The 57,671-nt window shown below is 42.9% G+C and carries 51 protein-coding genes and 3 tRNA genes (2 of these 54 running past the window's edge); 15 read left to right on the top strand and 39 right to left on the bottom strand.

Annotated features, from left to right (window positions below; genetic code table 11):
* The 3 genes in view from Q7A_RS07240 to Q7A_RS07230 are tightly spaced (each overlapping or abutting the next) and all read right to left on the bottom strand, a layout consistent with a single transcriptional unit that may run on beyond the window.
* Positions 1 to 708, bottom strand: the 5' portion of a protein-coding gene (locus Q7A_RS07240; protein WP_014706686.1) for a DUF1365 domain-containing protein. The gene continues 81 nt to the left of window position 1, outside the view; 708 of the gene's 789 nt are visible here — the first part of the coding sequence; it begins with the start codon at positions 706 to 708; the stop codon falls past the left edge of the window.
* A complete protein-coding gene (locus Q7A_RS07235; RefSeq protein WP_014706685.1) occupies positions 698 to 1,960 on the bottom strand; it encodes an NAD(P)/FAD-dependent oxidoreductase in 1,263 nt (420 codons plus the stop codon). The genes Q7A_RS07240 and Q7A_RS07235 overlap by 11 nt, the downstream gene beginning before the upstream one ends.
* Positions 1,957 to 2,889, bottom strand: coding sequence for an acyl-CoA desaturase (locus tag Q7A_RS07230; protein WP_014706684.1), 933 nt, complete (start codon positions 2,887 to 2,889; stop codon positions 1,957 to 1,959). Before Q7A_RS07230 ends, Q7A_RS07235 begins: the two co-directional genes overlap by 4 nt.
* Before the next feature lie 532 nt (positions 2,890 to 3,421).
* Between Q7A_RS07230 and Q7A_RS07220 the strand changes: the two genes are divergently transcribed.
* The 3 genes from Q7A_RS07220 to Q7A_RS07210 all read left to right on the top strand — a co-directional run bounded on the left by Q7A_RS07220 (position 3,422) and on the right by Q7A_RS07210 (position 5,096).
* Positions 3,422 to 4,185, top strand: a protein-coding gene (locus tag Q7A_RS07220) for an IS5 family transposase (RefSeq protein ID WP_089418518.1) whose coding sequence is annotated in 2 segments (ribosomal slippage) — positions 3,422 to 3,794 and positions 3,794 to 4,185 — 765 coding nt in all. Because the reading frame shifts where the segments join, the coding sequence is not laid out codon by codon here.
* Between the two features lie 123 nt (positions 4,186 to 4,308).
* Entirely contained in the window at positions 4,309 to 4,563 is a 255-nt protein-coding gene (locus Q7A_RS07215; RefSeq protein ID WP_014706681.1) for a hypothetical protein, read from the top strand.
* Positions 4,560 to 5,096 (top strand): chalcone isomerase family protein, encoded by a 537-nt coding sequence (locus Q7A_RS07210; protein WP_014706680.1) that lies wholly within the window; start codon positions 4,560 to 4,562, stop codon positions 5,094 to 5,096. The genes Q7A_RS07215 and Q7A_RS07210 overlap by 4 nt, the downstream gene beginning before the upstream one ends.
* A 24-nt stretch (positions 5,097 to 5,120) precedes the next feature.
* Here Q7A_RS07210 and Q7A_RS07205 read toward each other — a convergent pair whose 3' ends face one another.
* The 5 genes from Q7A_RS07205 to ectA all read right to left on the bottom strand — a co-directional run bounded on the left by Q7A_RS07205 (position 5,121) and on the right by ectA (position 9,926).
* Positions 5,121 to 6,029, bottom strand: coding sequence for a TPR end-of-group domain-containing protein (locus tag Q7A_RS07205; protein ID WP_014706679.1), 909 nt, complete (start codon positions 6,027 to 6,029; stop codon positions 5,121 to 5,123).
* Positions 6,014 to 7,456, bottom strand: coding sequence for an aspartate kinase (locus Q7A_RS07200; RefSeq protein WP_014706678.1), 1,443 nt, complete (start codon positions 7,454 to 7,456; stop codon positions 6,014 to 6,016). The genes Q7A_RS07205 and Q7A_RS07200 overlap by 16 nt, the downstream gene beginning before the upstream one ends.
* A 57-nt stretch (positions 7,457 to 7,513) precedes the next feature.
* Complete coding sequence (locus Q7A_RS07195; protein ID WP_014706677.1) at positions 7,514 to 7,918, bottom strand: ectoine synthase; 405 nt, start codon at positions 7,916 to 7,918, stop codon at positions 7,514 to 7,516.
* Between the two features lie 80 nt (positions 7,919 to 7,998).
* Positions 7,999 to 9,360: a diaminobutyrate--2-oxoglutarate transaminase gene (ectB, locus tag Q7A_RS07190; protein WP_014706676.1), complete on the bottom strand. Its 1,362-nt coding sequence runs from the start codon at positions 9,358 to 9,360 to the stop codon at positions 7,999 to 8,001.
* 44 nt (positions 9,361 to 9,404) lie between these two features.
* On the bottom strand, positions 9,405 to 9,926 hold the full coding sequence (gene ectA / locus Q7A_RS07185) for a diaminobutyrate acetyltransferase (protein ID WP_014706675.1): 522 nt from the start codon (positions 9,924 to 9,926) through the stop codon (positions 9,405 to 9,407).
* Between the two features lie 290 nt (positions 9,927 to 10,216).
* On the opposite strand from ectA, the gene Q7A_RS07180 reads away from it, so the two are divergent.
* Positions 10,217 to 10,807, top strand: a complete 591-nt coding sequence (locus Q7A_RS07180) for a MarR family winged helix-turn-helix transcriptional regulator (protein ID WP_014706674.1) — start codon at positions 10,217 to 10,219, stop codon at positions 10,805 to 10,807.
* On the opposite strand, the gene Q7A_RS07175 is transcribed toward Q7A_RS07180, so the two are convergent.
* The 13 genes from Q7A_RS07175 to uvrB all read right to left on the bottom strand — a co-directional run bounded on the left by Q7A_RS07175 (position 10,804) and on the right by uvrB (position 23,837).
* A complete protein-coding gene (locus Q7A_RS07175) occupies positions 10,804 to 12,918 on the bottom strand; it encodes a two-component system response regulator (RefSeq protein WP_014706673.1) in 2,115 nt (704 codons plus the stop codon). The two genes, Q7A_RS07180 and Q7A_RS07175, sit on opposite strands and share 4 nt — an antisense overlap.
* A gap of 157 nt (positions 12,919 to 13,075) precedes the next feature.
* Positions 13,076 to 14,122, bottom strand: coding sequence for an NADP(H)-dependent aldo-keto reductase (locus Q7A_RS07170; protein ID WP_014706672.1), 1,047 nt, complete (start codon positions 14,120 to 14,122; stop codon positions 13,076 to 13,078).
* Between the two features lie 78 nt (positions 14,123 to 14,200).
* Positions 14,201 to 14,277 (bottom strand) — tRNA-Pro (locus tag Q7A_RS07165).
* Positions 14,278 to 14,308: 31 nt separating this feature from the next.
* Positions 14,309 to 14,671 (bottom strand): MerR family transcriptional regulator, encoded by a 363-nt coding sequence (locus tag Q7A_RS07160; RefSeq protein WP_014706671.1) that lies wholly within the window; start codon positions 14,669 to 14,671, stop codon positions 14,309 to 14,311.
* On the bottom strand, positions 14,655 to 14,951 hold the full coding sequence (gene ihfA, locus Q7A_RS07155; RefSeq protein ID WP_014706670.1) for an integration host factor subunit alpha: 297 nt from the start codon (positions 14,949 to 14,951) through the stop codon (positions 14,655 to 14,657). The genes Q7A_RS07160 and ihfA overlap by 17 nt, the downstream gene beginning before the upstream one ends.
* Positions 14,952 to 14,983: 32 nt before the next feature.
* Positions 14,984 to 17,359 (bottom strand): phenylalanine--tRNA ligase subunit beta, encoded by a 2,376-nt coding sequence (gene pheT, locus Q7A_RS07150; protein WP_014706669.1) that lies wholly within the window; start codon positions 17,357 to 17,359, stop codon positions 14,984 to 14,986.
* A 15-nt stretch (positions 17,360 to 17,374) separates the two neighbouring features.
* Positions 17,375 to 18,412 (bottom strand): phenylalanine--tRNA ligase subunit alpha, encoded by a 1,038-nt coding sequence (gene pheS / locus Q7A_RS07145; protein WP_014706668.1) that lies wholly within the window; start codon positions 18,410 to 18,412, stop codon positions 17,375 to 17,377.
* Positions 18,413 to 18,515: 103 nt separating this feature from the next.
* On the bottom strand, positions 18,516 to 18,875 hold the full coding sequence (gene rplT / locus Q7A_RS07140) for a 50S ribosomal protein L20 (RefSeq protein WP_014706667.1): 360 nt from the start codon (positions 18,873 to 18,875) through the stop codon (positions 18,516 to 18,518).
* Between the two features lie 15 nt (positions 18,876 to 18,890).
* On the bottom strand, positions 18,891 to 19,088 hold the full coding sequence (gene rpmI, locus Q7A_RS07135; RefSeq protein ID WP_014706666.1) for a 50S ribosomal protein L35: 198 nt from the start codon (positions 19,086 to 19,088) through the stop codon (positions 18,891 to 18,893).
* A 32-nt stretch (positions 19,089 to 19,120) separates the two neighbouring features.
* Positions 19,121 to 19,648, bottom strand: coding sequence for a translation initiation factor IF-3 (gene infC / locus Q7A_RS07130; protein ID WP_041354443.1), 528 nt, complete (start codon positions 19,646 to 19,648; stop codon positions 19,121 to 19,123).
* Positions 19,644 to 21,569, bottom strand: a complete 1,926-nt coding sequence (gene thrS / locus Q7A_RS07125) for a threonine--tRNA ligase (RefSeq protein WP_014706664.1) — start codon at positions 21,567 to 21,569, stop codon at positions 19,644 to 19,646. The genes infC and thrS overlap by 5 nt, the downstream gene beginning before the upstream one ends.
* A gap of 79 nt (positions 21,570 to 21,648) precedes the next feature.
* Positions 21,649 to 21,725, bottom strand: a tRNA-Val gene (locus tag Q7A_RS07120).
* A gap of 99 nt (positions 21,726 to 21,824) precedes the next feature.
* The gene (gene uvrB, locus Q7A_RS07115; protein WP_014706663.1) at positions 21,825 to 23,837 is read right to left on the bottom strand and encodes an excinuclease ABC subunit UvrB; all 2,013 of its coding nucleotides are present in this window, start codon (positions 23,835 to 23,837) and stop codon (positions 21,825 to 21,827) included.
* 72 nt (positions 23,838 to 23,909) lie between these two features.
* Between uvrB and Q7A_RS07110 the strand changes: the two genes are divergently transcribed.
* Positions 23,910 to 25,097, top strand: a complete 1,188-nt coding sequence (locus Q7A_RS07110; RefSeq protein WP_014706662.1) for a pyridoxal phosphate-dependent aminotransferase — start codon at positions 23,910 to 23,912, stop codon at positions 25,095 to 25,097.
* Positions 25,098 to 25,183: 86 nt separating this feature from the next.
* On the opposite strand, the gene Q7A_RS07105 is transcribed toward Q7A_RS07110, so the two are convergent.
* Entirely contained in the window at positions 25,184 to 25,828 is a 645-nt protein-coding gene (locus Q7A_RS07105) for a hypothetical protein (RefSeq protein WP_014706661.1), read from the bottom strand.
* Between the two features lie 165 nt (positions 25,829 to 25,993).
* On the opposite strand from Q7A_RS07105, the gene Q7A_RS07100 reads away from it, so the two are divergent.
* The 7 genes from Q7A_RS07100 to Q7A_RS07070 all read left to right on the top strand — a co-directional run bounded on the left by Q7A_RS07100 (position 25,994) and on the right by Q7A_RS07070 (position 33,116).
* Positions 25,994 to 26,069, top strand: a tRNA-Asn gene (locus Q7A_RS07100).
* 323 nt (positions 26,070 to 26,392) lie between these two features.
* Complete coding sequence (locus tag Q7A_RS07095; RefSeq protein WP_014706660.1) at positions 26,393 to 28,165, top strand: methanol/ethanol family PQQ-dependent dehydrogenase; 1,773 nt, start codon at positions 26,393 to 26,395, stop codon at positions 28,163 to 28,165.
* A gap of 312 nt (positions 28,166 to 28,477) precedes the next feature.
* On the top strand, positions 28,478 to 29,536 hold the full coding sequence (pstS, locus tag Q7A_RS07090; RefSeq protein WP_014706659.1) for a phosphate ABC transporter substrate-binding protein PstS: 1,059 nt from the start codon (positions 28,478 to 28,480) through the stop codon (positions 29,534 to 29,536).
* A 131-nt stretch (positions 29,537 to 29,667) separates the two neighbouring features.
* On the top strand, positions 29,668 to 30,645 hold the full coding sequence (pstC, locus tag Q7A_RS07085; RefSeq protein ID WP_014706658.1) for a phosphate ABC transporter permease subunit PstC: 978 nt from the start codon (positions 29,668 to 29,670) through the stop codon (positions 30,643 to 30,645).
* A complete protein-coding gene (gene pstA / locus Q7A_RS07080) occupies positions 30,642 to 31,541 on the top strand; it encodes a phosphate ABC transporter permease PstA (RefSeq protein WP_014706657.1) in 900 nt (299 codons plus the stop codon). Before pstC ends, pstA begins: the two co-directional genes overlap by 4 nt.
* 14 nt (positions 31,542 to 31,555) lie before the next feature.
* A complete protein-coding gene (pstB, locus tag Q7A_RS07075; RefSeq protein WP_014706656.1) occupies positions 31,556 to 32,383 on the top strand; it encodes a phosphate ABC transporter ATP-binding protein PstB in 828 nt (275 codons plus the stop codon).
* A 67-nt stretch (positions 32,384 to 32,450) separates the two neighbouring features.
* Entirely contained in the window at positions 32,451 to 33,116 is a 666-nt protein-coding gene (locus Q7A_RS07070) for a hypothetical protein (RefSeq protein WP_014706655.1), read from the top strand.
* On the opposite strand, the gene Q7A_RS07065 is transcribed toward Q7A_RS07070, so the two are convergent.
* Together Q7A_RS07065 and Q7A_RS07060 are read right to left on the bottom strand one after the other, a co-directional pair.
* The gene (locus tag Q7A_RS07065; RefSeq protein ID WP_014706654.1) at positions 33,113 to 33,412 is read right to left on the bottom strand and encodes a hypothetical protein; all 300 of its coding nucleotides are present in this window, start codon (positions 33,410 to 33,412) and stop codon (positions 33,113 to 33,115) included. The genes Q7A_RS07070 and Q7A_RS07065 overlap by 4 nt on opposite strands.
* Before the next feature lie 238 nt (positions 33,413 to 33,650).
* Positions 33,651 to 34,826 (bottom strand): trans-sulfuration enzyme family protein, encoded by a 1,176-nt coding sequence (locus Q7A_RS07060; RefSeq protein ID WP_041354442.1) that lies wholly within the window; start codon positions 34,824 to 34,826, stop codon positions 33,651 to 33,653.
* A gap of 788 nt (positions 34,827 to 35,614) precedes the next feature.
* Between Q7A_RS07060 and Q7A_RS07050 the strand changes: the two genes are divergently transcribed.
* Positions 35,615 to 36,706 (top strand): acyltransferase family protein, encoded by a 1,092-nt coding sequence (locus Q7A_RS07050; protein ID WP_014706651.1) that lies wholly within the window; start codon positions 35,615 to 35,617, stop codon positions 36,704 to 36,706.
* Between the two features lie 111 nt (positions 36,707 to 36,817).
* On the opposite strand, the gene oadA is transcribed toward Q7A_RS07050, so the two are convergent.
* Complete coding sequence (gene oadA / locus Q7A_RS07045; RefSeq protein WP_014706650.1) at positions 36,818 to 38,608, bottom strand: sodium-extruding oxaloacetate decarboxylase subunit alpha; 1,791 nt, start codon at positions 38,606 to 38,608, stop codon at positions 36,818 to 36,820.
* Positions 38,609 to 38,631: 23 nt separating this feature from the next.
* A complete protein-coding gene (locus Q7A_RS07040) occupies positions 38,632 to 40,047 on the bottom strand; it encodes an acetyl-CoA carboxylase biotin carboxylase subunit (RefSeq protein WP_014706649.1) in 1,416 nt (471 codons plus the stop codon).
* A gap of 118 nt (positions 40,048 to 40,165) precedes the next feature.
* Here Q7A_RS07040 and Q7A_RS07035 point away from each other — a divergent pair, with 118 nt between their 5' ends.
* Both Q7A_RS07035 and Q7A_RS07030 read left to right on the top strand, forming a co-directional pair.
* Positions 40,166 to 41,107 carry a LysR family transcriptional regulator gene (locus tag Q7A_RS07035; RefSeq protein ID WP_014706648.1) on the top strand — a complete coding sequence of 314 codons (942 nt, stop codon included), beginning with the start codon at positions 40,166 to 40,168 and terminating at the stop codon, positions 41,105 to 41,107.
* 131 nt (positions 41,108 to 41,238) lie between these two features.
* Positions 41,239 to 41,766, top strand: a complete 528-nt coding sequence (locus Q7A_RS07030; RefSeq protein WP_014706647.1) for a cytochrome b — start codon at positions 41,239 to 41,241, stop codon at positions 41,764 to 41,766.
* Positions 41,767 to 41,838: 72 nt separating this feature from the next.
* On the opposite strand, the gene Q7A_RS07025 is transcribed toward Q7A_RS07030, so the two are convergent.
* The 13 genes from Q7A_RS07025 to Q7A_RS06965 all read right to left on the bottom strand — a co-directional run.
* The gene (locus Q7A_RS07025) at positions 41,839 to 44,220 is read right to left on the bottom strand and encodes a tetratricopeptide repeat protein (protein WP_014706646.1); all 2,382 of its coding nucleotides are present in this window, start codon (positions 44,218 to 44,220) and stop codon (positions 41,839 to 41,841) included.
* Between the two features lie 16 nt (positions 44,221 to 44,236).
* Complete coding sequence (gene xrtD, locus Q7A_RS07020; RefSeq protein ID WP_238595961.1) at positions 44,237 to 45,763, bottom strand: VPLPA-CTERM-specific exosortase XrtD; 1,527 nt, start codon at positions 45,761 to 45,763, stop codon at positions 44,237 to 44,239.
* 39 nt (positions 45,764 to 45,802) lie between these two features.
* Positions 45,803 to 46,906, bottom strand: a complete 1,104-nt coding sequence (locus tag Q7A_RS07015; RefSeq protein ID WP_014706644.1) for a WecB/TagA/CpsF family glycosyltransferase — start codon at positions 46,904 to 46,906, stop codon at positions 45,803 to 45,805.
* A 459-nt stretch (positions 46,907 to 47,365) separates the two neighbouring features.
* Positions 47,366 to 48,532, bottom strand: a complete 1,167-nt coding sequence (locus tag Q7A_RS07010; RefSeq protein ID WP_014706642.1) for a DUF1972 domain-containing protein — start codon at positions 48,530 to 48,532, stop codon at positions 47,366 to 47,368.
* Between the two features lie 50 nt (positions 48,533 to 48,582).
* Positions 48,583 to 50,019, bottom strand: coding sequence for a hypothetical protein (locus Q7A_RS07005; RefSeq protein WP_151903902.1), 1,437 nt, complete (start codon positions 50,017 to 50,019; stop codon positions 48,583 to 48,585).
* Positions 50,020 to 50,182: 163 nt separating this feature from the next.
* Positions 50,183 to 51,022: a class I SAM-dependent methyltransferase gene (locus Q7A_RS07000; RefSeq protein WP_089418517.1), complete on the bottom strand. Its 840-nt coding sequence runs from the start codon at positions 51,020 to 51,022 to the stop codon at positions 50,183 to 50,185.
* A gap of 3 nt (positions 51,023 to 51,025) precedes the next feature.
* On the bottom strand, positions 51,026 to 52,129 hold the full coding sequence (locus Q7A_RS06995; RefSeq protein WP_014706639.1) for a glycosyltransferase family 4 protein: 1,104 nt from the start codon (positions 52,127 to 52,129) through the stop codon (positions 51,026 to 51,028).
* A gap of 56 nt (positions 52,130 to 52,185) precedes the next feature.
* Entirely contained in the window at positions 52,186 to 53,133 is a 948-nt protein-coding gene (locus Q7A_RS06990) for a glycosyltransferase family 2 protein (RefSeq protein ID WP_014706638.1), read from the bottom strand.
* Positions 53,133 to 53,711 (bottom strand): serine O-acetyltransferase, encoded by a 579-nt coding sequence (locus tag Q7A_RS06985; protein ID WP_014706637.1) that lies wholly within the window; start codon positions 53,709 to 53,711, stop codon positions 53,133 to 53,135. The genes Q7A_RS06990 and Q7A_RS06985 overlap by 1 nt, the downstream gene beginning before the upstream one ends.
* The gene (locus Q7A_RS06980; RefSeq protein WP_048480982.1) at positions 53,708 to 54,289 is read right to left on the bottom strand and encodes a serine O-acetyltransferase; all 582 of its coding nucleotides are present in this window, start codon (positions 54,287 to 54,289) and stop codon (positions 53,708 to 53,710) included. The genes Q7A_RS06985 and Q7A_RS06980 overlap by 4 nt, the downstream gene beginning before the upstream one ends.
* Positions 54,286 to 55,383, bottom strand: coding sequence for a glycosyltransferase family 4 protein (locus Q7A_RS06975; protein ID WP_014706635.1), 1,098 nt, complete (start codon positions 55,381 to 55,383; stop codon positions 54,286 to 54,288). Before Q7A_RS06975 ends, Q7A_RS06980 begins: the two co-directional genes overlap by 4 nt.
* Before the next feature lie 7 nt (positions 55,384 to 55,390).
* The gene (locus tag Q7A_RS06970) at positions 55,391 to 56,818 is read right to left on the bottom strand and encodes an oligosaccharide flippase family protein (RefSeq protein WP_014706634.1); all 1,428 of its coding nucleotides are present in this window, start codon (positions 56,816 to 56,818) and stop codon (positions 55,391 to 55,393) included.
* Positions 56,819 to 56,821: 3 nt separating this feature from the next.
* Positions 56,822 to 57,671 carry the 3' portion of an O-antigen ligase family protein gene (locus Q7A_RS06965; protein WP_014706633.1) on the bottom strand. It continues 659 nt past the right edge of the window, so the window shows 850 of its 1,509 coding nt (coding positions 660-1,509); its start codon lies off the right edge, out of view; the stop codon is at positions 56,822 to 56,824.

Genomic DNA, 57,671 nt, shown 5'->3' with positions numbered 1-57,671 from the left:
TTTTCCCCATAAACGTAATGCCTGCCAATAAATGCGCATTACCACTCTGAGTGTCTGTAGCGGATAGCGAATCGGTAACCAACGCATGCTTCTGGCGGTCATTGGCTGGAAGTCAGTCTGTAATGTCGCATCAAACTGGCGTTCTCCCTCACGCATCAACACCATGTTGATATTGATGGCATCTTGTTCCAGTTGAAAACGCCAGTGGTATTGAATATCCATCGGCATAAACGGTGAAATATGAAACTGTTTATCAAAAACAAAACGCCACGGCTGACTTTGTTGCTGATTCACTTTCAATACATAGGCATAACGTTCATTCCACGGCGTATTGTTGATTTCAGCAACAATAAACTTAAGCTGTTGCTGCTCGAAACAGAAGTAAAATGTCACTGGGTTAAATATAAACCCGAGATAACGTGGATGCGTAAGGATCTTTACCGTACCTGAGAATGACTCACCACTGCGTTGCTGTATTAACTCCACCACTGCCTGTTTCAAATCAGCCAGGTCGGATTGCAGATAATCCTTACGGTAAAAACTGATCAGATTAAAGCGCTCCAAAGACCAGAAACGCGAGCGTTTAAAATGGGATTGCAGTTCATCCAGATCCAGCATCAGCATTGCCAGTGGATACTGAAAAGCATGATTTTTTGGCAAATGGCGCTGATGATGCACCCATCCACGATAAATTCCATCAGGTAACATTAATGCCTCCCTGCTGAGTATTTTCAAGAGCAGCGATAACTCTCAATGCACTCCTGACTCCATCCTCATGAAATCCCCAGCCCCAATAGGCTCCACAATAAAACGTATTTTGCGTATCAATAATTTCCTGCCAGCGACGTTGGGCGTTGAGTGTTGAAAGATTATAAATCGGATGTGCATAACGTCGCTGCACCAAGACTTTTTTGGGGTCAATAAGATGTCCGGAATTTAACGACACGATAAGCTCTGCTGGAATATCCAGACTTTGCAGCGTATTCATGTGATAACTCACTGTGCATTGCTGCTGTAACTCTGGCCCTACCCGGACATTCCAACTGGCCCATGCCAAAGGATTTTCCGGTAACATATTGCTATCCGTATGCAGGTGCATTTCGTTATGCTGAAAGCCGATGCCTCCCAAAACAGCGACTTCGGTTTCAGTAGGTTGATCCAACATGCGAAGCGCTTGATCTGCATGGGCGGCAATAATCACTTTATCGAATTGATAATTTTCGCCATGCACTGTTATGGTCACACCTTGATTACTGCGTTCTATACGATGAATTGGAGAACCCGTCATAAATTCTGCATTGCTCTGCTGTACCAGCGCGTCAACATAAGTCTTTGAACCACCTTTAACTACCCGCCATTGAGGGCGATCCGTTAACGACAGCATATGGTGGTTATGCATAAAACGAATAAAATAGTGTGCTGGAAAATCCACTACTGAAAGACTGGGGCCAGACCATAAAGCACAGGCCATTGGAATGAGATGATCATTAATAAAAATATCACTGTAATTATTAACAGCCAGATATTGACCTAGCGTAAGACCATCATCCTCTTCATTTAATAGTAAAGGAGCCGCACGATAAAATCGCACCAAATCCCATAACATTCGATAAAAACGGACATTCAGCAGATTACGACGCTGACAGAATAATTTATTCAGATCCGTCGCGTTATATTCCAGACCTGAACTTGTGTTGCTCACGCTAAAACTCATCTCTGTAGGCTGACTCGCTACGCCCAATTGCTGCAGTAACTTACTAAAGTTTGGATAATTCTGTTCATTAAAAACAATAAAACCGGTATCCACATGAAAGGCCCTTCCGGATACCTCGACTAAATGGGTATCGGTATGACCGCCAAGATAATTACTCGCTTCAAACACCGTCACGTCGTGTTGCTTTGCCAGATAATACGCGGAGGTCAAACCCGAAATACCTGCCCCCACAATCGCAATCTTCATAAATCAGCCTCCGGAATGATTTTCTTGGAATCACGTTTATGAAGTGGCACCGTGCGAACGTCCCAGATGAGCCCTGATTTTTGCATTAGCTTTAATAAGTAGTAACTTACATCGACTTCCCACCAATAAAAGCCTTGTCTGGCGGAAGCCGGGTAATGATGGTGATTATTGTGCCAACCTTCTCCTAGAGTAAGTAATGCCAACAGAAAATTATTACGACTTTCATCGTTTGTTGTGTATCGTTTTTTACCAATTCGGTGCGCCATGGAATTTATCAACAACGTGACGTGTAATAACACTACCGTTGAAATGAAATAGCCCCACACTAACATTTGCCAACCGCTGGTTTTCAATTCGGGTGCAAACTTTTCCAGTAATACACCAAAGATAAATAAGGTTAAAGCCAATAGAACCGGAGCAATTAAATCAAACCGATCCAGCCAACGTAGCTCGACAAATCTTTTCCAGTCTTGAACCAGATTATAATCAGCCTGATAATGTTTTCCTGAAAGAAACCAGCCCATATGACTCCAAAAAAAGCCCTGCTTGGGGGAATGGGGATCGGCAGGCTGATCTGCATAGCGATGATGCTGACGATGGTGTGCCGCCCACCATAAAGGGCCTCGTTGTGTTGCACTGGCGCCAATCAAGGCAAAGATAAATTGGATTTTTCGCGAAGTTCTAAAGGCTTTATGTGAAAAATAACGATGATAAAATGCTGTTATGGCAAACATTCTCAATAAATATAATGTTATTGCCGTAACAACAGCAACAGTGGAAACGCCCACAAATAAAACGGTCAGACAAGCCAAATGCATCACGATAAAAGGAATGACTCTGAGCCAGTCAACACCAGTATCTGACTTGTCATACTCAGCAGAAGAAACCCGGGGTTCACCATTATCAAACCAATGTCGAATAAATTTCATCAAATGTCTCTTTTTTAATGGTGGTTAGCTTAGTCAGCAAAGTGTGAATTGCATGTGAAGAGTTACCGTGGATTGTTTATCCTTCATAACCATCAACTGCTGGCAACTATTTTTGCGTCCGAGAAAGGAAAAGCTGGTAGTGTAGACATCAACATCACCGATTGACCGCAGTAAGCCACAAAAAATAGCCCCAGCCTTCACCCCACTTTCACAATCTTTACGTTCTGATGAGACAGGAATTTAGTTCATCGGAAAATTACACCATGTTAATGAATATTCTTGTCACAAAATTGACGTGGTTATTACCTTTAATCATTTTTATAGTGGCTGGTAATGGAAAATCTATGCAAAGTAGCTATGTTAACAACTACCCAAAAGCCCTGGATTCACTAGCGTCGCAACCACTAGGTACCCATCAGACCATCACTGGTTTTATGCGTATTTTTAATCGGATTCAGCATAGCGAATTAGATACTGTCGTCACGGGATTTGTTATAATTGCCCTCAAATCAATCTGGGCGAGGTATTTTCGATGATGGAGAGCACGCGACGACATGACATTTCGGATGCAACCTGGGCACTGCTGGAGCCGCACCTCCCGGGACAGCGCGGCCAATGGGGCGGCATTGCGCACAACAACCGGCAGTTCATTGACGCGGTGTTCTGGATACTGCGCACGGGAGCGCCCTGGCGAGACCTGCCCGCCAGTTACGGAGATTGGAAGAACACCCACCGGCGCTTCTGTCGCTGGCGAGATCGGGGGGTATGGGAGGCGCTGCTGGAATGCCTAATTGATGAGCCCGACTATGAGTGGCTGATGATTGATGCCAGTCACTGCAAGGTTCATCCTCATGCGGCGGGCGCACGAGGCGGCAATCAGGGGATGAGCCGCACAAAAGGGGGCTCAACACCAAGGTACACCTGGCCGTGGATGCGCATGGTATGCCGGTCCGAATTATTGCTACAGAGGCTACCCGAGCGGATTGCTCTCAAGCTGACGCATTGATTGATGGCCTTGAAGCACAGCACTTGATTGCCGACAAGGGTTACGACAGCGATGCCATTGTTGAGAAAGCAAAAAACCGGGGGATGCAAGCGGTCATCCCGCCGCGAAAGAACAGGAAGACGCAACGTGAATACGACAGACATCTCTACCGGCAGCGCCACCTGGTTGAAAATGCCTTTCTGCATCTCAAGCGTTGGCGCGGCATTGCGACGCGCTATGCCAAGAATCTGGCGTCCTTTTTGGCTGCCGTGCAGATCAGATGCTTGGTACTCTGGCTCAATGTTTCGTGACGACACTATCTAGCGAAGATCGTTCATGAAAACTATACTGAACAACTTTATTTCAACGATACCTTTAGGACCATCACTGATAGAAATGAACTGGTTGACTATCTACAACAAACCGGGCAGCAGGTGGATTGGCTGGAAGCTCAGGTGCAAGATGTGGCCCGAGGTGAACACGACTTTTATGTTCGATGGATCATGCGATTGCAATTTACGGTGATGGGAAAACAGGTAAACAGCGAATCCATCGGTATAAGTCAATTACGTTTTAATAAACAGGGTCAAATCATTTTTCACCAAGATTTCTGGGATGGTGTGGATGGTTTTTATCAACATTTACCTATCATTGGCTATTCGCTGAGAAAAATACGGGAAAAATTATGATCAAACCTATCCTGTTGTTTTCGCTAGTGCCTCTGCAGTTAGTGAGCGCCAACAGTTTTGAGTCGGAAATAGCACTTGATAAACTCACATTAAAGCAATGTTCTGCTGTGCCAATCAAAGTGATGTTATTTAATCTCGGTGATGTGGCGTTATACCGTGAACAATGTAGTAACGACACCAAACTGACCAGTCAGACTATTCAACTTTCCTTTATCTATAAACGAAGCTTTGATGCTGAGGATTTTCAAAACTCGTCTGTGAAATTGCTTCAGCGTAATCTGGATAAAAGTACGTTTGAGTCAATAAAACCAGCATTATTGGAGTTTAATGCTGGTTATCAGCCAGCCGAAAAAGGTGATCGTTATGATATTCGTTATGCTGCCGATACGGGGTTGGTGTTATTCAAAAACGGTCAACAGCTAAGTCAAAGTAATAACACACAGCTTGGCGAAGTATATTTCAACATCTGGTTTGGTAAAGATCCCTTCAGTACAGGAATGAAAAAAAACCTGTTGGCAGGCCTGGAACAATAAGCCTCACCATTGGTGAACTTAAGTTCATTGACTAATTTCTTCACTGGGATATAACAGTTTTTGTAATCCTGGATGATCGTGCAAAGGTTGCAGAGCAGGATCCTGAGAAACCTCTTCACGGTAGCTCTCGCTACGAGAGATGGCTTCCTTAAGGTAATACAATGCTTCTTCAAATTGATTCATGGCGGTATACGAGCATGCCAGCTGATAAAACGCATGACTGTTTTGTGGATCAATCAATAAAGCCTGATGGCACAGATTGGCAGCCCATTGCGGCTCACCTAATTCCAACACGGCATCAGCTTTATAGGTTAAAGCTTCACAATCATCCCGTTTTATTTTCAGAATGTGGTCGTAAATACCAATTTTATGTGAAGCGGTATTTTCCTGTGCGGCACGTAACCATAACGATTGCAATTCCTGGGTTCGCTCAATTTCTTCTCGGTTTTCTTCAATGTGTAACGTCTTCTGATTTAGCTGCTGTTCAATCGCATGCAATCGCTGTTCATATTGTGAAACCAATTTATTAATCTCTTCATCAGCTAATGAATGAACCCGCTCTTTGATTTCTCGTATCGACGTCCAGCCTACTAAAACTAATATCGATGTTGCTCCGGCAATCAGATAGAAAAAGTATGTGACCGTATTGGTTGAATAGGTCACTGCTTTATCCACCGCATTGATTTCGCGATTGACAATTTGTTGAATCATCTCATTCCGTTGCGCTGCCATATCAGTGCGAAGCTGTTTTAATTCATCCAGCACATAACGCTCAATAAATGGTGAATATAGTGGTTCCTTCAACACTTCGATTTCAGCTTCAAACTGTTCCATCTGAGCTTCAGATAACGGAGGGCTTTTCTCAGTTTCAGCTTCAGCATTTGCCAGTATTGGCAAGCAAAACACGCATACAGTGATTAAGAAGCGAGACATATGGCTCTTCCATGATCGTGAACTTCAACGAGATAACGGTGCAGGTTTTTGATGGCACCAGCATAGTCGTCTTCATTAATAATAAATTGCATATCTACCTGACGCATTGATTGATGCATTGCCAGTACACTGATATTTTTTTCAGCCAGAGCACTGACGGTACGCGCCAAAATACCGGGGATTTTCATATCACTACCAATCGCCGACACAATAGCAACTTTTTGCTGATTAATTTCTGCTTCTGGAAATTGCTCCTGTAATGCTTCACTAATCCGGCGTATATTCTTCAGGCTGGCTGTAAGATAGTGAGTAATCGTATTGGCATTAATATCTTTGGAAATAATATGAGCCTTATTCTTACGAATCTGTGCCAAAATTTCACGATCATAAGTTTCGATATTTCCCGCCATATCTTGATCAAATAGCTCAAACGCATAAACGTGCTTGCAACCGGCGATAATTTCTACACATGGTTTACTACTGATATAGTCACCGGTAATTAAGGTACCAGCATGTTCAGGTTCAAAGGTGTTTCTTACCCTTAACGGAATATTATTCTGCCGTAAGCCTTTTGCCGCTTTAGGGTGAATGGCTTCCATACCCAGATTGGCTAATTGATCAGCAACATCGTAATTGGTTCGGCCAATCGGTACCGCATTTTCTTCACCGACCAGCCGTGGATCAGCACTACTCAAGTGAAATTCTTTATGGATGATCGCTTCATTAGCATTAGTCAACACAGCGATACGGCTAAAAGTCATTTCACTGTAGCCACGATCAAAGGTCGACATCAGACCATCATCGCTATGGGCATAACCGGTGACAATGGGTAACTCTTTGCTCAAATCAATTTTGGCAAAAGCCTTATCAATTCGCTCATCCAGTTTCATGTGTTTGTCAGTCTGCCAACCAGTTAAATCAACATAATGAGCATTGATCTTGTCTTTTTTCAATAATGCGGCTGTGTTCCATGCACTATGCGCCTCACCAATGCTGGCCAACATTTCCCGTACTGTCGCCAGATGCATGTCCAATGCAAAATGACCATGCTGGCAAAGACGTTGTAAATCAGCCAAAACGCGTTCAGCGTCTTCCAAACGTTCTCCAATGAAATTATTGGCCAATTTCAACATTTTTTTATCATTGAATAATTGCTGGTTTATGGAAAAAATCTCTTGTTTAAGTTTTTCCATCGCTTCTTTCCAGCTATCATCGTTTAAGCTATTGGCAAATTCGGCATAAACCCCGGCCTGACCATTTTTCTTGTGCTCAAGCAACAAATCGGTAATACCACCATATGCTGAAACAACAAACACTCGATTGTAAATTGACTCGTTATGAACCGGTTTTAGAATAATATTGTCGCGCACGGCGACATAGTCGCTCATCGATGTGCCGCCTATTTTTTCTACCGTATGAAAATTCATATCTACTCTCTGTTAATTCGTTGTATACCGGACCCAACCGGAATGTTATGTTGACTCTTATTCAGTAACTGCCTCAGCATCTAATTCATAGGCACCTTCGGCGTTATGAACTTCTTTACCATTCAGTGGCGGGTTAAAGACACAGGCGAGATGGAGTTCCTTGAATGCACGCAGGATATGGCGATCGTGTTGGTCCAGGTTGTATAACGTACCTGGAGTGATTTTGTATACCTTCCCATCATCCAGCGTTTCGACCTCTCCTTCTCCACTTATGCAATAAACAGATTCCAGGTGATTCTGGTAATGCATCCGGAAATCAGCACCGGCATAAATCGTGGTGATATGAAAGGAATACCCCATCTTGTCGTCTTTTAATAACATACGGGTGCTTTCCCAATTGCCATCAGGAGAAACAATACGGCGAGATGTTTTTTGAGCTTCCTGTAATTGTCTAACGATCATTATTTAATCCTCAATTGCTAGTTGGCTTTTTCGGTGACCGGGGCACCGATCACCGAATTCAGATGGCTAATTAGTTCTGATTAACTTGCCGCTTTTTTGTTCTCTGGCTCAATCACATCAGATTTACTGGCTTCATCGCTTACTGAATAATCACCTTCGAAAAAGTCTTTTTCTTCCGGAATGCTGTCTGCTTTAGCGCAAACTTCTTTAATCGCCTGCTCCAGAATATCAATACCTTTTTTCAGATTTTCATCTCTTATCGTAAGTGGACAGAGGAATTTCACAACATGATCATCGGCACCACTGGTTTCAATAATCAAACCTTTCTGGAAGCATTTACGTGTAATTTGACCAGCTAAATCACCACTGACACAGTTAATACCGCGGAACATACCCCGGCCGTGTGAGTTGAAATTGCCTTCACCGTATTTGGCCACAATGGCATCAACACGATCTGCAATATACTGACCTTTACGCTGTACTTCCTTGGCAAATTTATCGTCTTTCCAGAAGTGATCCAGCGCTGCTTTTGCCGTAATAAAGGCATGGTTATTTCCCCGAAAGGTTCCGTTATGCTCACCCGGAGACCATTGATCCACTTCCGGTTTCATCAGCACCACGGCAAATGGCAGGCCATAACCACTCAGTGATTTGGATAAAGTCACAATATCAGGATAAATACCTGCTTCCTCAAAACTAAAAAAGGTACCGGTACGGCCACAACCAGCCTGAATATCATCAACAATTAACAAAACATCATGACGTTTGCAGATTTCTGAAAGGCTTTGTAACCAAGTCATCGAAGCAGCATTGATGCCGCCTTCACCCTGTACGGTTTCGACAATGACTGCCGCAGGTTTATCAACACCGCTGCTTGAATCAGACAACATCTTGTCAAGCAAGTTGGTCGTATCAAAATCATCTCCCAGATAACCATCATAAGGAATGCGCGTTGAACCATGTAAGGCGATACCTGCACCGCCTCGGTGGGTTGAGTTGCCTGTTACCGATAAGGCACCAAGGGTCTGACCATGCCAGCCGTTAGTGAATGAAATAATGTTTTCACGACCTGTTTTTTTACGGGCAATTTTTAAAGCCGCTTCAACAGCATTGGTTCCGGTAGGACCAGTAAACATGACAATGTAATCAAGATTTCGCGGCTTAAGAATATTTTCATTAAAACTTTCTAAAAACTCACCTTTAGCTCGAGTGTGTAAATCCAATCCCTGCGTAATACCATCACGTTGAATGTAATCAATCAGTTTTTCTTTAAAAACGGGGTGATTATGACCGTAATTAAGTGATCCGGCACCAGCCAGAAAATCAATATATTCGTTACCGTCTTCATCGTAAATCAACTCGCCTTGTGCCTTGTCAAACAAGCGAGGAAATGCACGGGCATATGAACGCACTTCTGATTCGATCTCTTCAAAAATTTTCATTCGCTTTTCTCTCCTGTGGAAATTGGTTTCATTGCTGATCTGTATTAATGGTTGCTTATTGGCTTGAATGGGCCAACTTTGACTAACATTTCGGTATCGTGTTGATCAGCAAAATGTTGATGGCGATCAAACATGACCGTACTGCTTATTTCGGTATCCAGCTTGCGGGCCAAACTTTCAAATAAAGCCCAGGAAGCTTGGTTTTCAGGGGTTATAGTGGTTTCAATACGTTTAATATCGCGGTTTTGTTCACGCGACAAAATCTCTTTAAGCATTCGTCCGGCAAGTCCTTGTCCTCTAGCTTTTTCTCCGACTGCTACCTGCCATACAAAGAGTGTTTCGGGACGTTTGGGTATGCGATACCCGGAAACAAAACCCACCAAGTCATGATCGAGAACAGCCGCAACAGCTGTTTCTGCAAAATGACTGCTTTGCAGCAAATTGCAGTACATTGAATTGGTATCCAGTGGCGGGCATTCAGAAATAAGTTTATGTACAGCTGCACCGATCTCTGCAGTTGGTTGTATTAATTTTATTGATAAAGATGCAGTCTTGTTTTGGCTCATGTTTATAATCAACTCTAATGTTTATGACACTAAGTAATTAGTGGGATATAAAAAATAGAAATTGTCAGCTGATCTTAATTTATTAAATCCAATCATATATTTATGACTTGCAGATGACAGAATCTAAATATATAGTACACTAAACAAGTTAAATGTCCAGACCACTTTCCTTCTGACATTTAGTTCGAGATCATTAGGTTTTGTCTAAAAAAAGCAGGCTGATAAGCTGGTAAAACATAGCTATGTGATCTGCCCCAAGTTGAAAAATTTATGAAAAAACGTGGGAAAATATGTTGAATTCAATTCAAATTAATACCGAAACTATCGATGCGCTTGGCTTAGATAAAGAGCAAAGGGAACACCTGTTGAATCATATTGAAGAAGTGCTTATTGCATTACGCCGAGTTATCCGTGCCACCGACCTACATTCAAAGTATCTTGCTAAAACTACAGGACTGACCGCACCACAGATTCTGTTATTACAAACATTGCGTGATAAAGGACAAGTGACTATTGGTGAGTTGGCTCAGGAAATGAGTTTAAGTCAAGCTACGGTAACTACCATTTTGGACCGTTTGGAAAAACGTGCTTTGGTCTATCGCCAACGTTCTAAAACAGATAAACGTAAAGTACATGCTTATTTGACCGAGGCTGCTACAGAAACACTTAAAAGTGCGCCAATCCCTTTACAGGATCGTTTTACACGTGAATTCAGTAAATTAGATGAATGGGAACAGGCGATGATTATGTCGGCATTGAAGCGGGTTGCTCAAATGATGGATGCACAACATATAGATGCTTCACCGGTATTGGATATTGGTTTACTGGACCGTTATGAAGATGAACAGGATGTTGTGAAAATGCCTACCAAACGTCGTTAATGATTTTGCATGCCATAAGCATTCACCAATAAGCGTTCAATTTCACTCGCCGGTAGCGGTTTACTGTAATAGTACCCCTGTAACTCCTTACACCCCATGGTGGTAAGCATATTGACCTGCTCAACACTTTCAACACCTTCAGCAATCGTTCGCAATCCCAGGTTATCCGCGAGTTGAACGATCGTTCTTGCAATAGCCGCGTCTTTAGGGTTACCAACAATTTCATCCACAAAGGTTTTATCAATTTTCAGGGTATTTATCGGGAAATTCTTTAAATAACTCAGTGAAGAATAACCAGTTCCAAAATCATCAATAGCCAGCCCTACTCCCATTTCTTTTAATGCATTTAATAGTGGAATAGTTTCCATGACATCTGTAAGCATCGCTGTCTCAGTTATCTCTAATTCCAGAGAAGAAGCTGGTAGCCTCGAGGCATTGAGGCAATGTCCAACCTGCTCAAGCAATAATTGCTGATTAAACTGCATCGCTGATAAATTTACCGAAACCCGCCATTGCCCCCCAAATCGCTGCTGCCATTTATGAGTTTGCAGACAGGCTTGATTCAATACCCACTCACCGATCGTAATAATCAAACCAGTGCTTTCGGCTACATCAATAAATGTCAATGGCCCTAACAGACCTTTTGTTGGATGTAGCCACCGCAGCAAGGCTTCGAATCCGATAATTTTGTTAGTTTCTACTTCAATCTGTGGTTGGTAAAACAGCAGAAATTCATTTCGTTCCAGAGCTTGGCGCAGATCCTGTTCAATTTGCAAGCGCTCATAAAGGTAATCATTCATTTCTGTTGAAAAAAACTGATAATTATTACGGCCCAGCTCTTTCGCATGGTTCATCGCTACATCAGCGTGTTGCATCAGGCTTTGTACGTTATCCCCATCCTCAGGGAAAAGGGCAATACCAATACTGACCGTACTGAAAACGTTATAACCTTTTATATCAAATGATTTTTCAAACTTGGCGACAATGCGTTGCGCTATATTTGCCAGTACATCCACATTATCAATATTGGTCAGCATTACTGTAAATTCATCGCCAGCAAACCGGGCAACGCGGTCATCCTTATCCTTACTTACCGCAATCAAATCTGCATCACGCAGGCAATCTTTAATTCTTGCTGCAGCTTCACACAGCAATACATCACCAACCAAGTGTCCAAATTTATCATTAATATGTTTAAAGTGATCCAGATCGATAAACATCAAGGTTAAGGATTGTTGTTTATGTCGGGCTCGAGCAATAGCTGTTTCGAGCTGTTCGAGAAACAAACGTCTATTGGGTAAATCGGTTAAGGTATCGTAGTAAGTGAAATAAGCGATTTCCTGCTCAGACTGTTTAAGTAATGTAATGTCTTGCAGAGTACCTATAATTTTCCAACCATCGTAATCTTCTATTATTTCCGTACGTTCATGAAGATAAAATAACTGGCCACTCTCTGACTGAACACGATATTCAATGTCGTATGAATGTTTTTGATTTATCGCCCGACGCAAAACTTGTTTAAACAATGCTCTGTCTTCAGGAAAGATATGACGGATAATATGTTTAAACGAAACACCTTGAGAAGTATTTTCTATACCTAATAATCGATACAGATCACCACTACAATCAATTCTATTCTGTTTAAAATCCCATTCCCAATACACAAGATGAGCAATAGCTTGAGCCTTGGCTAGTTTAGATCGACTTTGACTAAGTTCTCGTAAGGTATTGTTGGCATTAAGAATATAATGGATTCGGTGCGAAAATAACGGCCATTTGAATGGTTTGGTAATAAAATCTGTAGCGCCAGCCTCAAATGCTTTTTCAATTTCATCAACTTTGTCATGTATTGTCACCATAACAATCGCTGACTGCTGTCCCTTGGGGAGTGAACGTAACTTTCGACAGCAGGTAAATCCGTCCATGCCAGGCATGGAGACATCCAGTAAAGTTATATCAGGTAAATGCTCGGCAAATAAATCGATTGCCTGCTCACCATTTTGAGCTTCAATAATGGTTAAGTTCGGATCCTGAAGTGATTGCTTCATCAGCAGGCGAGTCACCGGATCGTCATCAACAATAAGCACGGTATATAAGGGTGGACTATCCATGTTGCCAGATACCTGAATTTCTAAGCAAAGAAACACTGATATAAGAATGACCAAACAGATCAACGGCAGTTTATATCAGCAATATTAAAGAAGAATATAAACTACCATAGTCTTTATAACTTTAACCTGCGCTAGCGCACATTTATGAAAAGGTGAGTTAGGGCGCGGGATTAGGAATCGTTTTATGAATGTCTTCAATGGCGCTAACAACTTCATTGCTAAGTATTAATTGCTCACTCGCTATATTGGATTGTAATTGCAGCATAGTGGTCGCCCCAATAATAGTAGCCGCCACAAAGGGACGACTATTCACATAGGCCAGTGCCATTTGCGCAGGATCTAATTGATATTGCTTTGTTAAATCAACATAAGCCTGAGTCGCCTGAACAGCTTGAGGATTGCTATAGCGGGCATAATGTGGCCATAAACTCATTCTAGCCGTGGCGGGTGCATTGTTCTGTAGATATTTTCCAGTTAGCACACCAAAGCCCAATGGTGAGTAGGCCAATAATGGAACATTCTCCCGATAGCTGATTTCGGCACAGCCGATCTCATAAGTACGATTAAGTAAACTGTAGGGGTTTTGTACAGAAGCTATCACCGGTAAATTCATAGCCTGTGCCACTGAAATAAACTGCATCAGCCCCCAAGGTGTTTCATTGGATAATCCGATGTAGCGGATTTTGCCGGCTTTTATCTGCTTTTCAAGGGCTTGCAAAGTTTCAATCACAGGCGTCATGCCTTCTTCAGCAGAATCATGTTGATAGCCCAATTTGCCAAAATAATTGGTTTGTCGTTCAGGCCAATGTAATTGATACAAATCCAGATAATCGGTTTGCAGGCGTTGCAAACTGTTGTCTAACGCTTCACTGATATTTTTATCATCAAATCGCGATTTCCCTTGGCGAATATGCCCTACCCAATCAGCACCGGGCCCGGCGATTTTACTGGCAAGAACCAAATCATCCCGACGACCGCGTTTCGCCAACCAATTACCGATAATCGTTTCAGTTGCGCCATAGGTTTCTGCCTTGGGAGGAATTGCGTAAAGCTCGGCTGTATCAATGAAATTAATACCCTGCGATACAGCGTAATCAAGCTGTTCAAATGCTTCCTGTTGAGTGTTCTGTTCACCATAAGTCATTGTGCCAAGACAGATCTGGCTGACTTTTAGATTACTATTGCCCAGAGTATTAAATTGCATAGTGGATCCTGTGGTTTTCAGACGGTAGAAACAAAACAACGCCCGTTAAGAGCGTTGTGATGATATTAAAGTTGCTAATGGTCGGGACAGAAGGATTTGAACCTTCGACCCCTTGCACCCCATGCAAGTGCGCTACCAGGCTGCGCCATGCCCCGACAAGCAACAAAACAGTGAAATTATAACGTATTAAGCCAGTATCGTACGAATTTGTTCCAGCTCTTTCAGCATTTCATCAATCAGTTGTTTGCGATTTTCATTACTGGGGGCAGCTTCCGGTTTGTGTTCTGTTTCCAATTGCTGGCGGGCACCGCCAATGGTAAACCCCTGTTCATAAAGCAAGCCACGAATTTCACGAATCAGCACCACATCATGGCGTTGGTAGTAACGGCGATTACCACGGCGTTTAACGGGTTTGAGTTGGGTAAACTCCTGTTCCCAATAGCGCAGTACATGTGGTTTCACACCACATAACTCACTGACTTCACCAATGGTAAAGTAACGTTTACCCGGAATTGCAGGTAGTTCGTTGTTATTACTCGCCTCTAGCATAACTGTCCACCCTTGCTTTCAGTTTTTGGCCAGGACGAAAAGTAACAACACGACGGGCGGTGATTGGAATTTCTTCACCCGTTTTCGGGTTACGGCCAGGCCGTTCATTTTTATCGCGCAGTTCAAAATTACCAAATCCTGAAAGTTTCACTTGATCACCTTCCTCAAGTGCTCCACGGATTTCTTCAAAGAACATTTCGACCAGTTCTTTTGCTTCACGTTTATTAAATCCCAACTCTTCATAAAGTTGTTCAGTCATATCGGCTTTTGTGAGTGCCATTCTTTACCTCTATTCTTATTATTGAACCGACGTTAGGTTCTAACAACTGCACCCAACTCACTTTGCAGCTTGTTGGTGATTTGCAGCATTAATGCATCGACTTCATCGTCGGTCATGGTTCGCTCACCATGTTGAAGATGGAAAGCGACCGCAATACTCTTTTTGCCAAGCTCGACACCATCTCCAGAATAAACGTCAAACAATTGAATTGACTTAAGAATATCAGACTCGATACCTTTCAGGCAATGCTCAATTTCAACGGCTACAATGGAATTGTCGACAACTAATGCGAGATCTCTGCGAATAGCAGGATAACGCGATAAAGCAGTAAATGTTGGAATGGCAGATTGCAGACAAACCGTTAATGCCAATTCGAAAACATACGCTTTCCCAGTAAAACCTAATGGCTTATTGAGTTTGGGATGCAGTGCTCCCATCCAACCCACCGGTTTATCATTTTGATAGATACGTGCAGATTGTCCAGGATGCAATGCAGGATGTGTTTCAGCGCGAAATTCGACCTTGCCATTTCCCAGCGCCAATAACGCCTCGACATCAGCTTTAACATCATAAAAATCAACTTTACGATTTTTTTCCGACCATTGTTCAGGATTAACATCACCATAGACCAGTCCGCCAATACACAGATACTGATCGATATCAGCCAATTCACCTCGGAATACACGACCCACTTCAAACAATCTAATCCGGTCATGTTGACGATTCAGGTTATAAACCATTGCTTGCACCAGACCCGGCCAAAGTGAATGACGCATCACTGACAAATCAGCAGAAATCGGATTGGCTAACTTGATAGGTTCGGCTTCACTATCAGCAAAATGCTGTTGCATAGCCGGATCAACAAAACTGTAGGTGATCGCTTCAAAATAACCACGATCTACCAATAGGTTTTGTAGTCGTTCTGCTGCAAGCTGTTGTTCAGATATTGCACCTGGCAATACACTGATTTTAGGACGGGTTTGAGGTAAGCGATCATAGCCGTAAAGACGACCCAATTCTTCAATCAAATCGACTTCGATAGTAATATCAAAACGGAAACTTGGCACAATCACCAGCCAGCCCTCTCTAACTTGCGTAACTTCCAGACCCAACCGTGTCAGCTGTTCTTCTACTTCAGCAGCTTCTATCTCAATTCCCAATACGCGTTTAATTCGATTTGCACGTAGCAGGATTTGCGGTGTTTCAGGTAATGCACTTTCTTCACGGACTACAGTAAGCGGGCCTGCCTGACCACCGGCAATTTCCAGAATCAACTGAGTGGCGCGTTGCATTGCCTGTTGAGCCAATTGAGGATCAACACCACGCTCAAAGCGATGAGATGAATCAGTATGTAATCCATAACTTCTGGCCTGCCCTGCAATCGCATCAGGTGTGAAAAAAGCCGCCTCGAGAAACAGTGAGGTTGTTTTATCATCAACCGCGGAAGCTTCTCCGCCCATTACACCCGCAAGAGCCAGCGGACCAGAGGCATCGGCAATCACCAATGTCTGTTCAGCAATCTCAACTTGCTGACCATCTAATAAAGCCAGTTTTTCATCTGTCTTGGCAAACCTTACAATAATGCTCTGCTGTAACTTCTGCAGATCAAATGCATGCATCGGTTGACCCAGCTCCAACATCACATAGTTCGTAATATCCACCACGGCGCTCAGACTCCGTAATCCACTGCGACGCAGTTTTTCCTGCATCCATAACGGCGTTTTCGCATCAGGATTGATATTTTCAATCACCCGACCAATATAATTCGGGCAGGCTTGTTTGGCTTCTACTGAAACTGGAAATGTTGTCTGAACAGTTGCCGCTATTTCATCAATAGTTACCGGTGTCAGATTGGTTCGACTAATCACGCCCAATTCGCGTGCAATACCGGCAACCCCCAGGCAATCACTACGGTTTGGGGTTAAATCGACTTCAATCGTGAAATCATTTAATGCCAGATAATCGCGAATATCACTGCCAACAGGTGCATCAGCCGGTAATTCCATCAGTCCATCAGAGGATTCAGCCAAGCCGAGTTCTTTAGCAGAACACAACATACCGAAAGAGGGTTCACCACGCAGTTTGGCTTTTTTAATTTTAAAATCACCTGGCAAGACTGCACCAACGACGGCAACCGGAATTTTCAAACCTTCACGAACGTTGCTGGCACCGCAGACAATATGTAATAACGCATCACCGGCAACATCCACTTCACAGACACGCAATTTGTCAGCATCCGGGTGCGCTACAACTGATTTCACCTGCCCGACCAATACGCCTGAGAAATCCCCGGCCACAGGCGAAACCGAATCAACTTCCAGACCCGCCTGAGTCAGTTTCTCGGCAATAACCTGCACATCAAAATCAGGATTTACCCATTCACGTAGCCAATTTTCGCTTAATTTCATGGCGAACTTCCTATCCTATTTGAACTGACGCAGGAAGCGCAGATCGTTCTCAAAAAATAATCGCAGATCATTCACGCCGTATCGCAACATCGCCAGGCGCTCAACGCCCATGCCAAATGCCAGACCCAGATATTTTTCACTATCAATATTGACGTGCTCGAATACTTTTGGATGCACCATGCCGCAGCCCAGCACTTCCAGCCAGCCGGTATGGCTGCAGACTCGACAGCCTTCTCCACCACAGATCACACATTCAATATCCGCTTCTGCCGAAGGTTCGGTAAATGGGAAGTACGAAGGTCGAAACCGCACATTGAGTGGTTTTTCAAAAAATGCCTGGAGGAAATCGGCAAGAATACCTTTCAAATCGGTAAAGCTGATGTTTTCATCCACCATTAAGCCTTCTACCTGATGGAACATCGGTGTGTGGGTTAAATCTGAATCACAGCGATATACCCGGCCCGGGGCGATGATTCGTAAAGGTGGCTGTTCGTTTTCCATGACCCGGATTTGCACCGGTGAAGTATGGGTGCGCAACAGCATTTCAGCGTTAAAATAAAACGTGTCATGCATCGTACGCGCTGGATGACCCTCAGGAATGTTCAATGCAGTGAAGTTGTGATCACCATCTTCGATTTCCGGTCCTTCGGCAATTTGAAAGCCGATTTGACGGAAGTACTGTTCAATACGTTGCAAGGTGCGAGTCACTGGATGCAGACCGCCGACTTCAGCATTACGACCGGGTAAGCTTACATCAACCGTTTCGGCAGCCAAAGCTGCATTCATGGCCTGCTCAGCAAGCAACTTGGACCTGACTTCAGTCAGACCTGCAACCTCCTGCTTTGCCAGATTCACTTCTTTACCAATTAAAGGACGTTCTTCTGCACTGAGATTGCCCAACTCTTTGACATAACCAGTGATAAGCCCTTTTTTGCCGAGATATTCAACCCGGACATTATCCAGCGTCTTGGCATCGGTCGCATTTTGAATCGCGGTCTTCGCTGCCTCAACAATATCTTTTAATGCCAATAACTGCGATGACAGTTCAGCCATATTTCCTCCACCTGAGGATCAATCAGAAATAAAAAAGGGCCGTCATCAACGGCCCTTTCCTGTGTAACTAATAATAAGATCCGCGCTAAAGCGAACCGACTGATTAGTTAGCCAAAGCCGCCTTTGCTTTTGCAGCAATAGCAGCAAATGCAGCAGAATCGTGATAAGCAATATCGGCCAGTACTTTACGATCGATTTCAATAGATGATTTTTTCAGACCATCGATCAAACGACTGTACGAAATTCCACATTCACGGGCAGCAGCGTTAATACGCGCAATCCACAATGTACGAAATACACGTTTTTTCTGACGACGATCACGGTATGCATATTGACCGGCTTTGGTAACTGCCTGGACAGCAACACGATAGACATTCTTGCGACGACCATAATAGCCTTTGGCCTGCGCGATAACTTTTTTGTGACGGGCTCTGGCTGTTACACCACGTTTTACTCTAGCCATTGGAATACTCCTTAATTATAGAAGAGGCAATAATTTGCGGACTGACAAATGATCTGCTTTACAGATTGTCAGCGTGGAACGCAGTTGGCGTTTCCGCTTAGTGCTTTTCTTGGTCAGGATATGGCTAGTAAACGCTTGAGCACGTTTGAACTTTCCGCTACCGGTGCGTTTGAAACGCTTCGCTGCACCGCTATGATTTTTCAATTTTGGCATTTGGAACTCCGCATTGTTAATTTAATTAATAGTTATTTTTTATTACTTGGCGCCAAAACCATAATCATTTGCCGACCCTCTTTCTTCGGATGTTGCTCAATGACTGACAGATCTTTCAGATCTTCGGCTACTCGTTCGAGCAGTTTCAGTCCTAATTCCTGATGGGCCATTTCACGTCCACGAAAGCGGAGGCTGACTTTGGTTTTATTACCTTCTTCGAGGAAACGTGTCAGGTTGCGTAGTTTTACCTGATAGTCACCCTCTTCCGTCCCTGGTCGGAATTTTATTTCCTTAACCTGTATCTGTTTTTGCTTTTTCTTAGCAATGGCTTTTTGTTTATTAGCCTCAAACACATACTTACCGTAATCCATAATACGGCAGACAGGTGGTTCTGCCTGTGGGGCAATCTCCACCAAATCCAGCTCGGCTTCTTCAGCTAATTCCAAGGCTTTCGCCAACGGAATAATACCTAATTGTTCACCGTTTGCATCGGTTACACGAATTTCTCTGGCTGTGATTTCAGAATTCAGCCTTTTTTGATCTGTAGCGATGTTTTTAATCCTCTAAAATAATTCGACCGCGGCGAGCGACGTCTTCTTGAAGCAAGGAAACGAAGCTCTCAAGCGACATAGCGCCTAAATCTTCGCCTTTGCGAGTACGTACTGCCACGGCATTTTCTTGTGCTTCGCGATCCCCAACAACGATTAGATAAGGTACGCGACGCAATGTGTGCTCGCGTATTTTAAAGCCAATCTTCTCATTTCTCAAGTCCGTATCAGCTCTAAATCCCTGATTTTTCAATTGTTGGGCAATTTTTTGAACATAATCTGACTGTTTATCGGTAATTCCCATGACCATAACCTGACGAGGTGCAAGCCATGCCGGAAACGCGCCAGCATATTCTTCAATGAGTATACCGATAAATCGCTCGAGTGATCCAAGAATCGCACGATGCAGCATTACCGGTACCTGTTTGGAACCATCATCAGCCACATAAGTTGCATCTAATCTTCCGGGCATTGAGAAATCCACCTGAATGGTGCCGCACTGCCAGACCCGTCCCAGACAATCTTTTAAAGAGAATTCGATCTTCGGTCCGTAGAAGGCACCCTCGCCGGGTTGCAGTTCCCAGTCCAGATCTTTGGCATTTAATGCCTGTTCAAGCGCATGTTCCGCTTTATCCCAGACGGCATCACTACCGACACGATTTTCCGGACGAGTCGACAATTTGATAATAATCTCGTTAAAACCAAAATCGGCATAAACGTTAAACAATAGATCTATAAAGGTAGAAACCTCGGTCTGAATTTGATCTTCAGTACAGAAGATATGCGCATCATCCTGAGTGAATCCACGCAGACGCATCAAACCATGCAAGGTACCGGATGGTTCATTACGATGGCATGAACCAAACTCGGCCATACGTAAAGGTAAATCACGGTAGCTTTTCAGACCCTGATTAAATATCTGGATATGACAAGGGCAGTTCATCGGTTTAACCGCGTAATCACGGTTTTCCGAATGGGTGCTGAAAATCATGTCACCAAATTTATCCCAGTGACCGGACTTTTCCCACAAACTGCGATCCACAACCTGAGGGGTGCGCACTTCCTGATAGTCATTTTGAGCCAGTACGTCGCGAATATATTTTTCAACTTCGCGATAAATTCGCCAGCCATTGTCATGCCAGAAGATCATACCAGCCGCTTCATCCTGCAGATGGAACAGATCCAGACTTTTCGCCAACTTCCGATGGTCACGCTTTTCGGCTTCTTCCAAACGATGTAGGTAGGCTTTCAGGTCTTTTTTATCTGACCAGGCAGTACCGTAAATACGCTGCAGCATTTCGTTTTCAGATTTACCACGCCAGTAAGCACCGGCCAGTTTCATCAGTTTGAATGCTTTAAGTTTTCCGGTATTCGGTACGTGCGGACCACGGCATAAATCCATGAATTCGCCCTGGCGGTATACAGACAGGATTTCATCCTTTGGAATGTCTTCGATGATCTGAGCTTTATATTCTTCACCCATTTCACGAAAAATCTGCACTGCTGCATCGCGGGTGACTTCTTCACGAACCACTTGCAGATCTTGCTTGACCAGCTCTTCCATGCGTTTTTCGATTTTCTGCAAATCTTCCGGTGTAAAACCTTTTGGATAGGAAAAATCGTAGTAAAAGCCATCTTCGATAACCGGGCCAATAGTGACCTGTGCATCGGGATAAAGTTGTTTTACAGCTTGAGCTAACAGATGTGAGGTCGAATGTCGGATGATATCGAGCCCTTCTGCATCACGTTCGGTGATGATGGCAAGTTCAGCATCATCTTCTATAACGTAATTGGTATCGACAAGTTTGCCATTCACTTTGCCTGCCAGAGCAGCACGGGCTAAACCGGTACCGATATCGGCAGCAACATCATGAATGGAAACGGGATGATCGAACTGGCGTTGACTGCCATCAGGAAGGGTAATTGAAATCATACTATATCCTTGGTTGTGGCCAATACGAGAGGCCTTAAAAACCAAAAAGCACCTGCAAGAGGTGCTTGATGTATATATCTGGTAGGCACGATTGGATTCGAACCAACGACCCCCACCATGTCAAGGTGGTGCTCTAACCAACTGAGCTACGTGCCTGCTGTGAAGCGCGAAATTATACGCAGTCAGGCATATTTTGCAAGCGCTTTATACCGCCAATAGAACTAAGTATTTCCATACATACTAAGTAGGTGTCTATTACAAAGCAACCGGCCCTAGCGCCATCTTTCTTACTTTATCAAGTTCATCTCTTAATTTAGCCGCTTCTTCAAACTCCAGGTTCTGTGCGTGTTTATACATCGCATTTTCAATCTGTTGAATTCGTTTAGCCAATTGCTGAGGTGATAAAGAAGCATATTTGGCATGTTCTTCAGCCACTTCGGCAAAGCGCAGTTTTTCCTCTTTTTTGCTTTTCGAATCATCCATGCCACCACGAATCGATTTGATAATTCCAATCGGGGTAATGCCATGCTCCAGATTATGAGCAATCTGTTTTTCACGCCGCCGATCGGTTTCATCAATTGCCCGTTGCATTGAACCGGTAATCTTGTCTGCATATAAAATCGCTTTACCATTGAGGTTTCGCGCTGCACGCCCGATGGTCTGAATCAGTGAACGGTCACTGCGCAGGAACCCTTCTTTATCGGCATCCAGAATCGCTACCAGCGAGACTTCAGGTAAATCCAGTCCTTCCCTGAGTAAGTTGATACCCACCAGCACGTCAAATTCCCCCAGCCGAAGATCACGCAGAATCTCCATCCGTTCGACCGTATCGATATCCGAATGCAGATATCGCACCTTGACGTTGTGCTCGCGCAGATAATCAGTGAGATCTTCTGACATGCGTTTGGTCAATGTGGTGACCAGAACACGCTCGTTAACAGCAGTGCGTTTAGTAATCTCGGAAAGCAAATCATCGACCTGGGTGCCAACCGGACGAATTTCCACCTCAGGATCGATTAACCCGGTTGGACGCACTACCTGTTCGACAATATTGCCAGCATGTTCCGCTTCATATTTCCCTGGTGTAGCCGAAACAAAAATGGTCTGTGGTGCCAGCTTTTCCCATTCATCAAACATCAACGGACGATTATCCAATGCAGAAGGCAAACGGAAACCATAATTCACCAGCGTTTCCTTACGTGAACGATCACCTTTATACATCGCGCCAATCTGCGGAATCATCACGTGGCTTTCATCAATGACCAAAATGGCATCATCAGGCAGGTAATCAAATAAAGTGGGCGGTGCCTCTCCTGCTTGTCGAGTCGATAAATGTCGAGAATAGTTTTCAATACCGTTGCAATAACCAAGCTCTAATAACATTTCGATATCAAAACGGGTGCGCTGCTCTAAGCGCTGAGCTTCGACTAATTTATTCTGTTCATTTAGTTCAGCCAATCTTTCACGTAATTCATCTTTGATCGAATCCACAGCACCAAGAATGGTCTCGCGCGGCGTGGCATAGTGAGTTTTAGGATAAATGGTAATGCGGTTCATCCGTTGTAATATTTCCCCGGTCAACGGATCGAAATAGCTGATTTGTTCAACTTCATCATCAAACAGTTCAACCCGCACCGCATCACGTTCGGATTCTGCCGGGAAAATATCAATCACTTCGCCACGCACCCGGTAGGTGCCGCGAGACAATTCAATATCATTTCGCGAATACTGCAATTCAGCGAGCCGCCGTAAAATTTCGCGTTGATTAATGATATCGCCCTGAACCAGATGCATGACCATTGCCAGATAGGCATCTTTATCACCCAAGCCATAAATACAGGAGACACTGGAGACGATAATCGCATCGCGCCGTTCCAGCATGGCTTTGGTTGCCGATAAACGCATTTGCTCAATCTGCTCGTTCACCGAGGCATCTTTATCTATAAAGGTATCGGATGACGGCACATAGGCTTCCGGCTGATAATAATCGTAGTAGGACACGAAATATTCCACCGCATTATTGGGAAAGAACTCTTTCATCTCACTATACAGTTGTGCAGCCAGCGTTTTATTGGGTGCCAGAACCATCACCGGACGCTGCACAGCTTGCGCAACATTGGCAATCGTAAAGGTTTTTCCCGAGCCGGTGACCCCCAACAGGGTCTGCCACATTTCACCGTTGTTTAATCCCTCAACCAGCGACGCAATCGCAGTTGGTTGATCCCCCGCCGGTTCAAACTCGCAGACTAATTCAAATTGTTTTTTCATACTCTTTAGCAATGTCCGTGTTTATCGTATATTACGGTTTTCTAATCACTATCGTTTCTCGAAGGACAGATTTTGACTATCAAACTCTCACAGCGCGTTCAAAGCATCAAACCCTCACCTACTTTAGCCATTACCGCACGCGCCGCGGCCTTGAGAGCCGAAGGTAAAGATATTATCGGTCTTGGTGCCGGCGAACCGGATTTCGATACGCCGGATCATATTAAACAAGCAGCAGTCGAAGCGCTTGATAAGGGCCAAACCAAGTACACCGCAGTTGATGGTACAGCTGAACTGAAAAATGCCATCATCAAAAAGTTTTCCCGTGATAACGGTTTAACTTATGAAGCCAATCAAATTCTGGTTTCATGTGGCGGTAAACAAAGCTTCTTTAATCTGGCACAGGCTTTATTAGAGTCTGGCGATGAAGTAATTATCCCGGCCCCTTACTGGGTATCTTATCCTGATATGGTTTTACTCGCTGATGCCAAACCCGTCATTATTATTGGCGACCGGGATCAACGTTACAAAATTACCCCGCAACAACTTGAAGATGCAATTACCGACAAAACCCGGTTATTTGTCATCAACAGCCCTTCCAACCCGACCGGCATGACTTACACCAAAGCTGAACTTGAAGCATTGGGTGAAGTGTTGCGTAAGTATCCTGACATTCTCATCGCTACAGATGACATGTATGAACTTATATATTGGGCCGATGAACCGTTTTACAACATCGTGATGGCTTGCCCTGATTTATATGACCGCACAATCGTTATGAATGGTGTATCCAAAGCCTATTCAATGACTGGCTGGCGTATTGGTTATGCCGGTGGCCCTGCTCAATTGATCGGCGCGATGAAAAAGATTCAATCGCAAAGCACTTCAAATCCGACCTCTATTTCGCAAGCTGCTTCAGTCGAAGCATTAAACGGTGCTCAAGGTTGTGTGCAAACCATGCTGGTTGAATTCAAAAAACGCCACGACTTTGTTGTTGAAACACTTAACAAGATGCAAGGCATCACTGCTTTGGAAACAGACGGTACTTTCTACGTATTTCCTGATATCAGCGGTGTGTTGGCCAACAAACCAGATTTAAACGATGACATGGACTTTGCCGAAGCCTTATTGATTGAAAAAGGTGTTGCTGTGGTTCCCGGAACAGCGTTCGGTCTGAAAAACCATATCCGTTTATCAATTGCCACCAGCGAAAGTAATTTACAAAATGCTTTACAGCGCATTGCTGAATTTATTGAGCAATAAGCTACTCCTAATTGCATTTGATCCTAAGGTCTGCTGATCTTTCATCGTCGTCACTGTTTTGACTGAAAGATCACAGACCCTAATGATTAGGGATGAGGCTCTTTTCGCTTTTCCTGATCATCTTTGTCTTTGGGGTGATTAACTGGGTTCAGTTCTGTTTCAAGCCATTTAATCACCTCTTTCTGTTGTCTACGATTCACCATCTGCTCAGTGGAGATCTGTTTTGGAAAAATGCATAAGCCTCCGTCATGCTTCAGCTTAAAATCGCGACGGGCTCCCACTGGGTGTTTACTGGGCGCATGTATAGCAGCTGCTCTTAATTCAAGCGTTTCAACCTGTTCAAGCGCAATTGACTCTCCTTTTGCTGCTTCAGCATTCTCAATAATATCCCTGAAAGTTCCAAGTACCAGATAGCCTCCATTTAACAATGGCCCCTGACGCAGAGTTTGCTGGACATTTTGCTCCATCACATTCACCCGTTTGAACTGGGTAACACCAAGTTCATATATTTCTCCAGATTGCATCGTTACAACGGCCTGGACACATTGAATATGAATTGCTCTCTCGCCCATATTGACCAATAGGCACAATGCATCGGGATTTTCATTCTGAGCGTGGTGAAAAATCAGATAAGGTCGATTACTGCGACGATATTGAACAAATAATAGTTGTAAATAAATCACCCAGATAAGAGCCATAACCGCAGAGCTAATGGGAGCAATATATTCCACTGAATCCTCCTTCTGTCTAAAAAGTGTTTTAAGGCAGTCAACACGATACAGTTGAAAAAATATTACAATCAATAACATATATAAAGTCATGCCTAGACACTTAAAAAAATTAGTACTAATCCTTGACCCTCCGGGCTCAAATCACTATCATAGCCATCTTTCTGTTCCCCGATAGCTCAGTTGGTAGAGCAAATGACTGTTAATCATTGGGTCGCTGGTTCGAGTCCAGCTCGGGGAGCCAATGATTATTAAAAAACCTCAGCAAGTTTCTCTTCTGAGGTTTTTTTATGTCTGAAATTTGTTAATCAATCTGCTTAAACCCTGATCCTCTCAAATTGCTGCCCCTTTGTAGAATCAACCTTATTTATTAAGTTGTTTACTGAATTTCCCTCTCTACCCTTTTCCTCACTGACTTGACTGTGGTTCCAGAACGTTAAAAAAGATTCGGACACACGGGCAATTATTCCTATTACCTCGTTGCTAACATCCTCACTCCGTTCAAAAGCTAATTTCACATGACGGTTAATTAACGGCTTTTGAGGCGGCTAACATAGAGGAAACAATATGAATAAAACTAAATTATCTATCGCAATGATGTCATTGGCGCTTCCAGGTCTCACTGTTGCAGATGAGTTACTCGGCATGCAGGAGAATCCAGAGACATGGGTGATGTCAGCAGGTAACTATGCGAATACCCGTTACAGTCAATTAGATGAAATCAACCGGGATAACGTTCAGGATCTGAATATGGCCTGGTCATTTTCTACCGGTGTGTTACGTGGTCACGAGGGTAACTCGCTGATCATTGATGATGTGATGTATGTTCATACACCTTATCCAAACATCGTCTACGCGCTGGATTTGAATAATGACGGTGCCATCAAGTGGAAGTACGAACCAAAACAAAATTACGACGAAACGGTTCCTGTTATGTGTTGTGATGTGGTAAATCGTGGTTTGGCTTATGGCGATGGTAAAATTTTCCTCAATCAGGCAGACACCACATTGGCTGCTTTGGATATCAATACTGGTAAATTACTTTGGTCAGATAAACGTGACGATCCAACCGTTGGTGCGACCAATACCGCTAATGCCAATGTCTTCAAAGACAAAATAATTGTCGGTATTTCAGGTGGCGAATTCGGCGTCCGTGGCTACGTTCAGGCCTATGATATGGATGGCAAAACACTCTACAAAGCCTACAGCACCGGACCTGATGACGAAATGATAATCGATCCGCAAAACACCACCTCCATGCTGCGCCCCGTTGGCAAAGATTCCTCATTGAAGTCCTGGCAAGGTGAGCAATGGAAAATCGGTGGCGGCACCACTTGGGGCTGGTTCTCTTATGATCCGGAAATGAATCTTTATTACTATGGAACCGGTAATCCATCAACTTGGAACCCACTACAACGTCCCGGTGATAACAAATGGACCATGGCCTTGTTTGCTCGAGATCTGGATAGCGGTGTGGCCAAATGGATTTATCAGATGACCCCGCACGATGAATGGGATTATGACGGCGTCAACGAAAACATTCTGGTCGACCAGAAAGTGAAAGGCAAAATGCGTAAGATGCTAGTGCATTTTGACCGTAACGGCTTTGGCTACACCATGGATCGCGGAACCGGGGAATTATTGGTGGCTGAAAAATTTGACCCCAGTGTTAACTGGGCTAAAAGCATCAACATAAAAACGGGACTACCGGATCGCGTTGCTACCTACTCACCAGAAGCCAATGGTGAAGATACTCAGACAACCGGTATCTGTCCTGCAGCTCATGGTGCCAAAGATCAACAACCTGCGGCATATTCGCCAAGAACGGGGTTGTTCTATGTACCGACCAACCATATCTGTATGGATCTGGAACCCTTCGAAGTTGAATATCTGGCAGGCCAACCGTATGTCGGTGCTGAAGTAAATATGTTTGCAGCCACCAAAGACAATATGGGTAACTTTATTGCCTGGGATGCTCGTGAAGGCAAAATCATCTGGACAAATCCTGAACGGTTCTCAGTTTGGTCCGGCGCAATGGTTACCGCTGGTGACGTGGTGTTCTATGGCACGCTGGAGGGCTATCTGAAAGCCCTGGATGCCAAAACCGGACGTGAACTTTGGCGCTTTAAAACCCCATCGGGCATTATCGGCAACGTTAATTCCTACAAACATGATGGTAAACAATACATCTCAATCTTGTCAGGCATTGGTGGCTGGGCCGGTATCGGTATGACCAATAATCTGGAAAATGATACCGATGGTCTTGGCGCTGTGGGAGCCTACAAATCACTGTCCAACTGGACTTCCTTGGGAGGCGTGTTAAGCGTGTTTAGTTTGTAACGAAAGGTACCATCAGCTTCTTAATTTGGCCCGGCACGATTAATTAGTGCCGGGTTTTTTATTCAAAGCTAATATCGTAACTGTCCACTTGATGGCTAGACCGCTTTTCTTTGAGATCTCAGTGATTTATAACCCGATTATCAAATTATTACTCGTTAGGCTTTTCGCCAGCGATATTAAACTAAAACTTCCACTATAAAAAAACCACAATACTCAACTTTAAACCTCTGTCATAAATATTTAACAAACGGCCTCTAGACTGAGCAAATTGTAAATCGAGTGTTTTACTTTTTTCATTAGTCAGGAGTTTTTATGAAACTATTTGCGAAGAGCGCAAAGTCAGTTTTTGTCATTGGCGCGCTTATTGGTGCCATGAGTTCAACAGCGGCATATGCTGATCTCAAATTGAATGGTTCTGGTGCAAGTTTTCCAGCACCACTTTATAACAAGTGGTTTAAGGACTACAGCAAGCAAACTGATGGTGTTCGTGTTGACTACCAATCAAAAGGTAGTGGCGCAGGTATTCAGGATTTCATTAACGAAACAGTAGATTTTGCGGGCAGTGATGCTGCGATGAAAGACAGTGAAATTGCCCAGGTCAAAAAAGGCACTATCCTGTTACCTGTAACGGCGGGTGAAGTGGTCATTTCATACAACCTTGATGGTGTTACAGAATTAAAACTTCCACGTGATGTTTATCCGGAAATCTTCCTGGGCAACATTACTAACTGGAACGACCCGAAAATCCAGGCAGCTAATCCTGATGTAAAACTTCCTGACCAAAACATAACTGTTGTTGTTCGTTCTGATTCAAGTGGTACCAGCTATGTATTCACTAATCATCTGGCAGCAATCAGCGATAATTTCAAAGAACAAGTTGGTGGTGCAAAAGCACCCAACTGGCCAAGTGCTGGCACCATCGTCAAAGCACCTAAAAACGATGGTGTAACAGCGACTATCAAACAAACGCCTGGCGCAATTGGTTATGTTGAATATGGTTTTGCCAAATTGACCAAAATGCCTACTGCCCTGCTGGAAAATCAAAAAGGTAACTTTATTGAAGCCGGTGGCGAAACCGGTGCTTCAGCCTTAGCAACGACCACTTTCCCGGAAGGTAATCTGCCAAATAGTGATGTACCGGATTTACGTGCATGGGCAACTGATCCATCGGGCGATGATGCTTACCCTATCGCAACGTTCACCTGGTTACTTGTTTACAAAAATCAAGGTGAAGAGAAAGCCAAAGCATTAAAAGACCTTATTGAATACATGATCACTACTGGTCAGGAATCTTCTGAAGCAATGGGTTATATCCCGCTGCCAGAAAATGTTGTTGAGAAAGTTCGCAACGCGGCCAGCATGATTCAGTAATCACGCTTGGTTGTCTGATAAATGTAATGCTGCAAGTGTTTTAAACACTTGCAGCATTTATCTGTTCAAGCGCCTGAAAATAAGATGTTAGCAATATTTACTATAAATATTCACGATTGATAGGAACACAAATGGTTCACGATCCTTTTAAAGATTCCGCGAGTGGCAATACACTGTCCGCGCCGCCTTCTCCAACTGATTACATGAAAGATTCCATCTTCAGATCTTTTGCTTACTTCTGTGCTTTATCAATCATTCTTTTAGTCGCTTATATCGTTTTTGAACTCGGTTCTCAGGCATTACCTGCAATTAAGGATCATGGTTTAGGTTTTATCACCGGTACTACCTGGGATACCAACCAGAATGAGTTTGGCGTGTTACCTGAGATTTGGGGAACGCTGTACAGTTCATTACTCGCATTGCTGATTGGTGGTGGATTAGGAGTAGCTATTGCCATCTTCCTGACTCAGGGCTTCATGCATGCCAAAGTCGAAGTGATGTTCAGAACCATCATTGAGCTTTTAGCGGCTATTCCTTCAGTAGTTTATGGTTTATGGGGTATTTATGTGCTTATCCCGTTAATCAGGCCGGCTGCCCATTGGCTGCATGAAACGTTTGGCTGGTTTCCCTTGTTCAGTACCGATTTAAGTGGTCCAGGCTTGGCTCCCGCGGCGTTGGTGCTCGCCATTATGATTCTTCCGACTGTAGCAGCCATTTCAGCCGATGCCTTCCGTCGTATTCCTTACAAAGTAAAAGAAGCAGCCTATGGTATGGGGGCGACAAAATGGGAAGTGATTCTTAAAGTCATGCTACCAACAGCCTCCTCTGGGATTCTGGCAGGTTTGGTATTGGGATTTGGTCGCGCGTTGGGCGAAACCATGGCACTGGCCATGTTAATCGGTAACGTGAATGACATCAGTGTCTCACTGTTTGCCCCTGCCAATACATTGGCATCACTGCTGGCTTCAACCTTCCCTGAAGCAGGCCAAATTGAAATTCAGGCACTAATGTATGCGTCTCTGGTCCTGCTGCTTATCACCTTTGTGGTCAATGTTGCCGGTCTGGCCGTTCAGCAATACACCATGCGTAAATTTGAGGGTAAAAAATGAGTCAGATTAACGAACAGATTCTGCCACCCAGGATCAATTTACCGAGTCTTGAGAAAAATGTGCTCGAACTGAGAGCCTTGAAAGATTTCTTCCTGACAGGATTGGTTTGGGGATTAGCCATATTAGCCAGTATTCCTCTGATATCGGTTATTTACATGCTCATCATGGAAGGTGGTGCAAGACTTGATTTTGAGGCTATTACAGCATTGCCACCAGCCGGCTTCGAAACCGGCGGTGGTTTTGGTAATGCTATCGTGGGAACACTGACCATGGTAGGTATTGCCTCCGCACTGAGTATTCCCATTGGAACCATGGCGGCACTCTATCTGGCCATACTTAACCCCAACAGTAAAACCGCGACTGTCTCCAGATTTTTATCCAAAGTGCTGACCGGCTTCCCCTCTATTCTGGCTGGTGTGTTTGTCTATGCTGTCATCGTTATCACCACAGGCACCTACTCGGCCTGGGCTGGTGGTGTGGCTTTGGCGGTATTAATGCTGCCAACCGTTACTCTAGCTGCTGAGGAAGCCATGAAGCAGGTGCCACAAAGAATGAAAGATGCAGCCTTTGGCATGGGTTGTACCCGTACCCAGGTCATTTTTAAAGTGGTCTTGCCGACCGCCCTACCCGGGATTATGACTGGGGTCATTCTGGCAGTTGCCGGTGCGGCGGGTGAATCTGCTCCATTACTGTTCACAGCCTTGTTCAGCAATTACTACATGTCCGAGCTGGCAGAACCAACTGCCTCGCTATCCATTCTGATTTACAACTTTTCCGGTATGCCGTTTGAGAATCAAATTGAACTGGCATGGACTGCTTCGCTGGCACTGGTCTTACTCGTATTGTTTTTCAATATCGTTGCCCGTGTCGTTGGCAGAACAAAATTTAGAGAATAACCAAGGAAATAACTATGAATATGCAAACCGAAACAGGTGAGTTCATCGCCAAAAAATATGAGCCAAAAGGCCCTGTCGTTTTAGACTGCTATGTCAAAAACATTTACTACGGTGATTTCCGAGCAGTTAGAGATACCACTATCCCGGTTGAAAAAAATAAAGTGACTGGTTTTATTGGCCCATCTGGTTGTGGCAAAAGTACTGTACTGAGAAGTATGAATCGGATGAATGATTTGATTGACTCGTTCAGATTTGAAGGTCACATTCAATATCATGATCATGATATCTACAGTAAAAAAGTGGATGCAGTCATTGTCCGCCGTTATATCGGTATGGTTTTCCAGCTTCCTAATCCCTTCTCAATGAGCATTTATGACAATGTTGCATTTGGTTTACGACTCAATGGTTATAAGGGCGATGAAGAAGAGATGGTGGTCAAAGCGCTGAAAAGAGCGGCCATCTGGAATGATGTTAAAGATAAACTTAAAAACAGTGGGCTTTCACTATCCGGTGGTCAGCAGCAGCGTTTGTGTATTGCACGAGCGATTGCAACTGAGCCCGATGTACTGTTAATGGATGAGCCCTGCTCTGCTCTGGATCCCATTGCTACACGTCAGATTGAAGAGCTGATGGTTGAGTTAAAACAGCATTACAGCGTGGCGCTGGTAACCCACAATATGCAGCAGGCGATGCGTGTTGCTGATGTCACTGCATTTCTGGGGGTGGATATTTCGAATGGTGGCCGCACCGGCTATCTGGTGGAAATGGATGACACAAAGAAGATTTTTGAAGATCCACAACAATTACTCACCAAACAATATGTCAGGGGTGAGTTTAGTTAATCCAGACTTTTTATCATTTTTTACGGATAACGACTGAACGACATGATGAACTATCGGGTTTGATTTGATGGACAATATTGCAAGACTTGATATTGCTGCCATCAGATCGTGCCTGATAGATACGCAAAATAATTTTAAAAAGATTAACGCCTCGCTCAAGGTCAAACGAACACCACCCAGCGATACGGTGATCGAAAACCTGATCGCGGGTTATGCAAAAATTGACGAGTATCTGGTCAATGGCATCGATTTATTTGCCTATGGGAATTCAGGGTTACTGCTCGAACTGAACTATATTGTTCTCTATCAACATTCAACCAATTCATCAATAGAGAAACACTCACAGTTTGAAGCCACCCAATCCCACTTTTATGACGTTAGAGATGGCGGGATTGGTCAGTTAATGGACTGGCTGGCATTAAATGAAAACACTGATGTCTGGAAACGTAGTGCAGGCATCTTCACCAACATTCTCAGTCAGCCACAGCTCTTTTTAGAAGGAAATCACCGCACTGGCTCCTTGATTATGAGCTATGTGTTGATGCGGGAAGGTTATTCTCCTTTTGTCTTATCTTGTGAAAATGCCAAGCATTTTTTTGAGCCCGCAGAGTTAAGCAAAAAGCGTCGGAAAAAATCATTGGTAGATGATTTCATTTACCTGCCAAAGCAAACACGAAAGTTTGCCAAGCTACTCCGAAGCGAGCAGGAAAAACGCCGGTTTTTAATTACCTAGTGATAATTTCCGGTAGATTTTTTATCTTTTAATTCACCACGATTGGAGCGCAGGATTTTTTGAAATTGTTCGGGATCGTTTTTGAGAATATCAACATATTCATTTACTAAATCATGCCAGTCGGATCCGCCATAAAGCGAAAACTTTTCCAGTGACACCATGAGTAATTTGGCAGCCACTCTGAGTTCTTTTTTATCTGCTTCACCATACCAGTCCGTTAACTCACTATAGAGTGCTTCGATTTTTTCTAACGGGGTAAACTCAACCACCATATCCTGTTGCTCTTTATTACTCATCGTGATTCTCAAAAGGGATGGATCAGGCTCTGTTGGTTTTTCATTGCCCCCCCTTTGCTGGGGGGCATTTCGTTCAACAAGGCGGAAATAATGCGATGCAATAATTCTACATAAGTTATTTCCAGTGCAGTAGGGCGAAATGAGTTTCAGCAGCGGGAATTGTAGCTGATAATCCTCCGCTCCTTCTCTTCGGATGAGATAAAGGCTACCCACAAATCAGAGTCGATAGCTGAAACATTCACTGACAAAGACTAAAAGCCTGTTCCAGATCGTCAATTAAATCGTTTATATCTTCCAAGCCAATTGAGAGCCGAATCAAACTGCCGTCAACATCGGCTTGTCTCAATATCTCTTCAGACAAGCCATAATGCGACGTATATATCGGTTGAGTCGCCAGACTCTCAACACCACCCAGACTCGGTGCAATGGAAAAGACTTTCAACAAATCGATAAAACGCTCAGCCATGGAGCCATCACCAGCGATATAAAAACTGGCCATCCCGCCAAAACCGGACATTTGCTGTTTAGCAAGCATATGTTGTGAATGTGAAGCCAACCCGGGATAACAGGTTTTACGCACCTTGGAATGCGCATCCAGATAATCAGCGATAAGCTGGGCATTATCATTATGCCGTTCTACCCTAAGCGCCAAAGTGAGCAGACTACGAGACAGCTTATGTGCAACTTCGGTCGCAATCGTCTGACCAAGGTTTTTACGCCACGCATTGATATAATCCAACTCCAAACGACACCCAGACAATACCCCTGCGGTTAAATCGCTATGACCTCCCAGGTATTTGGTGGCACTTTGCACAGTAAAATCAGCCCCCAGGTCAATCGGGCACTGATTAATAGGCGTAGCAAACGTATTGTCCACAGCTAATAAAGCACCATTCGCATGAGCTAGCTCAGCCAGCCCACTGATGTTTTGTAGCTGCAATGTCGGGTTACTTGGCGATTCGAGATAAACCAAACGAGGTTGATGCGTTTTTATGGCTGTTTCCACCGAGTCCAGATCAGTCTGGCTCAGCGAAAACGTCTTTATACCAAGTTCCGGAAGCTGTCTGGTTAAAAGCTGTTTAGTACCGCCATAGACATCTCCCAGACATAAAATACCCTGAGCAGCAAACCGCATGAACAAGGCAGAGATTGCCGCCATGCCAGAAGAAAAGGCCAAACTGGCCTCGGCATGATCGAGTTGAGCCAGTTTACCTTCCAGCGCCATGATGGTTGGATTCAGGCCATAGCGACTGTAAAAAGCTCCTGGTGTTTTACCATCAATAACATCACGCATCGCTTGTGTACTCTCAAAAGCAAACAGACTCGTGTCATATAACGGTGGTTGAGGCGAACCTTGAGCATTGCGATACGTATCATTATGTATGCACTGAGTCATCGTAAGCTTTGATTTCATAGCGGCTGTCTCCTGTTAAGAACATTGAATACCAATAAGTATCTGCTAGGGCTGTTGGTCTTTTGAAGCCACCTCTGTTGTGACTGAAAATTTCACCTATTAAGGCGCGAAGAGGAGCGCAGTTTGTGAGACACCTCCATATATCTCACCCCCGTCAGGGCTTGCGCTCAAAGTGCTTATCTCCATGTGCGTCTTGCGCCCGCGACATTTGTACTTGCTCATCATATGCAAAAGTTATGTCTGGAATATGGCTAGTCTCGGCGTTTTTTATAGTCATTCTAAACAAACAGTGTCCTCTCACGCCCCTGACCTACTTCCATGCATGCCACGCGGAGTTCAGCCACAACCCAAAGGGTTGGGACTATTTTTCTGCCCCAGAGCGATGGAAATGACTTATATAGAACAACTAAACCGAATCATTTCCGCCTTGTTGGACGAAATGAGCCTCTAGCAGAGGTGGCAATGAATGATGAACAAGTCCTAACACTACCCAATTATCTATAAAATAGAAGCACTGAAAAAACACAAATTGATCAAGGTTACAATTTACACTCGGTGAACATGGCAAACACAAATGATTTTTACAGTCTCCCTTTATTAACTTGAATTATAAATTAACTTAATTTATCTCAAACCTTTAAACAACTTACAGGTTCAACTATTATTTATTACATCAATTGACCTGTATTATTCAGCAACATAAGCTGTATTTTTTCTAAGCGATATATGATTAAAAATTCTTTTAATCTCATTTTTTAATGCCAACAAAGCGACAGGGATAGTTAATAATGAAAAAACATACTTTCGTTTTCCTGGACGGATTAAGGGGGTTAGCTGCGCTTCTGGTAATGGTTGCTCATACTAATGATTATTTTGGTGTGTGGGGCAACAGAAGTTATCTAGCAGTAGATGTTTTTTTTATATTAAGTGGTTTCGTTATCGCTCATGCATACGAGCAAAAACTTACTGATGGCTTACTATCCTTCGGCGGATTCTTTCGTAAAAGAATTATTCGACTCTACCCAATGTACTTATTGTCTCTTGCATTAGCCTCTGTTCTCATTTTAATTGGCGGATTCATACAAGGTAATAACATTTTGCTATGGACAGGATATACAGCGTTACTGACCAGCTTGTTTATAACTCGATTTTCTAGCGATATGCTTTTTACACTTAATCCGCCATATTGGTCATTATTTTATGAATTGATAGTTAATTTCTTGTATGCAGCTATCGCACCTTTCTTAACTACTAAAACTCTTATCATAATCTTAGTTACCTCTGCTTCAGTTTTATTTTTTTCAGCGTTTAATAATGGGCATTTAAATATTGGATTTGGTAATGGTATTCACCATTATATAGCCGGTATGGCCAGATCAGTTTTTGGCATAATGATGGGTGTTTTACTCTACAGAATCCGAGATCGATTGATAGAAAAAGTTTCATATATTTCGCCTTGGATTCCAATTTTCGTAGTAATTTCGGCTCTTTTGATTCCGAAAACTCAAAGTTATGACTTTTTAATCGATTTTTTAATTATAACTTTACTCTTTCCTGTTTCTATCTTAATAGCATCACAATTTAAAGAGTCACGTTTTAATTCAAGTCTACTCATGCTTGGAGCAGCGAGTTACCCTTTATATGTAATACATTATCCCATTAGTAAATTTATCACTACATCACTCGATATGATTGGTTATAAACACCTAATTTCAGAACATGCACCTTTTACTGGTATTGCGCTTACCATTTTTCTTGTCATATTGAGTCTATTGCTGGTCAAGTTTATTGAAGATCCAGTGCGCGCATGGCTGAGCACATTATCAATGAAAAAGTTAAAATCGGCTTTATCATTAAAGAAACAAACTTCAGCTCCATGAATATTTTCTAAAAAAAAGATATCAATAATTGATGCAGTAATATCTATACAACTTAATTAGGTAATAAAAATAAACCGGGGAAAGCCCGGTTTTTGATGAGGTATTTAGCAGTTAACCAATTTCGATCAACACCTCTCCAGGTGTCACCCGATCCCCTTTAGTGACATGGATCGCTTTGACTTCTCCTTCGATATTCGCCAGCAACTCGGATTCCATTTTCATGGCTTCGATAATCATCGTCGATTGTCCTGAGTTCACTTTGTCGCCCACATTGACCAGCACTTCAACCACATTACCTGGTAACGGCGTAGTGACATGACCGGGATCGCTGGCTTTTTTGCGACCTTGCTGAGCACCATCGGAAACAAATTCGCTGATGGTTTCAAAGACGACTTCTTCAGGCATTCCATCGACTGATATATACATTTTGCGTTTGCCGCCACCGACATCGCCGACACCGGTAATCGCGACATCATAGGTTTCACCATGCACATCGACTTTAAATTCGGTTGATACCGTGCCTGGCGCTTTACCTTTACTCTCTGGAATCAAAGGTTCAGGTTGTAACGTTCCATCCAACCGTTGCTGGAGGAATTCACGTCCGATATCAGGGAACATGGCAAAGGTTAATACATCTTCTTCGCAGGTTGCCAAATCACCCACCTTGGCGCGTAATTTGTCCATTTCAGGGGCAATCGAGTCGGCTGGACGTGATTCCATCACGGTTTCATTGCCAATGGCTTTGCGTTGCAATTCGGCATTAATCGGTGCAGGTGGCTGGCCATAACCACCCAGTAAATAACGTTTCACTTCATTAGTGATGGTTTTATAACGCTCGCCACTTAATACGTTATAAACCGCCTGGGTACCGACGATTTGTGAGGTTGGCGTGACTAATGGTGGGAAGCCCAGATCTTCACGGACTCTTGGAATCTCGGCAAATACTTCACGGATACGATCCAAAGCATTCTGCTCTTTCAGCTGATTGGCCAGATTGGACATCATGCCACCGGGCACCTGATTGATTTGAACCGATACATCTTCACGGGTGAATTCGCTTTCGAACTGGTGATACTTTTTACGCACTTCACGGAAATAATCGGCAATTTCCGACAGTAAATTCAAATCCAGTCCAGTATCCCATTCGGTGCCTTTTAATGCTGCTACCTGGCTTTCAGTAGCCGGATGACTGGTGCCACCGGCAAACGCTGAAATCGCCGTATCAATCCGGTCAACGCCCGCTTCAATGGCTTTTAACTGACACAATGGTGCCAAACCAGAGGTAGAATGACTATGAATCACTAACGGCAAATCCACAGCGGATTTAATGGCTTTCACCAGCTCATAAGTGGGATACGGTGCCAGCAGACCGGCCATATCTTTTATCGCAATGGAATCAGCACCCATATCACGGAGGGTTTTGGCCTGTTCAACAAATAATTCGGGTGTATGCACCGGGCTAGTGGTATAGGCGATAGTGCCCTGAGCATGTTTACCAGCATCTTTCACCGCTTTTAATGCTGTTTCCAGATTACGCATATCGTTCAACGCATCAAATACCCGGAACACATCAATGCCATTCTCAGCGGCTTTGGTAACAAAAGCCTGCACCACATCATCAGCATAATGACGATATCCCAACAGATTCTGTCCACGTAACAACATTTGTAGTCGTGTGTTGGGTAGCATGCCGCGTAACATCCGCAAACGTTGCCATGGGTCTTCTTTCAGATAACGAACGCAGGCATCAAAAGTCGCCCCGCCCCAGACTTCCAATGACCAGTAGCCCACCCGATCCAGCTTCTCGCAGATCGGTAACATGTCATCGGTTCGCATACGAGTGGCAATCAATGATTGATGCGCATCACGCAGCGTCACATCAGTAACTTGAATTTGTTTCATTACAATTCTCCGGCTAACTTGTTTTACCAGCCTGCATGCGCGGCGATGGCCGTAGCCAAAACCAGTGCCAATGCGGTGGGATGACGTTTATCTGAATAGGTCAGTAATTCGGGATGAGCAGCAACAAAGCTGGTATCAAATTTTCCTGCTCTGAAATCGGGATGTTTGAGGATCTGCTGATAATAACTGGCCGTGGTTTTGATGCCATGTAAACGCATATCATCCAGAGCACGACGGCCACGATCGACTGCATCTTCCCAGTCCAGTGCCCAGACCACCAGTTTCAAACACATCGAGTCAAAATAAGGCGGGATTTCATATCCGGTATAAATTGCGGTATCGACCCGAACACCTGGGCCACCCGGAGCATAGTAATGCGTGATACGTCCAAAGCTGGGCAAGAAATCATTTTTCGGATCTTCAGCATTGATCCGAAACTGCAGGGCAAAGCCGCGATAATGAATATCTTCCTGACGGTATCGCAAGGTTTCACCGGCGGCGATGCGTAATTGTTCGCGAACAATATCAATACCGGTAATCTGTTCGGTAATGGTGTGCTCGACCTGAATCCGGGTATTCATCTCCATGAAATACACCTGATTTCCGGTCAGCAGAAATTCAACGGTTCCGGCATTTTCATAACCAACGGCTTCAGTGGCTTTTACCGCCAAACCACCGATATAGTTACGTTGTTCAGGCGTTAACTGTGGACTTGGAGCAATTTCAATCAGCTTTTGATTACGTCGTTGAATAGAACAATCGCGTTCATATAAATGCACCACATTGCCATGACTGTCAGCCAACACCTGTACTTCGATATGTCGTGGGTTAACAATACACTTTTCCATAAACACTTCAGCTGAGCCAAAGGCTTTGGTCGCTTCGGAAATAACCCGGGGAAACTGTTGTTTCAGTTCAGCTGGCGTGTCACAACGGCGAATACCTCGTCCACCACCGCCAGAAGTTGCCTTGATCATGATGGGGTAACCTATATCTTCGGCAACCGTTAATGCTTCATTAATATCTGCAAGGTTGCCATCAGAGCCCGGAGTGATTGGTACGCCCGCTTCACGCATGCTATCGCGAGCAGCCGTTTTATCCCCCATCTTTTCAATAACTGATGCTTTAGGTCCAATAAAGATGATGCCGTTTTGTTCACACAAACGGGCAAACCGGGCATTTTCAGACAGGAAACCATAACCGGGATGAATCGCATCACAGCCGGTTTCAACAGCCAGATTTACCAGCCGTACCGGATCCAGATAACCTTCAAGCGGGTCTTCGCCTAATGAATATGACTCATCAGCGCGTTTAACATGTAAGGCATAACGATCCGGTTCAGTATAAATTGCCACTGAACGAATCCCCATTTCCGAGCAGGCCCGGACGATTCGAACAGCAATTTCGCCGCGATTGGCGATCAGAATTTTTTTCAACATAGCTCAGCCTCGGCCAGATTTGTTGGCAAAGCGTAAAACAAATTACTGATAAACAAAAATCAATTAAATATAATTCATCGATAAGTAAAAACTTATCACTCAATATACAGGTGCAGTAATGGCGCTCAGTCTCCAACAATTAGTTTCCCGTCTGTCGTTCAGGCAAATGCAGGTTTTTCAGGCGGTCTACCAATATAAAGGTTATCGCAAAGCAGCGGAATATCTGGGCCTCACCCAACCCGCAGTCAGCTCACAAATGCGGCATCTGGAGAATGCCCTTGAACAGCCACTGTTTGAATATATCGGTCGCCAACTGTATTGCACCGAAGCGGGTGAACGGGTGGCTGCTTTTATAGAACGACTGTTTGGACAAATGAGCGAACTGCAAAGTGAATTGAATTTATTACGGGAAGCGCTTTCAGGGGATTTACGATTAAGTATTGTCAGTTCATCGCAAACTGTCGTGCCCTATTTGCTGAGCAGCTTTCTGAAAGAATTTCCGGCGGTAAATGTTCATGTCGACGTTGTAAACCGCACCCAGGCCTTGGATAGACTAAAACTGAATATTGATGATCTGGTGATTATGGCGATGGTCCCTGAAGGACGTTCATTAAGCACATTACCTTTCCTGGATAATGAACTCATTCCTGTAATCAGCAACCAACATCCTTTGAAAAGCCAAACTCAGGTATCAGCAAAGCAGTTTTTTGCCGAGCCCATGTTGATTCGGGAAAATGGTTCAGGAACCCGGTTTGCCGTTGAACATCACTGTCAGCAGCATCGTCTGCAAATTAAACCGACCATGGAATTAAGTTCCAATGAAAGCATTAAGCACGCTGTAATTGCTGGTCTTGGTGTAGCCATCCTGCCAAGGTTAAGTGTGATCGCTGAGTTACGAACCGGACAATTGAAAATGTTGGAGATTCAGGACTTTCCAATTCGCCGCTCATGGTGTCTGGTTCACCCAATGGGCAAACATCCGTCACGAGTTGCCTTGGCGTTTATTGATCATGTGTATGAGCGACTGGAACAGATCCACACCTATTTTCAAGACGTCTGATCAAAGTAGTTCATCAATAATAGTGTAATTCTATGCTCTTAATAAACACTTAAACTTGGTGCTCATATACTAAAAAGGCGAGATAACGTTCTCGTGAATATAAGAAATAATGGCAAACAAAGGAGAGAGAAATGTTACATGACAATAACGAACGCTATGGATCCATCACGCGTTTTTTTCATTGGGTAATCGCTGTGTTAGTGCTGCAGCAGTTTTTCAAATTTGCGGATCGTATTAATGAAGGCGAACACTGGCTGGGCGATACCTTTGGTCCATGGCATGTAACCATGGGGGCTACCATTTTAGTTCTCACAATAGCGCGTCTATTATGGACGATGAAACAAAAACCTCAGCGTCCAACTAATCCGGGAATGGATGGTGTCATCGCTAAACTGGCACATCGGCTGATGTATCTATCATTACTGGTTATGCCTTTCCTTGGCGCATTATATATTTACGGTAAAGGCTATCCAGTCAAAGTGTTTGGTGTTGAACTGATTGCTAAACCAGCCGATGAAGTTCCCTGGGCACTTTCGCTCGGTGAGTGGCACTCTCCTTTTGCTTTTTTATTGGTCTTTCTGGTCATCGCCCATATTGCCGGTGCACTTTATCATCACATCATTCAAAAAGACGATGTTTTAAAACGCATGGCAGGTTAAAAACCATTGACACAAAAAAGCCTTGCAGGTTAAGTCAGTCCTGCAAGGCTTTTTATCTGATGTTGTAGCGGACTACAGCTGATTTAATTGTTCCGTAACCTTACCAAGTAACGCTTCATCATTGCCTTCAGTCGCCATGCGCTGAGCACGCTCAAATGACTGTTGTGCTTCTTCAGGCATATTCAACGCAACATATACCCGACCAAGATGATAATGGAATAAAGCAATGGATTGCTCACTTGAAGCAGCTGTTTCCAATGCCGGTCTGGCATCTTCATAATTCCCCATTTTGTAATTTACCCAACCAAAGGTATCGGCAAAATAAGGTTGTTCAGAATCACGAAAACGACTGGACAAAGTTAATGCCCGCTGCAGATTTTCTGGTGATTCAAATTGATCGGTCAGCAAACTGGCCAAATTATTTGCCGCCACGTCTATGGAAGGATCGCGGGAAAGGACTTCTTCATATAATTCCCTGGCTTTTGGATAGTCTCTCATCGCTTCATAGGTTGAGGCCAGTTGTAAAGTGAGAACATTATCGTCAGGTAACTTTTCGAGACCTTTTTGATAAGTTGAAACGGCCTGCTCCATATCACCTTTTTGCTGATAAAGCCCTGCCATCATGCCATAGCCACCACCCCATTCAGGATTCGACTTAATGCCTTTTTCAGTGACACTTATCGCTGCGTCCCAGTCGTTCTGAGACACATAATAATTGCTTAATACAGAATAACCATTTAATAGCTCGGGATATTCAACGATATGTTGATTAAGGTATTCGATCATTTCATCTTGCTGTTCAAGACGCAGATAGCTTTGAGCCAGCTCCTGCAATGCACGGGTAAGACCAGGATCAATCTGCAGGGCCCGATCATATTCCGTTATGGCCAGCGTGTAATCTTCGAGGCCCTGATACATCTGAGCAGTCAAAAGGTGTGTTAAAGCAGACTCCGAATCACGCAATGAATCCAATATTGTTTTGGTACCTGACCAGTCACGTTTCAAAATCCGAACTTGCGCCAGTGCCTGCAATAATTCTTCAGAGTTCGGGCTTCCTTCCAAAGCACCAATCAATACACCTTCTGTCCGATCCAAGTCGTTATTCCGCATCAAACTGCTCGCCACAGAGATAGCCGCCTGAGGGTTTTTAGGATTCACGGACAGCGCCTGTCTGAAACTATTCTCCGCTAATTGTGCTGAACCGGTTTTCATATAAACCTGTGCCAGCAAAACCATCGCCTCATCCGCTTCAGGATTATTACGAATAATCGTCCTAAGATTACTTATCGCAGAATCAAAGTCCTCATTACGAATTTGTAGCTTTGATTTAATCAATAACGCCTGTTCATTTTGTGCATCAATCACAAGCACTTCATCGGCCATTTTTTCAGCCTGGTCAAAGTTTCCTTTGCTGGCTTCGAGACTCGCTAATGTCGACTTTGCTCTTAAACCGCTTTCGGTATCAGGCTCCGACGCAATAATAGTCTCCAATTCCGCTACCATATCTTCGGTTTTACCCTGTCTCTGCAACATTTCCAACTTGGCAAACCGTAATTCCTGATTATCCGGATGCTCGGCAACATATTGATTCAGCAAGGCAACGGCAGCTTCATTATCAAAATTATTCAAAAATCCGACATAGGCCAATTTTGTATCGATATCATCAGGATTACCCGCTATATAATTTTCCATTACCTTTTTGGCTTCATCCGGACGATTCAGAACATCGTTAAGTATTTTCGTCAATGAAATAGCTATCCAGCTTTCATCTGGCATTTCTTCTGCTAATGATCTGAGCATAGATTCCATCGCCTTAAAGTCTTTCTGCGCTTCGTAAATACTCAACTTGATCATTTTTACCGGTAACGATTCAGGATGAACCGCTAATGCTTCATCTGCGGCTGAAAGTGCTAAATCGTATTTTTCAGTTTCTTTGTATAACATTATCTGAGCTGATAATGCCTCCATCGACGTGTTATCAATTGATAAAGCCTGATTAATTTGCTTTTCAGCTTCAGCAAAATTTTCCTGTTTGATATAAATCGTTGCCTGAAGCAATATGGCTTCGATATTTTCCGGCTCCAGAGTAAGTGCTTTTTCAGACCGTTCCATTGCCTCGTCCAGGCGACCAGACAACAGCTGGATTTGTCCCAATTTAACGATAGCATTAACGTTATTCGGATCCAGCGACTCCACCGTGGATAAATTGGCATACATACCCTTCCAGTTCTGGTTCTTTTCATCAATCAGTGCCAGTTGATAATAGCCTTCGGCTTCTAATGGATTAATCTGTAAGGCGTTTCGAAACTCCAACCGGGCCTTCTCAAAATCACCCTGTTCCATCAGTTCTTTACCGCTTTCAATAAACTTTGCAGAAGACTCCTCGGCAGAGCCACAGCCTGAAATGACGCCAATCAATAAGGCGGCAAGAACGGTACGTTTTAAAATTTTCATATCCATATTCCTAAACTTATTCTGCAAGATAACGTTTGATTTCGGGTGAGGTACTCTGCATAAGCAATTGGATTCTGGCATCAGCCTCCTGATGACTCTCGCCCGGATGCACAGGCGTGACATAACGAACCAATGCGCCATCTGTTCTGTTTTCTAATAATGCATCTTTGAATAAAAACCACTTATTCAAATATTCATTGGCAATCTGTCGACCACGGCCCTGGAACCAGTAATAAACCAACTGTTCCTGATCGCCATTTTTAATAATAACGCGGTTAATTGGCTCCCCCATGACTTCAGTTCGACGAAAATCTGCAATCTCCCAGCCGCCCCCTGGAATACATACTCGTGGTGAATGTGGAGATTGCCCTTTGCGCTGAGTTTCGTAATAAGCCACATAAAGGTTAACAATACTACTATCCATACCGGTGAAGTTTACAAACAGATAATCTGTCATGCCCAGCTTATCCACCACACGCTCATCTAATTTTTCATGCTGTCCAATCCAACCCGTAAATTGCAATGGGAAACTAATGAATTCCTGATGTTCTGGAATTTCTTCAACACGATTATCAAAGAATTTAGTAGAAAATAAAGCCGCAATCAGAAGAATCAGAACAACAATAAATGGTTTGTAGGAATACACCAGCGAATCCCCACTGAACATTTTATTGGCTGGTGCATGATCCACTACACCAAAAAGCTGCGACAGCGTTTTTCGACTGGGTGCAATTTTCTCTAGAAAGACCACCAGTAAGAAAAGCAAAGCGGCGCAGGCCATAAAGATAATCCAGCCCTCAAAGTCATGCAGAAAACCTTCTGCCATTGAGATGCCCCAATTATCAACCATCACGCCTATAGCACCGATCCGGAAACTATTCATCAAAATGGTAATTGGAATCGTCATCAGAAAAATGGTTGCACGCTTCCAGAATGCTGCTTGATAAAAATACGCAGCAATAAAACCCAGACTCATTAACGGGAAGAGATAACGTAGTCCACTACAGGCTTCCACGACCTGAAGCTGATAAACGCCAAGATCGATAATATTGCCTTCCAGAAACACCGGGATTTGGAATAACCGAATGACCTGAACACCTAACCACGAAGAAAATAACTGAAGCTTGGCGGTAAGAACGACTTCTATAACGTAGGGTAAGGGAATCGCAAATAAAAGTAACAATATTGGAGCAAAGGTATATTTAGTCGCTTTGCCAACGGTGACCATCGAAAGCCCAAGCAGAATCATTACAAAGGAGTATTGAATAAGTAAAAACAGCGCGCTGATTTCGCCCACAATAAAAATAATTATGGCAATGAGTATCACGAAGACCCCAGACCACAGTGGGGGGCCTTTTGCAGCATTAATTAAATTACGTTTTTCCCATAGAATAAAAAGCGTGACCAGAGGGATTAAAAAGCCATGACTGTATTCTTCCTGGTTGCTCCATCTTGAAACAGCCTCGGCAAGCCCTGCCCAATAAGCAATTATCGCTATCGCGAGTGCAAGGATAAACATCCCTACCATTTTAATGTTTAACAACCTTGGCCTCCATTCATATGCGATTCATTACTTATAATGTCAGATTAACTTGAATCGATTTAAAACACCACTAAAGCGCAATATACGCTGCAATTTTTCAGAAATCCCTTGTAAACTCAAACCTCGACCTTGACGTTCCAGATACCCTTGCAAGAATAAAAGCCGTCCCACTATATCAGCACCAATTAACTTAAGATCAGTAACATTTATAATTACATCAGGAACTTGCTTATCCAATACATCATCAAAAATCTCGTCTAATTGATCCAAATACTCGCCTTCGACACAACCAGACAGATAGACAATCAACTGCTCACCCTGGCTAAATCTGACTTCTGTCTGATAATCATGAGAGGTAACCTTTTGGGTTAAATAACGTGAATACCAGTAAAGGGGAATAATTTGAGTCAGTAATAGTCTGGAGTAAGTGATCGCATCAAAAAAATATCGCTTTAGAAGTTTTGGCTCCTGTCTGATTCGCCATAACCACTCTAATCCATAACGTTGCCATTTTTCGGGGGCACGCTTTACATGTCCCGCAACAAAATTTATTACCGCGCCAAGATGAGAAATAACTGTTGCATTTAGCTTCGTCTGATTACGCAAGATCCATTGTTGTCCTTTTTTGGCACCAAGCGCCACCACTAGAAAGTCTGGATCACTATTATTGATTTTCTCGATAATTGAATCATTGGACATTTCTTCCACCGAAACAAATCCAGGATCATAAAAGCCGCAGCTTATCATTCCTTGGCTGCTTTTATTTAGCTGCTGATGGGCCTTTTCAGCAATACCAGGCTCACCACCCAAAAAAAACACTTTAATTTTTGGGGATAATACTTGTTCAGATAATCGGGCAAAAATATCTGAGCCAGCAACTCTTTCTGGTATGGGAATATTGAGTAGCTTAGCTGTTAGGAGTAATGAAATACCGTCCACAACCACTAGATCACTTTGAATTACCGACTTATAAAAATCAGGATCAAACTGCGAAGTGGCAGCAAAATTGAGGTTGGGCGTCGATAAGAAACAACGGTGTTTATGTTCTATTGACCAATATAAATAATTTACAGCTTGTTCGATTGTCATTTGGTGAAACGGCAAACCCGCCACACACCAGACCGGTGAATGAAATTTTTTCATCTAAAGCTTGCGACTCCATTAAGAATACAATTCAATCGACAAATAGTCTTAAGTACTATCATAGTTAAGTCGTAATCAATGTGATTGGCCCATAGAAAAAACCATGATTTCTGTAAAATTGTGGCTTAGCATAAATCTTTCTGAGGCTCCTTTAGCCAGATCTTTTTGGGGTTAATGGTTTATGTACTTAAATGTGTTTTTTCTGCCCTGTTTTTGGGTCGTTGAAGGATTTCGTTGGATATAAAACTACCTGATAAATTAAAACCTTCAGAACAAGATATCCAAGTCGCATTAATTTGCCCAATGCAACAAAATAACTATCATTTGTTTACTTATCATGAAATTTCAAAAGCTTCGTAACGAAAATCGCTAAGTAAACAGTTGCATGTTTGGTTTAAGACATTAGTGATAGTATTCAAGCGGGTAGTGCTTAATTTATCAATAATCGTCATTTATTATTCACTTCAAGCTTGATGATGAGTTTTCTATAAGCAGTGATTTATTTAGCGCATATTTTAGTTTGATCTCTAATAGCTTTTCATATTGTTTCAAAATCGGTAACCACTCAAACATTTTATGAAAAACCTGTCTGCTGGATAATTTCAACATTGTATTTAATTCATCATCTCTAAAGATTAAATCCAACTTATCACTGCAATCTTTGATATTGTTGAAATAAAGCACCTGCTCTTGAGTTACCCAACGATTGAAAGCATTTTCGTGAGCCAGAATACAGCATCCTGCACCCAAAGCTTCAACAAGGGATGGATTTGTTCCGCCAACCGTATGTCCATGAATATAAACACGAGAATAGTATCTTAAAGACTGGACAACCTCTGGGTCATATATTGCTCCCAGAAATTTGACTCTGTCATTTGACGCACGCTTGATTCTACCGTGGTAATCATTTTGTTCTGGAAAGATATTACCCAAAATCACCAGATCATAGTCTCGTGGCTTTTGTGAAAAGGCCTGGACTATTTCCAGTATTGAGTTTTCCGGTTCCAGCCGGGCAATAACCACTGCATAGTTATTTGTTTGCAGACCAAAAGGCTTTAATTTTTCCGGTTTAGCCGTTTCAACACTTTCAGCACCATAAGGAATCATGGTAATTTTATCCACACTAACACGCGTTTGAAGATGCTTTTTGATTTCAGGATGGTCAGCAATTAAATGATCCCCCATGAGACAAGCAATACGCTCATTGAGATAAAACCAAATACGGATAGGCAAAGACCATTTACCGCGCTTCCATTCGATTCCATCCATATTAATTACGTTATAAACTTTCTTTATTCGACAATAAATAGCCAAAAAGCCGGTGTTGTATCCTAACGTCAACAATAAAGATTGAGATCGGCATGCATGTCTAGTGGCTTTCCAGTCAAAAATGATAGTGCTCCATGGCGTATCGTTTTTAACAGGAATGTGTACTAACTCAACACCTTTGTATTTGCTGGTAAAAATAGGTCCGGTCCCAATATGTTGGCAATAAACCGTTACTTTCCAACCATTTTTGACCAGTACAGGTACCAGGTATTCTACAAAGGTTTCGAAACCACCATGTGCAGCCGGTAGGCCCCGTATCCCCAGAATAGCAACACTTTTTATTCGATCCTCTGCCATGATTATTCCTTAAATTATGACAACATGGTTTCTTTTAGAAGAGCTCGATCCTACTCTATTGTTATTATATTCAAGGTATGTGGTGGTAACGATAATTCAACTTGGTTATTTAAATGTCTGGTGTCTATGGTTTTCGACCTGACCTTCGATTCAGCAGTATCGTAATGAAAAATACTATCGACTGTTAATGAATCCGCTTTCACAGTGTTTATACCTGTATAACCTTGGATATTGATTTTTACGTTCGCTTTTTCCATGGGATGCTTATTCAGTATCAGTATTCTTAAAACGTTATCATCAAGAGTGCTGACACTGTTTAGAAACGAAACATTTTGTTGGGCTGGAGCAAATCCCACATTAGGTGAGTTAAACCCGGGAGAAGAAGTCACTGTTTGCAAAAACTTACCCCGCATAATTTGATTGAAAGCTTCTAGCACATAAAAAGCTGGCCGCTTTTCTCCTTGAAGCCCAATAGCACCAAAATACCAATTTCCTATCAGTGACCAATGGTTTGCCATTAGAAGGTCGGGCATTCGACTCAAATTCATTAATAAATCTGACAAATACATCGCCCCCATCCAACTAGCAATGAAGCCATCAGATTCACCACCGTTTAATGTAAACATGGCGTTATATTCAGTCAGAGCAATTTTTATATTATCTTCTGAACGGTATTGGTTCACCTCCTGTCGAGTCTGTTGGAAATTTTTTTCAACCAACCCGGCAGCGGCCATTGAGGCCAGATAAATCTGGCTATATTCAGGTACTTCAGCATGGATATAAGGATAGTAGGCATTATGGACGCTGACAAAATCAATACGCTCAGTAACGCCTTCCAGTACCGTTTTATTATAGCCAGGTAAAGGAGTTGCTGGCACCCCCACTAACTTGTCACTGCGCAAAGGAATACCAACTTTTATGGTCGGATCAACAGCCTTCATAGCACTAATAAAAGTATCTGCTCGAGAGGCAAAATCTTTAGGTGAAATCGCCAGTTGCTTTTGATTATCATCAATCAAATACGGTTCATTACCAATTTCCCAGTAAACCACTTTTGGTAAAATTTCGTCTTGATAGCGTACTCTTTCTATATTGGTCATTCTTACCCAATCAGCAGCCTCCTCCGGTGTTCCAGTAATCAAATTCACTGTGATAATTGGAGTGGCGCCAAGCTTTTTACTTATGTTTAAAAACTCTGCAGTCCCCAGTAATATCTTGTCGTCTCCATCACCATGAAAGCGTTTATTAGTGCCTCGGTTTTGTATCTCACCCATTCCATCCTTCCAGTGATAAAGATCAGCCAACGAGCCTCCAGGATAGCGAAGTACACTCACCCCCATTTTTTTTGCTTTATCAATAACGTCAGAATCTGGGGTAACCCCATCAGATAAGAGAATACCGTCACCTCTATCCACCCATTGCAAATTACTGCCTAGTAAATAAGGGTTAATCTGATACGTTTGTGAGGCGTCAATCTCAACAGTCACTGGTATCGCTGTCTCGTTTGCAGAGCACGCTGAGTGAACCAACACAATGAATATGACTGAAACAAAACTCACCACACGCTTAGTAGTCTGACTCGGTAGTGCACTATATTTGGTTATAATATTGAGCATATCCATACCTCATAATTGGAATCGCTGGCTTAATTTAATTATTTTTTTGTATTAACGCCATCACCCATGGATTGAAGCCGGTTTTCAACATAAACTTTGGCATAAAATCAATATACCACTTTGACAAAAGTCGGAAGGGTTTTGGAACCCTTGAAAAATAAACATAGCCTTTTACACTCTGAGCACGCATTTCATAAGGTAATCCAGAAAGGTAGTTATCAATATCTGAATACGCCCACAAAAAATTTTCTCCCCAGGTTTTGTGTATAGTTGCACCACTTAACTTCGTGAGTTTTAACTCCAGCTTAGATGCTTTTGAATCTGGCCCGTGGGCTGTGTCAACAGGAAATTTACGATTAGGACCTCCGATAAGCATATAACCACCCGGTTTAATCACTCTGTATATTTCTTTCAGCCAAGTTGCACGAATTTCATGGTAATTCGGAAGCCTGTCAGCATGACCATCAGAAGTTCCTATGTGTTCAATCACACCTAATGTAAAGGCAAAATCCAACGTATTATCCTGAAAAGGTAATTGCAGGTTGTATGGATCCACAAAAAAATAACGCTCAGGATCAAAACCTTGTTCTTGCCAATATTTACCAAGCGTAATTAAATCAACGCCATATGCATCAAGCCCTTCTTTAAAAAGCTCATTGACCATAGTGCCAACACCGCACCCAACATCCAGTACACTTTTCGCTTGGCATTGTTTGATCAACGGCAAAATATAAGATCGGGTTTTATCAATATTCCCGGCCATTTGTTCGAAAGCATACTCATCGGTCGTTGAATTAAACAACTCGGTTATTTCACCTTGAATCAAGGTGCCAAAGCCATTCACCTTCTGTTCAAGCGTTTTCAAAGCTACCATCGTTCATCCTGCCTTTTGAAGTATTGATACTGTTTGTTCGGAGGTAATTTTCCAGTCAAAACGTTTGGCTTGTAAAAAGCCGAGTTGAATCAATTCATCCTGCAATTTAGTTTCTGTCACCAACCGAACTAAACTATCTGACAGCTCTTGATCACTAGCAGGATCAATCAACAAAGCCGCTTCACCAGCAACTTCTGGAATTGAACTCACATTGGAGGTAATGACCGGAGTACCGCAGGCCATTGATTCTATTATCGGTAAGCCAAATCCCTCATAAAGAGATGGATAAACAAAAACGTCTGCTCGATTATAGAGAGCCACTAGCTCTGTATCATTGACATACCCCGTTGTTTTTACATGTTTTTCAATACCATGTTTCTGAATTTCATTAAGGATGGCATGCCCTTGCCAGTGCATTTGTCCAACGAGGACCAAATCATGTTGAATAAGGTCTTTTTTACGAAGTTGTGCGTATACACGCACCAATCTTTCAATATTCTTTCGCGGTTGTAAATTCCCAACAGCAAGAATAAAGGGCTGGTCCAATCCAAACTTTTGCAACACATGTGACAGCCAGAGAGCATCAGTTACATGTCGAAAGATGTCAGAAACCCCATTATAAGTCACCGATATTTTATCCTCGGGTATACGGTATTTTTCTATTATCTGACGCTTGGAGAACTCTGAAACGGTGAGAACATGAGCACTTTTTCTTGCCGAAAATGGAATCAAAAGCTGCATTCGTTTTCGTGATAGTGGATTAAAGAACTCAGGAAAATATTCAAAAGAAATATCATGCACCATTGTCACGACAGGACACGGCATCACTGGTGGCACAACATACTGAAACAGAGCAACATCAATTTGATCTTTTTTGAGTGCCAATGGAAATCCAAACGGTATACGTAATAAAGGATTATGTGGCGTTACTTTTCTGATAGTTGCTTTTGACATCCACTCAGGCAACGCAACCTCTTTAGTTTGATATAGAAAATACTCGTGTTGTCCTTCATCAGAAGCAAGCATTGCCTTTATAAGGTTACGAATATATGTTTCATTACCCGTTTGCCTTGCTCCAACAGTATGTATGTCAATCCCTAGCCGCATAAAACCTCAATCTACGTTTAGCATGCATTTGATTAATGAATCATGATTTACTGATGTTATTGCGTATCCATTTCTTGCTTAATAATTTTTCGGGTAATCTGAATATATTGCCAGCTTGAGATGGCTTTTTCTTTATATCCCCGACCTCTTCGCAACAAAGACAATACCGAGTAACACCCCCACCGAATGAAGAAGCCGGTCAATGTAATCCAATCCAATAGCCAGACAAATTTTCCATTATTCAGCATACTATAGAAAGACCGTAACCCTTTTAATGAACTTAAAAGTATCTCACCTTCCTGCTTTTTCATACTCGCTCCCTGAATATGGATAATCGAGCAAACTGGAGAATAAACGATACGCCAACCATTTTGTTTCAAACGGTGACAACACTCCATATCTTCGCCGTACATGAAAAAAGTTTCATTGAATATAAAACCATCCAGAGCAGACTTTTTCAGTAACATCACTGCGCCGGAGATCCAGTCTACCTCCACATCAGTTGGAATATCTCTGTCCAGATACAACGAAGGAGGTCTCCATTTTTCAGGAATCAATAAATCTAGAAACAAATAATGTCGGGCAACATTAGTTAATGAAGGGTATGCCCCTCCAGTCCAACGTTGTAGTGAATGGTCAAGATTTAGTAATCGACAACCCATAACGCCAACATCAGGCATAGAATGTGCGTGAGAAAGTAGTTTATCAATAGCATGATCTATCACCACCGTATCAGGATTAAGCAATAGCACATAATCTGACTTGCAATATGCCAACACTTGATCATTTGCTTTGCCAAATCCAACATTTGTCTTATTTGCAAACAAATGTACCTGAGGAAACAGCTCTTTGACCATATCGACGCTGCCATCCGAAGAAGCATTATCAACAACAAACACCTCAAACTCATCGGCTGATAATAATGTTTGCTGATAAACCGACAGCAAGCAGTTTTTTAACAACTCACAGACATTCCAGTTAACAATTATTATTGAAAGCTGCATTAAGTATCCTTTTGAACATCTGCAAGGATAATGTTGATTTTTTCAGCGTTGTAAAGGGTCGTGTTCGCAGGAATTGACTCATTTAAATAACAATTTGGACCAACCGTCGAGTTATCACCGATCGTCAGTTTTCCTTTAACCACGGCATAAGCTCCTACAATTACATTATTGCCGATTTCTGGTGCATCATTCACTTGATGATGTCGCTCGATATGAATCGATTCTGTTACGACAATAGCCCGCGCATAAAGGGTCAGATGTCTACCTGCATGACCATAAAAAGCAACGCCAGGAGTATGAGGAATATATAGCCCCGGGCCAATCTCTGATGCCGGGCTGATATCTGCTTTATGTATAAGAAAATTAATTCGCGAAATCAGTCTGGCAATCATTAAAAGTTTACGTCGATAAAACCAGTGCGCTAGACGATAAAAAGAACTGCACATAACAGAAGGAGTCAAAAGAGCACTGAGCATGCGTAACTTACTGTAACTTTCTCCAGAAAAATCTGCTGAAAATTTAATATATTGAACAATATCCTGCTTAATCAACGCTTTTAAAGGTAAAGAGGTCGTCATAGGCCGACATCCTGCTGGTCATCACCAGTACCACTTTTTTGAACACGCTTTCTTGGCTCACGAACTTCTACTACAGCCCCATCAGGTACATCTCTGGTAATAAAGCACTTAGGCTGCACATGTACATCATCACCGACGCTAACTGGTCCTAATATAAAAGACCCCATTGCCAGATGTACATTGTTACCGACCACTGGTAATCCGGGTCCTGCACCAATGTCTTTAACATCTCTACCACCTCCAACGCCTCCATGCCCTTCTACTGTACAGTTTTCACCAAACTTGCCGACAATCACGAGGCATAATGGATATTGAACAATAAAACCGCCCCCTATGTCAGAAAGCGGACTTATATCCGCCCCTGTAAGAATCAAGTTTATATGCCAAAAAAAGCGTGCTAAAACTCGATTACCTCTATCAAAAAAGTAGTGAGAGAGTCTATGCAGATAAATACAGAGAAAAGAATTGTTCATTATCAAAAGAAGCGGTTTTCCAGCCCCATCCCGTTCAAAAAAAATTTTCAAACGGGCTTTATCTGCTTTAATCCTTGCACGGGTTTCTTTCCAAGAAATACTCATAACTGTTCCTCAACCACAGACTGATAAAACATCTCTTGCTGGTTGGCGATATCATCCCAGCAAAACTGTTGGGCCCATTTAGCTGCAACTAGAGATTTCCGTTGCATTTGCTGAGCAGAAAGATTAATAAACGTTTGAATAGCTCGGCTATAGGCGTCAACATCAAAAGCTGGAACACGAATACAAGCCGGAGAAGCCACTTCATTCATTGGAGCTTTATCAAACAGTATGACCGGTTTACCACTAGCACAGGCTTCCGTTATGACCATACCAAAGGTCTCTTCTCTTGAAGAAACACAAACGAATCGACTTTGGCTAATCAAGCGACGCTTTTCTTCTCCGGCAACCTTACCAACTAAAGAAACCCATGGCTGTAAGCCCATCTCGTCAATCAACTTGTCAATTAATGGCTTTTGAAAACTATGCCCTACAAGATAAAGGGGCAACCGGATGGATTCAGGCACTTTTAGATAGGCTTGTAACAATAAATCAATGCCTTTCTGTTCAATATCCAGCCGACCAAGATAAAGGATGTAATCACCATGAACCAATGACTCCGAGAACAGAGACTCATCAACACCATTGGGAATTACAGCAATATTAGCTTTCGAATGGCGTTCTAATAACAACTTTTTCATCTGTTCAGTTAAAACAATCATATTTTTATACAGCCTAACACCATATCTTTCACCAAAGTGGAATGGCAACTTGTATTGACTTGCCAGTTGTCTGGCAAAAAACCATTGAACCGAAGCAATAACAGGAGCTTTAGCAAATAAAGGATTTAACGTAGCCGAAAAAGGCGGCATAAAATCTTCGACCAACAGATCATATTCCAATCTCCTAACTGCAGCCGGCAGGCTGAAAAAGAAGGTTATATGATGAGATGAACCATGGTTACGCACTTTTCGGCCCAATCGGATGTAACGAATACCATCACGAATTTTTTCAGGTGTAGAGCCTTCGAACGTTGGCGTTAGAACGGTTATTTCATGACGTTGACTTAAGCGCTTATATATCTCATGGTTACGGATTGGCCCCCCTCCACTTAGCGGATTATCGATATCATCTGGATCAATATGCAATATCTTCATTACTCAGTCACCTCACCATTAACTGCTTAAGGGACTGTAATTGTTTCGCTGAAACAGCCTTAGTCAAAAACAAGATCAACCAATAAAAGATAAACGAGCAAAATAACGCAATAAACAGTCCACTGATTGGTTTCAACAACACAACACAGCCAAGCATCAGACCACCGGCAATTAACGGCTTGAACAACACCCCCAGTACAGAGGGCAGTGACATTTCCCTGTAAAGCCATACGTAACGTAATATGAATTTAAAAAGAGTCGTCAATAATGTCGCAAGTGCAGCCCCATAAAAACTCATAAAATGAATGAGAACCAAAAGCATTATGAGATAAACAGCGAAACTAACGCAGAGAATTTTCAACTCAAGGCTTTCACGATGAGCCGCAAGCACCACTACGGTAAGAACTTGATCCATCGCGATAAATAAGATTGCAAAAGCCAGAATTTGCAACACGCCAGAGCCAGCCACATATCCTGATCCAAAAATCAACGGTACAATCCAATCTGCCGACAACGCTAAAATGAGTACTAAAGGAAGTCCAAATATAAACGTGACCTGAAACATTGTCTGGTAAAGCTGTTCGAAGTTCTTTTGTGAATCCGTAAACATGCGAGAAAATACTGGAAATAACACCAATGTCAGTACACTTGGAACCATCAGTCCCATCTCATAAATTTTAAACGGAGGAGAATACATCCCCACATCCTGCATGCTCGCCAGCAATGACAGAAAAATAAAATCAAAACGACCAATACCGACGGATAAAATCAAAATCCCAAAAAACATTGGGCTTTGTCGTAGATATGCAATGATCTCTGTGAGATTAAAAAAATTTATCTCAAATTCATCTTTCAAACCACCTCTAAACCAATAAATGAAAACAGCCAGAAGCTTCGCGCCCAAAAAAGCTAAAAATAAGGCAGTGACGCCATACCCCATCCATACCAGTATTAAACAGATAACGACCCTGAGAACCGTTTCGATAATATTGACCCAGGCAATAACATGCATATTCTCTTTTCCGGTCAACACGGCTTCAGCAGCAACAGCAAAAGCCATTGGCAAACTGGATAACCCTACAAGCCAAAAAGCGTTATGCATACTTTCAGGATAAAGATTTAACCCAATCCCCCCGATCAATAGCATTAACCCTAATGAAACAGGCATGGCAATTGCCAATGCATTGGTAAACTGCAAACTTATTGTGTCCGGTTCAGTTGCCACTCGCCTAGCAAGGACAATATGTAACCCCAAAAGTGGAAGCTGAAGAATGAACATAAAATACGTGAATAAGGTACTGAATTCACCCAACATTTCAGCCCCCCAATTCCGAGCCAAAATGGTAAACAAAACGAATGAAAGCATTGCAGTTGCCAGACGCATCATTGAGACTGAAAAAAAGTTTTTAATAATTTTTTTCAGATTGATGCTCATTCGCTAATGGCTCACATTTTTTGAAGTGGTTATTAAATCACGGTTTTGCACTGTTTTAATTTTTAACAACGCAGTAAGTAAACCAAAAAACAAATAACTGAGCGTAATGCGTTGATCAGCATAAAAATGATCAAAAAGATAAAAAATACTTTGCCCAAAGATACTCGCGGTAACGCCCAGAGCAAGAGCAAAAAGTACGGGGTCTGACCACTGACGATCGTTCGGTACAATCATTATGAAGCGCCAGAGCATCAGCACAAAAATGATCAAACCGATAGCTCCCATTTCCGCCATGACTAACAAATATTTATTGTGAACTACCCCTTTTAGTAACTCATCCTGAAACCACGGACTTAAGTGAGCAAAAAATTCCGGTATATTGGCACGAGCTGCACGGTTATAACCACCAATACCGACCCCCACAACAGGATTTCGCTGAATAATCAAAGCCGCCTGATGCATCATTGCCAATCTGGACTCAGAAGATCGTTCGTCACTCTCTGTGATACGTAAATAAATCGTAGGAAAAACCATAACGGCTATGATTATTGAAATGCCACCAATAACAAAGAGCATATTAATGTATTTACGCATAACAACACCGCGTTTGTAGCCGATAAATAGCATGAACAAAACAGCCGCAGTAAACGATATCCAGCCTGCTCGGGAGAGTGTCAATAACAGTGCGATAATGCCAAAAACAAAGAGCCCTAATATAGCCATCCATCGAACATTACCAATCTTACTTTGCCCCAGTATCAGCATCATCAGCATGGGAGGCAATAAAAAAACCATTAAATCAGCCAGTGCATTTGGATGTCCCATAAAACCCGAAGGTCTAAAAGCATGCACA

The organism is Methylophaga nitratireducenticrescens (assembly GCF_000260985.4).
GTDB lineage: Bacteria > Pseudomonadota > Gammaproteobacteria > Nitrosococcales > Methylophagaceae > Methylophaga > Methylophaga nitratireducenticrescens.
This window is presented reverse-complemented; position numbering and strand designations above follow the sequence as displayed.

Bases quoted from the DNA above. Each gene is read 5' to 3' on its own strand.
- Q7A_RS07060 (WP_041354442.1), bottom strand. From the start codon at position 34,826: ATGAAATCAAAGCTTACGATGACTCAGTGCATACATAATGATACGTAT.
- Q7A_RS07195 (WP_014706677.1), bottom strand. From the start codon at position 7,918: ATGATCGTTAGACAATTACAGGAAGCTCAAAAAACATCTCGCCGTATT.
- Q7A_RS07000 (WP_089418517.1), bottom strand. From the start codon at position 51,022: ATGGTAGCTTTGAAAACGCTTGAACAGAAGGTGAATGGCTTTGGCACC.
- Q7A_RS07230 (WP_014706684.1), bottom strand. From the start codon at position 2,889: ATGAAATTTATTCGACATTGGTTTGATAATGGTGAACCCCGGGTTTCT.
- Q7A_RS07025 (WP_014706646.1), bottom strand. From the start codon at position 44,220: ATGAAAATTTTAAAACGTACCGTTCTTGCCGCCTTATTGATTGGCGTC.
- Q7A_RS07235 (WP_014706685.1), bottom strand. From the start codon at position 1,960: ATGAAGATTGCGATTGTGGGGGCAGGTATTTCGGGTTTGACCTCCGCG.
- pheS (WP_014706668.1), bottom strand. From the start codon at position 18,412: ATGGCTGAACTGTCATCGCAGTTATTGGCATTAAAAGATATTGTTGAG.
- Q7A_RS06970 (WP_014706634.1), bottom strand. From the start codon at position 56,818: ATGAGCATCAATCTGAAAAAAATTATTAAAAACTTTTTTTCAGTCTCA.
- pstC (WP_014706658.1), top strand. From the start codon at position 29,668: ATGGTTCACGATCCTTTTAAAGATTCCGCGAGTGGCAATACACTGTCC.
- Q7A_RS07050 (WP_014706651.1), top strand. From the start codon at position 35,615: ATGAAAAAACATACTTTCGTTTTCCTGGACGGATTAAGGGGGTTAGCT.
- Q7A_RS07170 (WP_014706672.1), bottom strand. From the start codon at position 14,122: ATGCAATTTAATACTCTGGGCAATAGTAATCTAAAAGTCAGCCAGATC.
- Q7A_RS06985 (WP_014706637.1), bottom strand. From the start codon at position 53,711: ATGACGACCTCTTTACCTTTAAAAGCGTTGATTAAGCAGGATATTGTT.
- rpmI (WP_014706666.1), bottom strand. From the start codon at position 19,088: ATGCCAAAATTGAAAAATCATAGCGGTGCAGCGAAGCGTTTCAAACGC.
- pstA (WP_014706657.1), top strand. From the start codon at position 30,642: ATGAGTCAGATTAACGAACAGATTCTGCCACCCAGGATCAATTTACCG.
- Q7A_RS07065 (WP_014706654.1), bottom strand. From the start codon at position 33,412: ATGAGTAATAAAGAGCAACAGGATATGGTGGTTGAGTTTACCCCGTTA.
- Q7A_RS07030 (WP_014706647.1), top strand. From the start codon at position 41,239: ATGTTACATGACAATAACGAACGCTATGGATCCATCACGCGTTTTTTT.
- Q7A_RS07015 (WP_014706644.1), bottom strand. From the start codon at position 46,906: ATGAAAAAATTTCATTCACCGGTCTGGTGTGTGGCGGGTTTGCCGTTT.
- Q7A_RS07070 (WP_014706655.1), top strand. From the start codon at position 32,451: ATGGACAATATTGCAAGACTTGATATTGCTGCCATCAGATCGTGCCTG.
- Q7A_RS07200 (WP_014706678.1), bottom strand. From the start codon at position 7,456: ATGAATTTTCATACGGTAGAAAAAATAGGCGGCACATCGATGAGCGAC.
- uvrB (WP_014706663.1), bottom strand. From the start codon at position 23,837: ATGAAAAAACAATTTGAATTAGTCTGCGAGTTTGAACCGGCGGGGGAT.
- pstB (WP_014706656.1), top strand. From the start codon at position 31,556: ATGAATATGCAAACCGAAACAGGTGAGTTCATCGCCAAAAAATATGAG.
- Q7A_RS07210 (WP_014706680.1), top strand. From the start codon at position 4,560: ATGATCAAACCTATCCTGTTGTTTTCGCTAGTGCCTCTGCAGTTAGTG.
- ihfA (WP_014706670.1), bottom strand. From the start codon at position 14,951: ATGGCACTCACAAAAGCCGATATGACTGAACAACTTTATGAAGAGTTG.
- ectA (WP_014706675.1), bottom strand. From the start codon at position 9,926: ATGAGCCAAAACAAGACTGCATCTTTATCAATAAAATTAATACAACCA.
- Q7A_RS07205 (WP_014706679.1), bottom strand. From the start codon at position 6,029: ATGTCTCGCTTCTTAATCACTGTATGCGTGTTTTGCTTGCCAATACTG.
- ectB (WP_014706676.1), bottom strand. From the start codon at position 9,360: ATGAAAATTTTTGAAGAGATCGAATCAGAAGTGCGTTCATATGCCCGT.
- oadA (WP_014706650.1), bottom strand. From the start codon at position 38,608: ATGAAACAAATTCAAGTTACTGATGTGACGCTGCGTGATGCGCATCAA.
- Q7A_RS06980 (WP_048480982.1), bottom strand. From the start codon at position 54,289: ATGAGTATTTCTTGGAAAGAAACCCGTGCAAGGATTAAAGCAGATAAA.
- Q7A_RS07010 (WP_014706642.1), bottom strand. From the start codon at position 48,532: ATGGCAGAGGATCGAATAAAAAGTGTTGCTATTCTGGGGATACGGGGC.
- pheT (WP_014706669.1), bottom strand. From the start codon at position 17,359: ATGAAATTAAGCGAAAATTGGCTACGTGAATGGGTAAATCCTGATTTT.
- Q7A_RS07175 (WP_014706673.1), bottom strand. From the start codon at position 12,918: ATGGATAGTCCACCCTTATATACCGTGCTTATTGTTGATGACGATCCG.
- rplT (WP_014706667.1), bottom strand. From the start codon at position 18,875: ATGGCTAGAGTAAAACGTGGTGTAACAGCCAGAGCCCGTCACAAAAAA.
- Q7A_RS06990 (WP_014706638.1), bottom strand. From the start codon at position 53,133: ATGCAGCTTTCAATAATAATTGTTAACTGGAATGTCTGTGAGTTGTTA.
- pstS (WP_014706659.1), top strand. From the start codon at position 28,478: ATGAAACTATTTGCGAAGAGCGCAAAGTCAGTTTTTGTCATTGGCGCG.
- Q7A_RS07180 (WP_014706674.1), top strand. From the start codon at position 10,217: ATGTTGAATTCAATTCAAATTAATACCGAAACTATCGATGCGCTTGGC.
- Q7A_RS07160 (WP_014706671.1), bottom strand. From the start codon at position 14,671: ATGCTAGAGGCGAGTAATAACAACGAACTACCTGCAATTCCGGGTAAA.
- Q7A_RS06975 (WP_014706635.1), bottom strand. From the start codon at position 55,383: ATGAAGATATTGCATATTGATCCAGATGATATCGATAATCCGCTAAGT.
- Q7A_RS07095 (WP_014706660.1), top strand. From the start codon at position 26,393: ATGAATAAAACTAAATTATCTATCGCAATGATGTCATTGGCGCTTCCA.
- Q7A_RS07040 (WP_014706649.1), bottom strand. From the start codon at position 40,047: ATGTTGAAAAAAATTCTGATCGCCAATCGCGGCGAAATTGCTGTTCGA.
- Q7A_RS07035 (WP_014706648.1), top strand. From the start codon at position 40,166: ATGGCGCTCAGTCTCCAACAATTAGTTTCCCGTCTGTCGTTCAGGCAA.
- Q7A_RS06995 (WP_014706639.1), bottom strand. From the start codon at position 52,129: ATGCGGCTAGGGATTGACATACATACTGTTGGAGCAAGGCAAACGGGT.
- thrS (WP_014706664.1), bottom strand. From the start codon at position 21,569: ATGATTTCAATTACCCTTCCTGATGGCAGTCAACGCCAGTTCGATCAT.